50 protein-coding genes and 1 pseudogene (2 of these 51 cut by a window edge) are annotated in these 57185 nt (G+C 62.0%); 19 read left to right on the plus strand and 32 right to left on the minus strand.

The genetic code is table 11. From position 1 onward, the window contains the following. Positions 1-608 carry the 3' portion of an Ldh family oxidoreductase gene (locus J3D60_RS03200; protein ID WP_253489636.1) on the plus strand. The gene continues 427 nt to the left of window position 1, outside the view, so only the last 608 of its 1035 coding nucleotides appear in the window; its start codon lies off the left edge, out of view; it ends in the stop codon at positions 606-608. Between the two features lie 40 nt (positions 609-648). Here the strand turns inward: J3D60_RS03200 and J3D60_RS03205 are convergent, their stop codons facing one another. After that, the gene (locus tag J3D60_RS03205; protein ID WP_032887039.1) at positions 649-969 is read right to left on the minus strand and encodes a YqjD family protein; all 321 of its coding nucleotides are present in this window, start codon (positions 967-969) and stop codon (positions 649-651) included. Positions 970-1134: 165 nt separating this feature from the next. On the opposite strand from J3D60_RS03205, the gene J3D60_RS03210 reads away from it, so the two are divergent. After that, complete coding sequence (locus tag J3D60_RS03210) at positions 1135-1389, plus strand: hypothetical protein (protein WP_003190904.1); 255 nt, start codon at positions 1135-1137, stop codon at positions 1387-1389. Here the strand turns inward: J3D60_RS03210 and J3D60_RS03215 are convergent. After that, positions 1361-2281: a LysR family transcriptional regulator gene (locus tag J3D60_RS03215; RefSeq protein ID WP_065941750.1), complete on the minus strand. Its 921-nt coding sequence runs from the start codon at positions 2279-2281 to the stop codon at positions 1361-1363. The two genes, J3D60_RS03210 and J3D60_RS03215, sit on opposite strands and share 29 nt — an antisense overlap. A gap of 91 nt (positions 2282-2372) precedes the next feature. Here J3D60_RS03215 and J3D60_RS03220 point away from each other — a divergent pair, with 91 nt between their 5' ends. Beyond that, a complete protein-coding gene (locus tag J3D60_RS03220) occupies positions 2373-3299 on the plus strand; it encodes a carbon-nitrogen hydrolase family protein (RefSeq protein ID WP_253489639.1) in 927 nt (308 codons plus the stop codon). A gap of 280 nt (positions 3300-3579) precedes the next feature. Here the strand turns inward: J3D60_RS03220 and J3D60_RS03225 are convergent, their stop codons facing one another. The 3 genes from J3D60_RS03225 to J3D60_RS03235 are packed head-to-tail and all read right to left on the minus strand — an operon-like array spanning position 3580 to position 6041. Next, entirely contained in the window at positions 3580-4131 is a 552-nt protein-coding gene (locus tag J3D60_RS03225) for a GNAT family N-acetyltransferase (protein ID WP_092488632.1), read from the minus strand. 7 nt (positions 4132-4138) lie between these two features. After that, positions 4139-4600, minus strand: a complete 462-nt coding sequence (locus J3D60_RS03230) for an LEA type 2 family protein (RefSeq protein WP_253489642.1) — start codon at positions 4598-4600, stop codon at positions 4139-4141. Between the two features lie 13 nt (positions 4601-4613). Beyond that, positions 4614-6041: a nucleobase:cation symporter-2 family protein gene (locus J3D60_RS03235; protein ID WP_027606435.1), complete on the minus strand. Its 1428-nt coding sequence runs from the start codon at positions 6039-6041 to the stop codon at positions 4614-4616. A gap of 233 nt (positions 6042-6274) precedes the next feature. Here J3D60_RS03235 and J3D60_RS03240 point away from each other — a divergent pair, with 233 nt between their 5' ends. Continuing rightward, a complete protein-coding gene (locus J3D60_RS03240; protein WP_141157544.1) occupies positions 6275-7900 on the plus strand; it encodes a methyl-accepting chemotaxis protein in 1626 nt (541 codons plus the stop codon). Between the two features lie 75 nt (positions 7901-7975). Here J3D60_RS03240 and J3D60_RS03245 read toward each other — a convergent pair whose 3' ends face one another. The 11 genes from J3D60_RS03245 to J3D60_RS03295 form a co-directional block, all read right to left on the minus strand. Then, on the minus strand, positions 7976-8953 hold the full coding sequence (locus tag J3D60_RS03245) for a D-glycerate dehydrogenase (RefSeq protein ID WP_253489646.1): 978 nt from the start codon (positions 8951-8953) through the stop codon (positions 7976-7978). Next, positions 8950-10248 carry an MFS transporter gene (locus J3D60_RS03250; protein ID WP_253489648.1) on the minus strand — a complete coding sequence of 433 codons (1299 nt, stop codon included), beginning with the start codon at positions 10246-10248 and terminating at the stop codon, positions 8950-8952. Before J3D60_RS03250 ends, J3D60_RS03245 begins: the two co-directional genes overlap by 4 nt. A gap of 45 nt (positions 10249-10293) precedes the next feature. After that, positions 10294-11235, minus strand: a complete 942-nt coding sequence (locus tag J3D60_RS03255) for a sugar kinase (protein ID WP_253489651.1) — start codon at positions 11233-11235, stop codon at positions 10294-10296. Then, a complete protein-coding gene (locus J3D60_RS03260; RefSeq protein WP_253489654.1) occupies positions 11228-12010 on the minus strand; it encodes a sugar phosphate isomerase/epimerase in 783 nt (260 codons plus the stop codon). Before J3D60_RS03260 ends, J3D60_RS03255 begins: the two co-directional genes overlap by 8 nt. A gap of 60 nt (positions 12011-12070) precedes the next feature. Further along, positions 12071-13090 (minus strand): LacI family DNA-binding transcriptional regulator, encoded by a 1020-nt coding sequence (locus J3D60_RS03265; RefSeq protein WP_367399660.1) that lies wholly within the window; start codon positions 13088-13090, stop codon positions 12071-12073. Between the two features lie 109 nt (positions 13091-13199). Further along, complete coding sequence (locus J3D60_RS03270) at positions 13200-13799, minus strand: LysE family translocator (RefSeq protein ID WP_253489660.1); 600 nt, start codon at positions 13797-13799, stop codon at positions 13200-13202. 54 nt (positions 13800-13853) lie between these two features. Then, a complete protein-coding gene (locus J3D60_RS03275) occupies positions 13854-14693 on the minus strand; it encodes an AraC family transcriptional regulator (protein ID WP_253489663.1) in 840 nt (279 codons plus the stop codon). A 71-nt stretch (positions 14694-14764) separates the two neighbouring features. Continuing rightward, complete coding sequence (locus tag J3D60_RS03280) at positions 14765-15406, minus strand: DUF1345 domain-containing protein (RefSeq protein WP_053135146.1); 642 nt, start codon at positions 15404-15406, stop codon at positions 14765-14767. Positions 15407-15509: 103 nt separating this feature from the next. Next, positions 15510-15911, minus strand: a complete 402-nt coding sequence (locus J3D60_RS03285; RefSeq protein ID WP_253489666.1) for a hypothetical protein — start codon at positions 15909-15911, stop codon at positions 15510-15512. Positions 15912-16148: 237 nt separating this feature from the next. Beyond that, complete coding sequence (locus J3D60_RS03290; protein ID WP_253489680.1) at positions 16149-19253, minus strand: efflux RND transporter permease subunit; 3105 nt, start codon at positions 19251-19253, stop codon at positions 16149-16151. Positions 19254-19265: 12 nt separating this feature from the next. After that, entirely contained in the window at positions 19266-20423 is a 1158-nt protein-coding gene (locus J3D60_RS03295) for an efflux RND transporter periplasmic adaptor subunit (RefSeq protein WP_253489683.1), read from the minus strand. Between the two features lie 171 nt (positions 20424-20594). Between J3D60_RS03295 and J3D60_RS03300 the strand changes: the two genes are divergently transcribed. The 4 genes from J3D60_RS03300 to J3D60_RS03315 all read left to right on the plus strand — a co-directional run bounded on the left by J3D60_RS03300 (position 20595) and on the right by J3D60_RS03315 (position 24310). Further along, on the plus strand, positions 20595-21296 hold the full coding sequence (locus tag J3D60_RS03300; RefSeq protein ID WP_065906561.1) for a response regulator transcription factor: 702 nt from the start codon (positions 20595-20597) through the stop codon (positions 21294-21296). A gap of 3 nt (positions 21297-21299) precedes the next feature. Then, positions 21300-22604: an ATP-binding protein gene (locus J3D60_RS03305; protein WP_253489686.1), complete on the plus strand. Its 1305-nt coding sequence runs from the start codon at positions 21300-21302 to the stop codon at positions 22602-22604. Between the two features lie 58 nt (positions 22605-22662). Continuing rightward, the gene (locus tag J3D60_RS03310; protein ID WP_065941258.1) at positions 22663-23433 is read left to right on the plus strand and encodes a class I SAM-dependent methyltransferase; all 771 of its coding nucleotides are present in this window, start codon (positions 22663-22665) and stop codon (positions 23431-23433) included. Between the two features lie 91 nt (positions 23434-23524). Continuing rightward, entirely contained in the window at positions 23525-24310 is a 786-nt protein-coding gene (locus tag J3D60_RS03315; RefSeq protein WP_027606416.1) for a sulfite exporter TauE/SafE family protein, read from the plus strand. A gap of 12 nt (positions 24311-24322) precedes the next feature. On the opposite strand, the gene J3D60_RS03320 is transcribed toward J3D60_RS03315, so the two are convergent. Continuing rightward, positions 24323-25561: an acyl-CoA dehydrogenase family protein gene (locus J3D60_RS03320; RefSeq protein ID WP_253489689.1), complete on the minus strand. Its 1239-nt coding sequence runs from the start codon at positions 25559-25561 to the stop codon at positions 24323-24325. A gap of 268 nt (positions 25562-25829) precedes the next feature. Between J3D60_RS03320 and sfnG the strand changes: the two genes are divergently transcribed. After that, positions 25830-26915 carry a dimethylsulfone monooxygenase SfnG gene (sfnG, locus tag J3D60_RS03325; RefSeq protein ID WP_065927859.1) on the plus strand — a complete coding sequence of 362 codons (1086 nt, stop codon included), beginning with the start codon at positions 25830-25832 and terminating at the stop codon, positions 26913-26915. On the opposite strand, the pseudogene J3D60_RS03330 reads toward sfnG, so the two are convergent. After that, a pseudogene (locus tag J3D60_RS03330) lies at positions 26911-27360 on the minus strand (GNAT family N-acetyltransferase); the annotation flags it as partial. The gene sfnG and the pseudogene J3D60_RS03330 overlap by 5 nt on opposite strands. 94 nt (positions 27361-27454) lie before the next feature. Between J3D60_RS03330 and J3D60_RS03335 the strand changes: the two are divergent. Continuing rightward, a complete protein-coding gene (locus J3D60_RS03335; protein WP_253489695.1) occupies positions 27455-29041 on the plus strand; it encodes a RimK family protein in 1587 nt (528 codons plus the stop codon). 32 nt (positions 29042-29073) lie between these two features. Here J3D60_RS03335 and map read toward each other — a convergent pair whose 3' ends face one another. Beyond that, positions 29074-29829, minus strand: a complete 756-nt coding sequence (gene map / locus J3D60_RS03340; RefSeq protein ID WP_065941263.1) for a type I methionyl aminopeptidase — start codon at positions 29827-29829, stop codon at positions 29074-29076. Further along, positions 29826-30029 (minus strand): ParD-like family protein, encoded by a 204-nt coding sequence (locus tag J3D60_RS03345; protein ID WP_065941264.1) that lies wholly within the window; start codon positions 30027-30029, stop codon positions 29826-29828. The genes map and J3D60_RS03345 overlap by 4 nt, the downstream gene beginning before the upstream one ends. A 248-nt stretch (positions 30030-30277) precedes the next feature. On the opposite strand from J3D60_RS03345, the gene ilvA reads away from it, so the two are divergent. Together ilvA and J3D60_RS03355 are read left to right on the plus strand one after the other, a co-directional pair. Beyond that, the gene (ilvA, locus tag J3D60_RS03350; protein ID WP_253489698.1) at positions 30278-31300 is read left to right on the plus strand and encodes a threonine ammonia-lyase, biosynthetic; all 1023 of its coding nucleotides are present in this window, start codon (positions 30278-30280) and stop codon (positions 31298-31300) included. Positions 31301-31533: 233 nt separating this feature from the next. Next, complete coding sequence (locus tag J3D60_RS03355) at positions 31534-31803, plus strand: DUF1652 domain-containing protein (protein WP_027606409.1); 270 nt, start codon at positions 31534-31536, stop codon at positions 31801-31803. Positions 31804-31864: 61 nt separating this feature from the next. On the opposite strand, the gene J3D60_RS03360 is transcribed toward J3D60_RS03355, so the two are convergent. The 10 genes from J3D60_RS03360 to J3D60_RS03405 form a co-directional block, all read right to left on the minus strand. Beyond that, positions 31865-32134, minus strand: coding sequence for a DUF2790 domain-containing protein (locus tag J3D60_RS03360; protein WP_253489702.1), 270 nt, complete (start codon positions 32132-32134; stop codon positions 31865-31867). Positions 32135-32218: 84 nt separating this feature from the next. Next, entirely contained in the window at positions 32219-33157 is a 939-nt protein-coding gene (locus J3D60_RS03365) for a carbohydrate kinase (protein WP_253489704.1), read from the minus strand. Between the two features lie 12 nt (positions 33158-33169). Further along, positions 33170-34651 carry a xylulokinase gene (gene xylB / locus J3D60_RS03370; protein ID WP_253489707.1) on the minus strand — a complete coding sequence of 494 codons (1482 nt, stop codon included), beginning with the start codon at positions 34649-34651 and terminating at the stop codon, positions 33170-33172. Between the two features lie 78 nt (positions 34652-34729). Next, positions 34730-36211, minus strand: a complete 1482-nt coding sequence (locus J3D60_RS03375) for a mannitol dehydrogenase family protein (protein WP_253489709.1) — start codon at positions 36209-36211, stop codon at positions 34730-34732. A 15-nt stretch (positions 36212-36226) separates the two neighbouring features. After that, positions 36227-37330, minus strand: a complete 1104-nt coding sequence (locus tag J3D60_RS03380) for an ABC transporter ATP-binding protein (protein WP_253489712.1) — start codon at positions 37328-37330, stop codon at positions 36227-36229. 23 nt (positions 37331-37353) lie between these two features. Then, positions 37354-38184, minus strand: a complete 831-nt coding sequence (locus J3D60_RS03385) for a carbohydrate ABC transporter permease (protein ID WP_027606403.1) — start codon at positions 38182-38184, stop codon at positions 37354-37356. 10 nt (positions 38185-38194) lie between these two features. Beyond that, entirely contained in the window at positions 38195-39085 is an 891-nt protein-coding gene (locus J3D60_RS03390; protein WP_051429369.1) for a carbohydrate ABC transporter permease, read from the minus strand. 134 nt (positions 39086-39219) lie between these two features. Further along, positions 39220-40530, minus strand: a complete 1311-nt coding sequence (locus J3D60_RS03395) for a sugar ABC transporter substrate-binding protein (RefSeq protein ID WP_027606401.1) — start codon at positions 40528-40530, stop codon at positions 39220-39222. 193 nt (positions 40531-40723) lie between these two features. Further along, positions 40724-41629, minus strand: coding sequence for an AraC family transcriptional regulator (locus J3D60_RS03400; RefSeq protein WP_253489714.1), 906 nt, complete (start codon positions 41627-41629; stop codon positions 40724-40726). Between the two features lie 72 nt (positions 41630-41701). Next, a complete protein-coding gene (locus tag J3D60_RS03405) occupies positions 41702-42991 on the minus strand; it encodes a glycosyltransferase (RefSeq protein WP_253489716.1) in 1290 nt (429 codons plus the stop codon). A gap of 159 nt (positions 42992-43150) precedes the next feature. Here J3D60_RS03405 and tpx point away from each other — a divergent pair, with 159 nt between their 5' ends. The 5 genes from tpx to J3D60_RS03430 all read left to right on the plus strand — a co-directional run bounded on the left by tpx (position 43151) and on the right by J3D60_RS03430 (position 52946). Continuing rightward, positions 43151-43651: a thiol peroxidase gene (tpx, locus tag J3D60_RS03410; RefSeq protein ID WP_065927848.1), complete on the plus strand. Its 501-nt coding sequence runs from the start codon at positions 43151-43153 to the stop codon at positions 43649-43651. 232 nt (positions 43652-43883) lie between these two features. Then, entirely contained in the window at positions 43884-45182 is a 1299-nt protein-coding gene (locus tag J3D60_RS03415; RefSeq protein WP_027606396.1) for an MdtA/MuxA family multidrug efflux RND transporter periplasmic adaptor subunit, read from the plus strand. Continuing rightward, the gene (locus J3D60_RS03420; protein WP_065927846.1) at positions 45179-48280 is read left to right on the plus strand and encodes an MdtB/MuxB family multidrug efflux RND transporter permease subunit; all 3102 of its coding nucleotides are present in this window, start codon (positions 45179-45181) and stop codon (positions 48278-48280) included. Before J3D60_RS03415 ends, J3D60_RS03420 begins: the two co-directional genes overlap by 4 nt. Next, complete coding sequence (locus J3D60_RS03425; protein ID WP_108574322.1) at positions 48277-51384, plus strand: efflux RND transporter permease subunit; 3108 nt, start codon at positions 48277-48279, stop codon at positions 51382-51384. The genes J3D60_RS03420 and J3D60_RS03425 overlap by 4 nt, the downstream gene beginning before the upstream one ends. Next, a complete protein-coding gene (locus J3D60_RS03430; protein ID WP_253489718.1) occupies positions 51381-52946 on the plus strand; it encodes an efflux transporter outer membrane subunit in 1566 nt (521 codons plus the stop codon). The genes J3D60_RS03425 and J3D60_RS03430 overlap by 4 nt, the downstream gene beginning before the upstream one ends. A gap of 85 nt (positions 52947-53031) precedes the next feature. Here the strand turns inward: J3D60_RS03430 and J3D60_RS03435 are convergent, their stop codons facing one another. Further along, positions 53032-53628 (minus strand): hypothetical protein, encoded by a 597-nt coding sequence (locus J3D60_RS03435; protein ID WP_253489720.1) that lies wholly within the window; start codon positions 53626-53628, stop codon positions 53032-53034. A 389-nt stretch (positions 53629-54017) separates the two neighbouring features. Here J3D60_RS03435 and J3D60_RS03440 point away from each other — a divergent pair, with 389 nt between their 5' ends. Further along, entirely contained in the window at positions 54018-56114 is a 2097-nt protein-coding gene (locus tag J3D60_RS03440) for a bifunctional diguanylate cyclase/phosphodiesterase (RefSeq protein WP_065941276.1), read from the plus strand. A 54-nt stretch (positions 56115-56168) separates the two neighbouring features. Next, a complete protein-coding gene (locus J3D60_RS03445; protein ID WP_065941277.1) occupies positions 56169-56915 on the plus strand; it encodes an SDR family oxidoreductase in 747 nt (248 codons plus the stop codon). A 12-nt stretch (positions 56916-56927) separates the two neighbouring features. Here the strand turns inward: J3D60_RS03445 and J3D60_RS03450 are convergent, their stop codons facing one another. Further along, positions 56928-57185: the 3' portion of a hypothetical protein gene (locus J3D60_RS03450; RefSeq protein WP_253489723.1), read on the minus strand. The gene runs 207 nt beyond the window's last position; only the last 258 of its 465 coding nucleotides appear in the window; the start codon falls outside the window, past its right edge — the gene reads right to left on this strand; the stop codon is at positions 56928-56930.

The raw sequence follows: 57185 nt of genomic DNA on the forward strand, positions 1-57185 counted from the left end.
GATTGGTGGCGCTGAGCGTGGTCAACAGCATGACCTGCGTGGTGCCCCATGGCGCCGACCGGCCGCTGTTCGGCACCAACCCCATCGCCTTTGCCGCGCCGCGTGCCGACGGCTTGCCGATTGTGTTCGACCTGGCCACCAGCGCCATCGCCCACGGCGACGTGCAGATTGCCGCGCGCAAGGGTGAGCGCTTGCCGCCGGGCATGGGGGTCGACAGCCTCGGCCAGCCCACCACCGACCCCAAGGCTGTGCTGGAAGGTGGCGCGTTGTTGCCCTTTGGCGGGCACAAGGGCTCGGCGTTGTCGATGATGGTCGAATTGCTGGCGGCGGCCCTGACGGGGGGTAACTTCTCCTTCGAGTTCAACTGGGCCGATCACCCCGGCGCACGTACGCCCTGGACCGGGCAATTGCTGATTGTGATCGATCCGAGCAAAACCGCCGGGCAAAGCTTCGCCGAGCGCAGCCAGGAACTGGTGCGGCAGATGCATGCGGCGGGATTGCGGCGCTTGCCGGGGGATCGACGTCATCGCACGCGGGCGAAGTCGTTGGAGGAGGGTGTGGTGGTGGATCTGGAAGCGCTGAACCAACTGCGGGACTGGGCTACGTAGCAGTTGACGAGGCTCGTCAGCTGCTACGGGTATGTGTCGGTCAGTTACGGCGACCCAGCAGCAGGCCAACCACCAGGCCAAAGCCCGCGGAGATCGCCACGGTCTGCCATGGATGGCCACCGATATAGGTTTCGGTGGCATCGACCACCGGCTTGCTGCGCTCGCGCACGTTGGATACCGAGTCCAGTGCCTGCTTGAGTTTGATGGCGACCTGTTCGCGCAGGGTTTCGCCTTCTTCGCCCACCAGGGCAGCGCTGCTTTTGAGCAGCTTGTCCGATTCTTCGATCAGGGCCGTCAGTTCACTGAATGCTTGATCCTTGATTTGATCTTCAACAGCTTGGGCGGCAGTTTTGCGGGCCATGGGTGTGACTCCTTGCAGGTGAATGTGACAGTGAACAATGGAGTGCCGGGCGGTGGCAAAAGTTGCAGTTTTTTTGCCGGGTCGGCACTGGCGAACGAAATCCGAATCCGGAAAATTCGGCCTACAGTGTAAGATGTCGTCTATTTGTGCAGCAGGTATTTCAACATGAGCTTCAATCTCGCCAACAAGACCCTCGCCGAACGCGCCGAGCTGGAAGATGAAAAGTCCCGCCTCTACGACCTGTGGCAAACCAACCTGGGCAAGGCCAAGGGCGAAGCCGCGCGGTTGTTCGGTGAGCGCGCCAAGCGCAAGGGCAAGTGGGCCGAATGGGTCCGCGCCGAACTGGACGGCATGTCGCCGCCTGAGTTTTCCAACATGGTGCGCAGCGAAGTCAACAAGTTGATGGCGGCGGCGAAGTAAAACCGGCGGCAATCGCTTCGCGTACTTTAAGCAACATCGGATCAAGCTGGGCCTGGGTGCGCCAACCCAGTTCCACCGGGTAGCGCGGCAGCGCCAGCGGGCAGGGCAGGACCCGTAGGCCGGTCATCTCGGCAATGGCCTGCGCCGCATGCCCGGGAATGGTCGCCACCGCCTGGCTGCCCTTGAGCAGAAACGGCAGTGCGGCAAAATGACTGGTCGAGGCGCACACCTGGCGGCTCAGGCCTTGCGCCGCCAGCCCTTCGTCGGTGATGCCGATGAACCCGCCTGACGACACCAGCACATGCTCGCGGGTAACAAATTCATCCAGGCTGAGGCTTTCCTGGCCCGGCGCCAAACTGTGTGGGTCCACGACGCAGCGATAATCCCCCTCTCCCAGTACCTGCCGACTCAACCGGCTTTGCGCAAAGCCGCCTGCGGTAATCGCCAGGTCCAGGCTGCGGTCGAGCAGGGCGCCGGCGACGATCTGGCTGTGGGTCTGGCGAAAGATCACCCGCAGCTTCGGCAGGCGCTGTGCGATGGCGTCCATCAGCGGACGGCCATAGGCAATCTCGAAATCGTCGGACAGGCCCACCACCACCGAGCGGCCTTGATAGTTCGGGTTGTCCGGATTGACCATCGCCAGGCTTTGCCGACAACGCTCCAGCGCCTCGCTGATCACCGGTTTCAATTGGTTGGCCCGCAGCGTCGGCGCCAGGCCACGGCCGGTACGCACAAACAGTTGGTCACCATAGACGTCGCGCAGACGTCGCAGGCCTGCACTGATGGCCGACTGCGTGACACCCAGGCGCAACGCCGCGCGGCTGGCGCTGGACTCATCGTGGAGGGCTTCGAAGGTTTTCAGCAGGTTCAGGTCGACCTGGGCGATATTCATCTGGCTCATATCATTCAGCACTGAGGTGGTCTTTATTCATGATCGAGCCTGGCGAGAGAATGGGCAACCCCCCTTATCTGGAGTGATCGTGATGCCCGTTTCTACTGTGGCGGCCCTGCAAATCGGTTCCCTGCCTGGCGGCAAGGCCGACACCCTGGCGCAAATCCTCGCCTATGAAGACGAAATCTTGCGCAGCGGCGCGCAATTAGTGGTGATGCCCGAAGCGCTGCTCGGCGGCTATCCCAAGGGTGAAGGATTCGGCACCCAATTGGGCTATCGCCTGCCCGAAGGCCGCGAAGCCTTTGCCCGCTATTTTGCCAACGCCATCGATGTGCCGGGCGCCGAGACCGAGGCCCTGGCCGGCCTGTCGGCACGTACCGGCGCCAGCCTGGTGCTGGGTGTGATCGAGCGCAGTGGCAGCAGCCTGTATTGCACCGTGCTGTATGTCGAACCCACGGGCGGCCTGGTGGCTAAGCACCGCAAACTGATGCCCACCGGCACCGAACGGCTGATCTGGGGCAAGGGCGACGGCTCGACCTTGCCGGTGATCGACGCGGCGGCAGGACGCATCGGCGGTGCGGTGTGCTGGGAAAACATGATGCCGCTGCTGCGCACCGCGATGTACGCCAAGGGCGTCGAGGTATGGTGCGCGCCAACGGTGGATGAGCGCGAGATGTGGCAGGTGAGCATGCGCCATGTGGCGCATGAAGGGCGCTGCTTTGTGGTCAGTGCGTGCCAGGTGCAGGCCTCGCCCCAGGCACTGGGCATCGAGGTCGCCAACTGGCCTGCAGAACGCCCGTTGATCGCCGGCGGCAGCGTGATTGTCGGCCCAATGGGCGACATCCTGGCCGGGCCGTTGCTGGGGGAGGCCGGGCTGCTGACGGCGCAGATCGACACCGATGACCTGGTACGCGCACGGTATGACTATGACGTGGTGGGGCATTACGCCCGGCCGGATGTGTTCGAGCTGGTGGTGGATGAGCGGGCCAAGCCAGGCGTGCGCTATATCACTGACTGATAGGCGGCCGCATTCACACTGAAGTCTTGAGTCCTGCATGAATAATTTCAGGCGAGCGCATTCTTGTGGTGAGCGGGCTTGTCCCGCGCTGGGCTGCGCAGCAGCCCCAAAACCAGGCGCAGAGGAGTGTCTGATACACCACATTTGTCTTCATCAGGGGCGCTTCGCACCCCAACGCGGGCGGTGCGACGATTCGACAAGCCCGCTTGCCACAGAGGTCCCGGTTTGCTGCGCGCCAGTGCTACGTCGAAGAGGGAGTGGGACCTCCCACCTTTGGGGCTCAGCGTTTAGAGGATTGGTTTTCCAGCCATTCCTCGCGGGTCATTTCCCAGATATCCCGTGGGAAAGTACCTGCCACAAACTCACCTTCATCCGTCCTGATCAAACGCATGCCTGTACGTTCGGAAATACGCCGCGAGCCCAGGTTGGGTGCGGCCTTGGGCACCCGCAGCACAGGGCGCTTGAGCACGCCGAACCAGTAGTCGGTCACCGCCGCGCTGGCTTCGGCCATCAACCCTTGCCCCTGCCATTGCGGCCCCAGCCAGAACCCGCGGTTGTTATCCTGCTCGTCCATCAAGCTGACGTTACCAATCAACTGTCCAGGCGCGCTTTTCAGGCGCAGGGACCAATGCCATTCCTCGCCACGGGCCATGGCGGGCAGGGCGATGTGCTCCAGGTAGGTGCGCGCGCCGTCGGCCGGGTAGGGCCACGGCACCAGGGCGTTGAGGTAACGCACCACGTCCCAATGCGCGAATTGCTGCTGGATCCCTTCGGCATCGTCCAGGGTCAGCGGGCGCAGGATCAGGCGTTCGGTAAAGAGTGTCGGTTGCATGGTGTCGTTACCAGGTCGCGGTATTCGGCAAGTCCAGCGTGCCACGGTCCACAAAGCGCATCGTGCCGAACAGCCCGCCCGCCAGTTTGCCCCGCAGCACGTAGGGCAGGTTGTTCAAGCTCTGGGTCTGGCTCAGGCCCAAGGTCTGGCGCAGTACGGAAAACGCCGAAACACTCACCGGCACCATCAGCACGGTCTCGGAAAAACGCGGGATGCTGCCGCGCTGGTCACTCACCCCCGATGCCAGCGGCCGACCATTGACCTCCAGATCCAGGGCCACGCCGTTGTAGTCGATCGCCGTTTCATTGGGGTTCTGCACCCGCAGTTTCACGGCGAAGCGCACTTCCAGGTCCTGGCTTTGCAGCGGCTCGATGCCCACCACATTGATATTCACCGGGTCGCGGTTGGGGAACAGCGCACAGGCGCTCAAGCTCAGCAGTAGCAGCGATAGAACCATGAGCCTGCGCATGCAAAGGGTGCTCCTATTTCGTGACGTCCGGGTCCTGCATCACTTTGAGGGTAGAGGACTCCGGATCAAATTCATCTTCTTCCAGCTCTATGAACGCTTCCGGCAGGAAAATGTTCAGCAGGATTGCACAGAACGCGCCCACGGTGATCGGCGATTCGAAGATGTTGTGCAGCGCCTTGGGCAGGTCGCGCAACACTTCCGGCACGGCGGCCACGCCCAGGCCCATGCCCAGGGAGATCGCCACGATCAGCACATTGCGGCGGTGCAGCCCGGCTTCGGCGAGGATCTTGATGCCGGCCACGGCGACGGTGCCGAACATGATCAGGGTCGCGCCGCCCAGCACCGGCTTGGGCATCAGTTGCAGCACCGCGCCGATCATCGGGAACAGCCCCAACAGCACCAGCAGGCCGGCAATGAAGTACGCCACGTAGCGGCTGGCCACGCCGGTCAACTGGATCACGCCGTTGTTCTGGGCGAACGTCACCATCGGCAGGCTGTTGAAAGTTGCCGCCATCGCCGAGTTGAGGCCGTCGGCCAACAGGCCCGACTTGATGCGCTTGATGTACAGCGGGCCCTTGACCGGCTGTTGGGAAATCATCGAGTTGGCCGTCAGGTCACCGGCTGCTTCCAGGGGCGAAATCAGGAAAATCACCGCCACCGGGATAAACGCCACCCAGTCGAACGAGAAACCGTACTTGAACGGCACCGGCACGCTGATCAGCGGCACCTGGGGCAATGCCGCCATATCGACGCGGCCCAGGTACCAGGCCACCACAAAGCCCAGGGCCAGGCCGATCACGATCGAACCCAGGCGCAGGAACGGGTTATTGAAGCGGTTGAGCACCACGATGGTCAGCAGCACCAGGGCCGCCAGGCCCATGTTGCTCGCCGCGCCCAGGTCGCTGGCGCCAAAGCCGCCGGCCATGTCGGTAACGGCCACCTTGATCAGCGACAGGCCCATCAGGGTAATGATGGTGCCGGTCACCACCGGGGTGATCAGTTTACGCAGCTTGCCGATGAACTGGCTGAGCACCACTTCGATAAACGCCGCGAAAAAGCAGATGCCAAAGATCGTCGAGAGGATCTCATCGGTGCCGCCGCCCCGGGCCTTGACCATGAACCCTGCGCTGAGAATCACGCTGATAAACGAGAAACTGGTGCCTTGCAGGCACAGCAGCCCCGAACCGATAGGGCCGAACGTGCGCGCCTGCACAAAGGTGCCGAGCCCCGACACAAACAGCGCCATGCTCACCAGATAGGGCACTTCGCTTTCCAGGCCGAGCACACCACCGACGATCAGCGTCGGGGTGATGATGCCGACAAAACTGGCCAGCACGTGCTGCAGCGCGGCAAATATCGCCGCACTGAAATGCGGGCGGTCCTCCAGGCCGTAGATCAGGTCGGATTTATAGCGGGGGCGGGGGGCTTGAGCGTCAGACAAAATGAGGGCTCGGGTCAGAAAATGGAGGCGCAGGATGCCAGAAACGGCCCAGCGTCAGAAGTGTAAAAAAATATTTATAAAGACCCTGCATAAAACCCCGATTCCTGCCGATACTGCTTATAGGCCCATCTATCAAAAACAACAGTGATGGCCGGTGTCAGGCAGTGCGTTGACGCTGGCTGATCGTTTCGTGGCATGGACGCGCGCCGCCACTCTATTTCGAGATCGCCCTTATGTCGCTCCGTCACCTGAATATCGCCCCTCGCGCTTCCCTCGGTTTCGCCTTCATCGCCCTGTTAGTGGTGGTGTTGGGTGGGTTTGCGGCCAACCGCATGACGTTGATCCGCCAGGCCTCGGTGGACATGAGCAGCAACCAGCTGCCCAGCGTGACGTACCTGGGCCAGATGACGGAGAACGTCCTGCGCATGCGTATCCTGTCATTTCGGGTGCTGGTCAACCGCGAGCCGGCCGGCCTGCAGGAAGCCGAAACCCGTATCGGCGTGCTGGTCGACAAGGTCAAGACGGCCCAGGCCGGCTACGCGGCATTACCCGCCGGTACGGAGGAAGCGGCGTTGTACAAGACGTTTGTCAGCACCCTGGATAACTACTTCAAGGCCCAGGCGGACATGCTGGCGCTGTCCAAGCAAGGCGACGTCGAGCAGATGCGTACCCTGATCAATACCCGGATCAAGGAAGGCACCGATCAGATGGGCGAGCAGTTGAACAAGCTGATTGCGATCAATGCCGCCAACGCCAAGCAAGCCAGCGACGCGGCAGGGCACAGTTACACCAGCGCCATCACCGGGATTATCGTGGTCTCGGTCAGTGCTGCACTACTGACGGTGCTGCTGGCCTGGCTGCTGACCCGCAGCATTGTCACGCCGTTGCGCAAAGCCGTTCAGGTGGCTGAAACCATCGCCGGTGGCAACCTGACCAGCGTCGTTGAAGATAATGGCAACGATGAACCCGCGCGCCTGATCAACGCCCTGTCGACCATGCAAACCAACCTGCGCCAGACTATCCAGCACATTGCCGGTTCGGCCACGCAGCTGGCCTCGGCGGCGACAGAGTTGAGCGCCGTGACCGAGGAAGCGTCCCGGGGCCTGCAGCAACAGAACAATGAAATCGACCAGGCCGCCACGGCGGTCAACGAGATGACCGCGGCGGTGGAAGAAGTGGCGCGCAATGCGGTGTCCACCTCCGAGGCCTCCAACCAGTCCAACCAGGCCGCGCGGTCGGGTCGCGACCGGGTGATGGAGACCGTCGGCGCGATCCAGACCATGACCCAGGACGTCCAAAACACTGCCGCGATGATCGAAGGCCTGGCCACCCAGGGCCGTGACATCGGCAAAGTACTGGACGTGATCCGCGCGATTGCCGAGCAGACCAACCTGCTGGCGCTCAACGCCGCCATCGAAGCGGCCCGCGCCGGTGAAGCCGGACGTGGCTTTGCGGTGGTCGCGGATGAGGTGCGGGCCCTGGCCCATCGCACGGCGCAGTCGACCCAGGAAATCGAGAAGATGGTCGCCGGCATCCAGAACGGTACCGGTGAAGCGGTGCAGTCGATGCAACAGAGCAACCAGCGCACCCAGGACACCCTGGAAATGGCCCGCGCCGCCGGCGTGGCCCTGGAGCAGATCACCCAGTCCATCAGCCTGATCAACGAACGCAACCTGGTGATCGCCAGCGCGTCGGAAGAACAGGCCCAGGTCTCCCGCGAAGTGGACCGCAACCTGGTCAACATCCGCGACCTGGCGACCCAGTCGGCGGCGGGGGCCAACCAGACCAGCGCGGCCAGCCACGAGCTGTCGCGTCTGGCGGTGGATTTGAATGGGATGGTGGCGAGGTTCGTTATCTGACCCACTTTTTGCAATGCAATCAAATGTGGGAGGGGGCAAGCCCCCTCCCACATGTGTTCTGTGTGGTGTCAGAAGCTATTGCTTCCAGGCCCCTGGGTTCACCAGATTCTTGGGTTTTTCACCCGCCAACGCCTGCAACAGATTATCCACCGCACACTTGGCCATCGCCTCCCGCGTCTCATGGGTCGCCGAGCCGATATGCGGCGTCGCCACCACGTTGTTCAGACGCAGCAACGGTGAGCCGTGATCAAGCGGTTCCTTTTCGAACACGTCCAACCCCGCCGCCCGAATCGTACGTTGCTGCAAGGCCTCGACCAACGCCGCCTCGTCCACCACCTTGCCCCGCGAGATATTGATAAAGATCGTCTCCGGACCCATCAGAGCAAACTGCTCGGCGCCGATCAGCTTTTCGGTTTCAGCCGTGAGCGGCAAGGTCAGGCAGACAAAATCGGCCTGTTGCAGCAAGTCGTTGAGGCTGCGGTACTGCGCGCCAAAGCGCTGTTCCACCGCCGGCTTGGGCGAATGGCTGTGGTAGATCACCGGCATGCCAAAACCGAAATGCCCGCGCTGGGCCAAGGCTTCGCCAATGCGGCCCATGCCGATGATGCCCAGGGTCTTGCCATGCACGTCGCTGCCGAAGTGTGACGGGCCGATATTCTTGTTCCACTGGCCGGCGCGCACCATGTCGGCCAGCTCCACCACACGCCGGGCAGTGGCCAGGATCAGCGCGAAGCCGGTGTCGGCGGTGGTTTCGGTGAGCACGTCCGGGGTGTTGCTGAGCAGGATGCCGCGCCGGGTCAGGTAGTCGATAGCGTAGTTGTCGACCCCCACGGATACGCTGGCCACGGCCTCCAGTTGCGGTGCGAGGTCGAGCAACCCGGCATCCAGGCGCAGGCTGGCACCCAGCAGGCCGTGGGCGGTAGGCAGTGCATCGCGCAGCTTGGCCAGGCCGGTCTCGTCCAGTGCGTCTATCAGGGTGACGTCGCACTGTTCATGCAGGCGCGCCATCAACGGTGCGGAGAGCTTCTTGTACAGAACCACAGACTTTTTCATGGGGTTTTCACCTTCAATTCGAGGGTCGAGATGGGCGCGCGTTCACGGTCACTGGCGCCGGGCTTGAGGAAAATCGTCAGCACCACCGACAGCATCAGCGCGCCGCTCATCAGCAGGTACGAGGCGCCGGGCGAGCCGGTGCTGCTATTGAGGTAACCCACCAGGTAGGAGCCGCCGAACGAGCCGAGGGCGCCCATGCTGTTGATCAGCGCCATGGCGCCACCGGCGACGTTGGCGGGGAGGATTTCCGGGACGATGGCAAAAAACGGCCCGTACGGCGCATACATGCAGGCTCCGGCAATGACCAGCAGGGTGTAGGACCACCAGAAATGTTCGGCGCCCAGGGCGTAGGAAGCGTAGAACGCGATGGAGGCAATCAGCAGCGGCGGCCACACGAAGCGCTTGCGTTTTTGCAGTTTGTCCGAGCCCCAGGACACCGCCAGCATGGCGATCACGGCGGCGAGATAGGGCAGGGCCGAGAGCCAGCCGGCTTCGACCATGTCCATCTGCAGGCCTTTCTTGAGGATCGACGGCAGCCACAAGACGAAGCCGTACACGCCGATGCTCCAGCAGAAAAACTGCAGCGCCAGGATGATCACCTTGGGCGAGCGGAACGCTTCGGCGTAATTTTTCACCGCCTTGATGCCGACCTGTTCGGCGGCCAGCGCGCTTTCCAGGTCTTTTTTGTGCTGCTCGCTCAGCCACTTGGCGTCTGCGGGTTTTTCATCCGCCAGCTTCCACCAGATAAATGCCCACAGCACCGCCGGCAGGCCTTCGATGATAAACATCCAGCGCCAGCTGAAATGCTGCACCAGGTAGCCGGACACCACCGACATCCACAGCATGGTCACCGGGTTGCCGAGGATCAGGAAGGTATTGGCCCGCGAGCGCTCGGCACGGGTGAACCAGTGGCACAGGTACACCAGCATGGCCGGCATCACGGCGGCCTCGACCACGCCGAGCATGAAGCGAATGACGATCAGCATGTAGGCGTTGGACACCACGCCGGTCAGGGTGGCCAGCCCGCCCCAGAGGATCAGGCTGACGAAAATCAGATTCTTGACGCTGCGCTTTTGCGCGTAGATCGCACCCGGCACCTGGAAGAAGAAGTAGCCAAGAAAAAACAGTGCACCCAGCAATGACGACATGCCGGGGGTGATCATCAGATCCTCGGCCATCCCGGAGGCGGCGGCAAAACCGTAGTTGGCGCGGTCCAGGTACGCCAGGCTGTAGGTGATAAAGACGATGGGCATGATGTACCACCAACGGCGGGTGGCGAGTTTCACGGTGTCCATAAGGTTGCTCCTGAGCTTGTTGTAGTTGTGGCAACAGGGTGTGGGTCAAGCGACGGATCGGGTGGGTAATTCAGAGCGGGTGGGCAAGCCTTCCATATCGCCGCGACTTTGCACGGCGCGGCTGCCGATCCAGTTACCGCGCTGCACCGCCTCGGGGAAGCTGAGGTTTTCCAGCAGGGCGCTGATCATGCCCACCGCAAAGCCGTCGCCGGCGCCAACGGTGTCCACCACCTTGTCCACGCGCACGGCGGCGACAAAGCCCTGGTCCAGTTGGGTGCGGAAGTAGGCGCCGTCCGGGCCGAGCTTGATCGCCACGGCTTCGGCGCCCTGGTCGAGGTAGAACGCGGCAATATCCGCCGGGTCGTCGAAACCGGTGAGCAAACGGCCTTCGCCCAGGCCCGGCAGGACCCAGTCGGCGAGGCCGGCGAGGGCGTTGATTTCGCGGATCATCTGCTCCTGGCTGGTCCACAGCGACGGACGCAGGTTTGGGTCGAACGACACGCTGCCACCGGCTTTGCGCATCTGCGTCATCAGCTCTACGGACAGCTCGCGGGTGGCCTCGGACAAGGCCGGCGGAATGCCGGTGGCATGCAGATGGCGGGCCTGCAACAGCGCCGGGCTGATGGCCGCAGTGGACAAATGGCTGGCGGCCGAACCCTTGCGGAAGTACTCCACCTGCGGGTCATCGCCGGCTTCTTCGCGGGACTTGAGTTGAAAGCCGGTGGGGTGCAACGGGTCGACCGCCACGTGCCGGCAATCCAGGCCTTCTTTTTTCAGCGTGTCGACCACAAAACGCCCGAGGGAATCATTGCCTACCCGGCTCAGCCAGGCGACGTTGAAGCCCAGGCGCGACAGGCCGATGGCAACATTGCTGTCGGCGCCGGCAATGCGTTTGTGAAACTGCGCCACCTGGGCCAGGTCGCCGGTCTGCTCGGCGACAAACATCGCCATGGTTTCGCCAAACGAGAGGATATCGATCTCAGACATGGGCATTCTCCCCACGGGGTTGGCCAAGGAGGGCGAGGGCAGCCACCTGTTGCGCGGTGACGTCGACCAGGTCATCGCCCTGCAACGGGAATTCCACCGCCCGTGTAATGCCTTGAGTCATGTGGGTGAGCAGTTGTTCCCACAGATGCAGGTCGGTTGCGCCGGGCGGCAGCGCCACCAGCTTGCCGTCCGCGCGACGGGCCACGGCCTTGCAGTGCAGGTAGTCGACGTGCCGGCCGAGCAGGCGCGCGGCGGTCAGGGCGGATTGGTCCTGCCACTGCCAGTTGCCGATATCGAAGGTCATCTTCACCGGCAGGCCCAGGCGTTCGACTTCAGTGAAGAAGCGCTGCATCGGCTCGATCCGGCCGCCGTGCAGGGTCTGGTCGTTTTCTACCAAGAGCTTGACCGGATGGCGGGCGAGCAGGGCGTGCAGGCTTTCCAGGTCGTTGGTGTCGGTGAAATAACCGAGGGAGACTTTCAGCCAGCGCGCACCAAAGGCCTGGGCACGGTCCAGGGTTGCGTTGAGGTCGGCATTCGGCTGGGCGCGGCCGGCGATCCACAATTCCAGGGGCGATGAGAACACGCACTCCAGGCCTTGCTCGGCGGCAGCCTGGGCCAGTTGTGCAGGTTGCTCGCTGGTCAGCAGTTCTTCGCGCCACTCGATGCGCCGGGCACCGGCGGCGGCCAGCAATCCGACAAAACTCAATTGGCCTTGCTGGCGGACCAGGTCGGCGCCGTAGCTGGAAAGGCTGATGGAAACGGGGTATTTGTGCATTGTTGTTTACCTCTGAAACCGGTTTCATTTTTTCACGTTATAAAGGTTGAATCGACTCTGCTACGTGTAAGGACGCTGGGTCGAACCTCGAATGATCAACTGGGGCAAAAAATCCAGGGTGCGGGTCGGTTCGGTGTCACCGCGCAAGCGCTTGAGCAGGCAGTCGAACGCACTGGCGCCAATCGCTTCGGTGGGTTGGGCGAGGGCGGTGATGCCGTTGCCCACCAGCGGGTACCAGTCCAGGTCATCCAGGGCGATCAGCCCCACGTCGTCGAACAGCTTGCAGTCCAGCGCCTTGAGCGCATGGGTGCAGGCCAGTGTGGCGACGCCGTTGGCACAGAACACCGCCTTGGGGCCGGGTTTGGCAAGAAAGCCTTGCAGGCGTTGTTCCAGCCCGTCATCGAGCGCCAGCACCGCGCCGGTCAGCGCCGGGCGCCGGGCGATTTCGCCCTTGAAGCTGTCCAGGCGTTCCTGCCGTGAACTGGTGCCATCGCAGGCTTCGCTCACCAGCAATACATCGCGGTAACCCTGCTGTTCCAGGTGTTCCACCGCCATGCGCACCGCCGCCGGGTTATCCAGCCCCACCAGGTCGCTGTGCAGCGGCTCGACCTTGCGGTCCACCAGCACCAGGGGCATTTCCCGTTGCAGTTCCAGCAATTGGTCGAGGTGATGGCCGAGGGTGTTCACGATCAGCCCTTCGATGTTGTACGAGCGTAGCGCCGCCAAATGCTGGCGTTCCTGCTCGTCATCGCGGTCGGTGTTGCACACCACCAGGCTGTAGCCGTGCCGGCGGCAGGCGGTTTCGACGCCGTGCATCACGGCAATGGAGTAGGGGTTGCGGATATCGGCCACCAGCATGCCGATCAGGCGCGTGCGGCCACGTTTCAACCCGCGGGCCATCTGGTTGGGGCGGTAGCCGAGCTGTTCGATGGCCTGTTCGATGCGCAGGGCGATGGCATCGGAGAGCAGGTCGCGGTCGTCGCCGATAAAGCGCGACACGCTGGCCTTGGAGACGCCGGCGTGCTGGGCGACGTCGAGCATGGTCACGCGGCTGCGCTGGGCGGCAGAAAAGTTGTTCACGGTCATCGACCTTCTATTTTTATTGGAATGACTGAAACCGGTTTCAGGAAACCACTAAAATAGGAAAGTCGTCAAGAAGCTGTAGGACAAAGATAGATGATCGGTGTGTTCAGACGATCATGCCCAACCACGTCGCCGCCAACAACAGCAGGGCCATGCTTCGGTTGACACGCTGCATGGCCTTGGGCGAACGAAACACCCGCGCAGACCCCACCCCTAACAGCGCCCAGGTGCCCAGGCAGGGCATCGATATCAGGAAAAACACCAGGGACAGGTACACCACCTGGCTTTGGTGCTGCTCGCCCTTACCGGCAAATACGCTGACCACCGCCAACGCCATCATCCACGTCTTGGGGTTGATCAATTGCAGGCTGGCCGCGCCGATCAGACCCAGGGGCTTTTGGCCTGTATCCGCTTCGATGACCTGGGGCGGTGCACGGAAGATCTGCCAGGCCAGGTAACTCAACCAGGCGACGCCGGCCCACTGCATGGCGCTTTGTACCTTGGGCAGGTGTACCAGCGACTGGCCAAACCCGGCCCCCACCAGAAGCACGAGCCCGGCCGCCCCGGTGCAGGCTCCGAGGATGATTGGCAGGGCGGCCTTGAGCCCGTAGCGGGCGCTGTTGCTCAGCACCAGAATGTTAGTGGGGCCGGGTGTGATGGAGGCGACGAAGGCGAACAGCATGAACGGCAGCAAGGTGGACAGCATGGCGGGGCACTCCGGTAAATCAATCGATGGAGTCGATCTTTACAAGCCGGCGCCTTACCTGTCTGGAAGATTTGAGCAGCGCTTGCGGTACGCGGCGGGCGTGAGGCCGTAAGCGCGGATGAACCAGCGGCCCAGATGGCTCTGGTCGGCAAAGCCCAGGGCAATCGCCACGTCTGCCGGTTGTTCGCCCTTGGCCAGCAAATACCGGGCGCGGGCCAGGCGCAGTTGCACCAGGTAGGCGTGGGGCGGCAGGCCGAAGGCGCTCTTGAAGGCGCGGGTCAGGCGAAAGCGGTCGACGCCGCACGTGAAGGCCAGTTCGTCCATGCCCACGTCTTGCTGCAGGTGGGCATGCAGATAGTCCCGCGCCCTATAGGCCACCCGCGGCAAGCGCGGGTCTTCACGGTAGCGGGTGCGCCATTGGAGTTGGGCGGTAAGGCACTCCAGCAATTGGTCCATGGCGCGCTGGCGCACGATGCGCAGTTCGCCGCTGTGCAGGGTCTGGAACGCACGGCTGGTGGCCAGCGCCAGGCGCGGGTCGCTGGTCAAGGTGCTGGTAAACCCCAGTTGACTGTTGAGGGGCGCCTCTTCGAACACCACACTCACTTCCCGCGCCAGCCACTGCGGGTCGAGGTACAGCATGTGGTAGGTAAAGCCGTCCGCCGTGGGGGCGTCGCCGTCATGCAACTCGCCAGGTTCCACCAGGAACACCTGGCCGGGTACGCTGTTGTGGCGGGTGCGGCGGCAGTTGAATTGCTGCACCCCTTGTTCGGTGACGCCGACCAGGTAGCTGTCATGCCAGTGGGGGTCATAGGCGTGACCCTCGAAATGCGCGCGCAGGGTCTCGATGCCGGTGTCGGCGTCCTGGGACAAGTCGATCCAATTGTGCGCGGCCATAAAACACCAGCATGCATGTGTAAGGGTATTAGCGCCTGCCGGCTCCCTGGCGTCTAGAAGGTTTGTGCAGCCTAGCCGAACAGCCCGGCGGCGATGTTGATCGAGAACCCCAGGATCGCCGTATTGAACAGAAAACCGATCAGCGATTGCCCCAGCACCACCTTGCGCATGCCACGGGTGGCGACGCCGACGTCAGAGGTTTGCACCGCCACGCCGATGGTGAAGGAGAAATACAGGAAGTCCCAGTAGTTCGGCGTCAACAGCCCTTCGGCAAACCGCAACGCCGGTTCCTTGCCATTCCAGGTGTAATACAGGCGGGCGTAATGCACGCTGAAAATCACCCCGATCAACAGCCATGAACCGATCACCGTCAGCCCGGTAAACCCGTAGTGCAACAGGCGCTCGGAGGTGGCCAGGTCTTTGCTGCCCACCAGTTCGAAGGTGATGGTGGCCAGGCTCGCGATGGCGGCAATGCACACGGTGAACAGCACCAGCCCGGCGTTTTCGTCCTCGATTTCGGCGATACGCTTCACATCGTCGGCCCTGGCACGGCTGGTCAGCCACAGCATCAGCACGAGGTAAGTCCAGACCCCGGCGTTCCAGCCGATGAGGATTTTGCTGGCGAGGGTGTCGGCCGGTGCCAGGATGCCGACGGCAAGGCCAAGTACGGCGGCGGCGGAGAGGCGCGGGTGGGTGCGGGCGAGGAAGGGCATAGAGGCTCCCCGAGAGAAAGGTGAGCCACTATAGCGTATTCACACAAAAACAGAGTGAGCGCCCTAATACTGTGTGAATGCCGCAGGTAGCGCTCCGAAGCGGTTATTTGGCGGGATGAACTAAGAACTCCAGATTTTCAAATTTGTACCCTGGGTCCACGTCATTAGGTTGAACCTCGAAGTAGCCACTGCCACTCACTGTACTGTTTTGCTTATCATATTCAAATTTGATTTTCCCGCTATGCGCGTATCTGCGCACAGGATCTTCCCCACCTAAATAACGATTAAAGTGAATGGTAGCTTTGTCGGCCACATGACGTTCGGATACTTCAAGTGTCCCTGAAGTCTTCTCATGGACTGGTATGAAAACGACGAGAAAATTTTCATTCCAGTCAGCATCATCGCCCTTCACCGCCAACAAATCACCATCTTGTGATATGTACCGCGTTATCTTGACTTTCGTCGCGCTGAATTTTTTTTTATCTAGCGTGGTGGTGGCGGTCATGCTGCCCTCATATTCGATAATGCTGTCCTTACATTCGGTAAGGCTCCTCTCATATTCATAGTTGTCAGTCGCCATTTTAAAACCCTCTACTTGGTTTTGAATGAGTGACGTAACTGGACCAGCATGGCACTGGCTTATTACGCGCCAGAGCAGCTTAGCGCAACGTTAAACATCTCAAAACTGTCAAATATGACAGTCATGAAATGTGCTTATTCAGACCGAAAAGATATAAGTGATTCAGGACTTGTTGATCGCAACCTTACGTTTTGTCAACTTCATCACCACCACAAAGAACACCGGCACAAACACCACCGCCAGGGTCGCGGTGATCATCCCGCCGATTACCCCGGTACCAATCGCCTGCTGGCTCGCCGAACTGGCACCGGTGGCAATCGCCAGCGGCACCACGCCGAGGATAAACGCCAGCGAGGTCATGATGATCGGGCGCAACCGGAGTCGTGCGGCTTTCAGGGTGGCGTCGATCAGGTCTTCGCCCTGGTCATACAGGTCCTTGGCGAACTCGATGATCAGGATCGCGTTCTTCGCCGACAAACCGATGATGGTGATCAGGCCGACCTTGAAAAACACATCGTTGGGCATGCCCCGCAAGGTCACCGCCAGCACTGCGCCGAGCACGCCCAGCGGCACCACCAGCAGCACCGACGTCGGGATCGACCAGCTTTCATACAGCGCCGCCAGGCACAGGAACACGATCAGCAGCGACAGCCCCAACAGTATGGGCGCCTGTGAGCCGGACAAACGTTCCTGCAGCGACAACCCGGTCCACTCCTGGCCCAGGCCTGCCGGCAATTGGCTGACCAGGCGCTGGATTTCCTCCATCGCCTCGCCGGTGCTGTGGCCGGGTGCGGCCTCGCCGGAAATGGCGATGGCAGGGTAGCCGTTATAGCGCGTCAGTTGCGCCGGGCCCTGGGTCCATTTGGCGACGACAAACGCCGACAGCGGCACCATCGCGCCCGCCTTGTTGCGCACGTGGATCTTCATCAAATCCGCCACCTGGCTGCGCTGGTCGCCTTCGGCCTGCACCACCACGCGCTGCATGCGGCCCTGGTTGGGGAAGTCGTTGACATAGGCCGAACCGATGGCCGAAGACAGCACATTGCCCACATCCGCAAACGAGACGCCCAGCGCGTTGGCCTGCTTGCGGTCGACTTCCAGCTGCACTTGCGGCGCCTCGGCCAGGGCGCTTTCGCGCACGTTGGCCAGGATCGGGCTTTTTCCGGCGGCGTCGAGCAGTTCGGTACGCGCCGCCATCAAGGCTGCATGGCCTACACCGCCGCGGTCCTGCAAGCGGAACTCGAAACCGCTGGAGGTGCCCAGGCCGTCCACCGGGGGCGGCAGGATCGCATAGGCAATCGCGTCCTTGAGTTCGCTGAAGGCCATGTTGGCGCGGTCGGCAATCGAGGCGGCGGAGTCATCGCTGCCGCGTTGCGACCAATCCTTGAGCGTGGTAAACGCCAACGCCGCGTTTTGCCCGGAGCCGGAGAAGCTGAAGCCCATGATCATGGTGGTATCGCCCACCCCAGGCTCGCCGGCGTTGTGCGCCTCGATCTGTTCGGCCACCTGCACCGTGCGGTTCTTGCTCGCACCCGGCGGCAGCTGGATATCGGTGATGGTATAGCCCTGGTCTTCCACCGGCAGGAACGAGGAGGGCAGGCGGCTGAACATCAACCCCAGGCCCACCAGCAGCACCAGGTAGATCAGCAGGTAACGGCCGCTGCGCTTGAGGGCATAGGCGACCCAGCCTTCGTAACGGTCGGTGAGCTGCTCGAAGCGCTTGTTGAACCAGCCGAAGAACCCGCCCTTGGCATGGTGCTCGCCCTTGGCAATCGGTTTGAGCAGCGTGGCGCATAGGGCTGGGGTCAGGGTCAGGGCAAGGAACGCCGAGAACAGGATCGAGGTGGCCATCGACAGCGAGAACTGCTGATAGATCACCCCCACCGAGCCGGCCATGAACGCCATCGGCAGGAACACCGCGACCAGCACCAGGGTAATGCCGACGATGGCGCCCGTGATCTGGCCCATGGCTTTCTTCGTCGCGTCCTTGGGCGACAGGCCCTCGGTGGCCATGATCCGCTCGACGTTCTCCACCACCACGATGGCGTCATCCACCAGGATGCCGATGGCCAGCACCATGCCGAACATGGTCAGCACGTTGATCGAGAAGCCCAGCAACAGCATGGTGGCGAAGGTGCCCATCAGCGCGATCGGCACCACCAGCGTCGGGATCAGGGTGTAGCGCACGTTCTGCAGGAACAGGAACATCACCGCGAACACCAGGGCCATGGCTTCGAGCAGGGTATAGACCACCTTGGTGATCGAGACCTTGACGAACGGCGAGGTGTCGTACGGGATCTTGTATTCCACGTTGGCCGGGAAATAGCGCGACAGCTCGTCCATCTTCGCCCGCACCAGGGTCGCGGTGTTCAGCGCATTGGCCCCCGGCGCCAGTTGCACGCTGACGGCGGTGGACGGCTTGCCGTTCAGGCGCGTGGAAAACTGGTATTCCTGACTGCCCACTTCTACCCGCGCCACATCGCCGATGCGCACGGTGGAGCCGTCCGGGTTGGCCTTGAGCACGATATCGGCGAATTCCGCCGGCGTGGACAGCTGGCCCTTGACCAGGATCGCGGCGGTGATTTCCTGGGTCCTGGTACCCGGCAGATCGCCGATGCTACCGGCCGAGACCTGGGCGTTCTGTGCGCTGATCGCGGCATTCACGTCGGCCGGCGTGAGGTTGAAGCCGATCAGTTTCTGCGGGTCGATCCAGATGCGCATGGCGCGTTCGGCACCATACAGCTGGGCCTTGCCGACCCCGTCCAGGCGCTTGAGTTCGTTCATCACGTTGCGCGCCAGGTAATCGCTGAGCGCCACGTCGTCGAGCTTGCCGTCGCTGGAGGTGAGGGTCACCAGCAGCAGGAAGCCGGCGGAGACTTTCTCCACCTGCAAACCCTGCTGGGTCACGGCCTGGGGCAGGCGCGGCTCCACCGCCTTGAGGCGGTTTTGCACATCGACCTGGGCCATTTCCGGGTTAGTGCCGGGCTGGAACGTGGCGGTAATCGTCGCCGAGCCGAGGCTGCTCTGGGATTCGAAATACAGCAAGTGATCGGCGCCGTTGAGCTCCTGCTCGATCAGGCTGACCACGCTTTCATCCAGGGTCTGGGCCGAGGCGCCCGGGTACACCGCGTAGATTTCCACCTTCGGTGGCGCGACGTTGGGGTACTGGGCCACCGGCAACTGCGGGATGGCCAGCAAGCCGGCCAGCAGGATAAACAGGGCGACCACCCAGGCGAAGATCGGGCGGTCAATAAAGAACTGCGGCATTGTCAAAGATCCTTATTGGCCGGAAGCCTGGGCAACGGGTGTGGGGCTGTCATCGACCTCGACTTTTTCACCGGGGCGCGCGTGCTGCAGGCCTTCGACGACGATACGGTCGCCGGGCTTGAGGCCATGGCTGACCACCCAGCGGTCGTCGATCACCGCACCCAGTTCCACCGGCTGCTGGCTGACGGTCTGCTCGGCGTCGAGCAGCAGCACCATGGGGATGCCGGCGCTGTCGCGGGTGATGGCGCGTTGCGGCACGCTGATGGCCTGTTTGTCGACGGCCTGCTCCAGGCGGACCCGCACGAAGCTGCCGGGCAACAGGTCGAGGTCCGGGTTGGGGAACTCGCTGCGCAGGATGATCTGCCCGGTGCCCGGGTCGACGCTGATCTCGGCGAACAGCAACTTGCCCGGCAACGGGTAGAGGCTGCCATCGTCCTGGATCAACGTGGCCTTGGCCTGGTCCTGGCCGACCTGCTTCAAGCTGCCGGCGCGGAAGGCGCGGCGCAGGTCGTTGAGCTCGCGGGTGGACTGGGTGAGGTCGGCGTGGATCGGGTCCAGTTGCTGGATGATCGCCAGGGGCGTGGCTTCGTTCTGGCCCACCAGTGCCCCTTCGGTCACCAGGGCGCGGCCGATGCGTCCGGAAATCGGCGCGGTCACGGTGGCATAGCCCAGGTTCAACCTGGCGCGCTCGACGGCGGCCTTGTTGGCGGCGACTTCGGCGTTGGTCTGGCGCAGGTTGGCGCGGGCGTTGTCGTAGTCCTGGCCGCTGATGGCATTGCCTTCCACCAGTTGGCTGTAGCGCTGCTCCTGCAGGCGCGCCTGGAACGCATTGGCCTCGGCCTTGCTCAGGTTGGCCTGGGCGCTGTCCAGGTCAGCCTTGAACGGTGCCGGATCGATGCGAAACAACACGTCGCCCTGTTTGACGTCATGGCCTTCCTTGAACACCCGTTGCATCACCACCCCGGCCACCCGTGCGCGCACTTCGGCGATGCGCGGCGCGGCGATGCGTCCGCTCAATTCGCTGGTGATGGAGAGGGGTTTGGCCTCAAGGGTTTCGATGCGCACTTTGGCCAGGGGCATTTGCGGCGCTTCGTCGGCCGATTGGTCACAGGCGCTCAGGGCCAGCGTCAGGGCCAACAGGCAAAATGGCGCAAACAGATTCTTCGACATGCTCTTATCCCAATATTGACTGGCGCATCCTAAAGGCACCTGCGCCGTGGTGCTGTGAAGCTGTGTAGGTCGTCTGTGAAGAAATGTAAGGTGCGGCGCGCGGGGCGCCGAGGGCGTATATCCTTGCACAATCCTGCAACACACCAACAAACCGCATTATTTGGAAACACCATGCCCAACATCCTCCTGGTGGAAGACGACGCCGCACTCTCCGAGCTGATTGCCAGCTACCTGGAACGCAACGGCTACCACGTCAGTGTGCTCAGCCGTGGCGACCACGTCCGCGAACGCGCGCGCCTCAACCCGCCGGACCTGGTGATCCTCGACCTGATGCTACCCGGCCTCGACGGCCTGCAAGTGTGCCGCCTGCTGCGCGCCGATTCGGCGGGCCTGCCGATCCTGATGCTCACCGCCCGCGACGACAGCCACGACCAGGTGCTGGGCCTGGAAATGGGCGCCGACGACTACGTGACCAAACCCTGCGAGCCGCGTGTACTGCTGGCGCGGGTGCGCACCTTGCTGCGGCGCAGCAGTCTGTCCGAGCCCCAGGTGGCCAATGACCAGATCCTGATGGGCAACCTGTGCATCGACCTGTCGGAACGCACCGTGACCTGGCGCGAGCAGGCGGTGGAGTTGTCCAGCGGCGAATACAACCTGCTGGTGGTACTGGCCCGGCATGCCGGCGAAGTCCTCAGCCGCGACCAGATCCTGCAACGCCTGCGCGGTATCGAGTTCAACGGCACCGACCGCTCGGTGGACGTGGCCATTTCCAAGCTGCGGCGCAAGTTCGACGACCACGCCGGTGAAGCGCGCAAGATCAAGACCGTATGGGGCAAAGGCTACCTGTTCAGCCGTTCCGAGTGGGAATGCTGACCGATGTTTCGTGTACTGCTACGCCTTTACCTGATCACCATCATCACCTACAGCGCCGCGATCTTCCTGATTCCCAAGCTGGTGATCCAACTGTTCGAACACCGCTACCTGGACTACAACGTCGAGCAGTCCCGGGGCATGCAGAAGCTGATCGTCAAGCAGTACCTGCGTGCGCCGGTGGAGCGCTGGTCCCAGGTGACCGAGCAACTGGGACGTGACTTCGCCCCCCTCAAAGTGCAATTGCTGTTGCGCCAGGACGCCAGCTACAGTGCACAGGAAGCCAAACTGCTGGAGCAGGGTAAACCCGTGATTCACCTGGGGGAGTGGGGCTGGATGGAGGACATCAGCTCGCCGCTCAACGAGCAGTTCGTGGTCAAGCTCACCGTTCCGCCGGACCCGCTGGACATGAACCTGTTGTACTGGTCGATGAATGTGCTGATCGGCGCCGCGTTGCTGGCCTGCCTGCTGTTCTGGCTGCGCCCGCACTGGCGCGATCTCGAACGCCTGAAAAGCACCGCCACGCAACTGGGCAGGGGCAACCTGGCCGAGCGCACGCACATCCCGGCCAGCTCCAACATCGGCAGCCTGGCGGCGGTGTTCGATACCATGGCCGACGACATCGAACACCTGCTCAACCAACAGCGCGACCTGCTCAACGCGGTCTCCCACGAACTGCGCACGCCCCTTACGCGCCTGGATTTCGGCTTGGCCCTGGCGCTGTCGGAAGACTTGCCGGAGGCCAGTCGCGAGCGCTTGCATGGCCTGGTTGCGCATATTCGCGAGCTGGATGAATTGGTGCTGGAGTTGTTGTCCTACAGCCGTCTGCAAAACCCGGCGCAATTGCCGGAGCGTGTGGAGGTGGTGCTCGATGAGTTTATCGACAGCGTGCTGGGCAGTGTCGATGACGAACTGGAAAACCCCGAGATCGTCATCGATGTAGCACTCGACTGCGCTGTGGAACGCTTCAGCCTCGACCCGCGCCTCACCGCCCGTGCCCTGCAGAACCTGCTGCGCAATGCCACGCGTTACTGCGACAAGCGCATTCAGGTGGGCGTCAAGGTCTGCGCCAAAGGCTGTGAAATCTGGGTGGATGACGATGGCATCGGCATTCCGCTGGACCAGCGCGAGCGTATCTTCGAGCCTTTTTACCGCCTCGACCGCAGCCGCGACCGCGCCACCGGTGGCTTTGGCCTGGGCCTGGCCATCAGCCGGCGAGCCCTCGAGGCCCAAGGCGGCACCCTGAGCGCACTGGCCTCGCCGTTGGGCGGCGCACGGTTCCGGGTGTGGTTGCCCACGGCTGCCGATTAGAAAATCTCCCGGGGAAGGCGCACACTGTGCCCCCGCTTTACCCGAGGAGAGATTGGCAATGACTGGTGTCCACGCGTCTGCTCAACAAGGTTTCTCTACCCAGGCCGCCACCTACGCCCAGGGCCGGCCGAATTATCCCAGGCAACTCACGGGCTGGCTCACGGATGTTCTCGGCGTCGATGGGCACTCACGGGTGATCGACCTGGGCGCCGGCACCGGCAAGTTCACGCGCCTGCTCAGCACCCTGGCACCGACGTTGATCGCCGTCGAACCGGTGCAGGCCATGGGTGCGCAGTTGACCCGGCTGTTGCCGGATGTGCGCCTGGTCAACGGCACCGCCGAAGCCATCCCCCTGGAAACCGCCAGCGCCGACGCCGTGGTCTGCGCGCAAGCCTTTCACTGGTTCTCCACCCAGGCCGCGCTGGCGGAAATCCACCGCGTGCTCAAGCCCGAAGGGCGCCTCGGGCTGGTGTGGAATGTGCGCGATGAGTCGGTGGACTGGGTGGCGGCGATCACTGCGATCATTACGCCCTATGAGGGTGACACCCCGCGTTTTCACTCCGGACGCTGGCGTGAAGCCTTCGACGGCAAGTACTTTTCCGACCCCGAAATGACCTGTTTCCCCTATAGCCACGTCGGCAGCCCCCAGGAAGTGATCATGGATCGCTTCCTCTCCGTGAGCTTTATTGCTGCGTTGCCCGAGGCTGAAAAAGCCCTTGTGAGCGAGCAGTTGCGTGGCTTGATCGCCAGCCATCCGGCCCTGAAGGGCCGCGACACGGTGGCGTTTCCTTATCAGACCCAGGCGTATGTCTGTCGTCGACTGCCATAAAAGGCATAAAGTCAGATCATATTGATATAAGTCGTTATAAGAAAAATCGCTATCCTGCGGCCAGAAATTTATAAGGCCGCGGGTAGCGTTGATGGAAGTGGGTAACTTTGGTTTTGTAATTGCGGGCCTGATCGTTGGTTTTATCGTCGGCATGACCGGTGTAGGCGGGGGCTCGCTGATGACCCCAATCCTGTTGTGGTTCGGCATCAACCCGGCCACGGCCGTAGGCACTGACCTGCTGTACGCGGCCATCACCAAATCCGGTGGCGTGCTGGTCCACAGCAAGAACAAGAACATCGACTGGACCATCACCGGCTGGCTCACCCTGGGCAGCGTGCCTGCGGTGTTGCTGACCCTGTGGTTCCTCGCCAGCCTGCACACCGACCCCAGCGCCATGAACGCAGTGATCAAGCAGGCCCTCGGCGTGGTGCTGCTGCTGACCGCCCTGGCGATCCTGTTCAAGCAACGCCTGCTGGCGTTCGCCCAGCGCCATGCGGGCGATCACTACCATATGAACCCGCGCAACCTGAATGCCCTGACCGTGGTGACCGGGGCGGTGCTGGGGACCATGGTAGCGCTCACCTCCATCGGCGCCGGCGCCCTTGGCACGGTCGCGTTGTTTATCCTCTATCCGTTCCTGGCCACGCGCCGCCTGGTCGGCACCGAGATCGCCCACGCCGTGCCCCTGACCCTGGTGGCGGGCCTGGGCCATGCCGGCATGGGCAATATGGACTGGCACCTGCTGGGCTTTCTGTTGATGGGGTCGCTGCCGGGCATTTACTTCGGCAGCCACATGACCGGCAAGGTCCCGGACGGCGTACTGCGCCCGTGCCTGGCGATCATGTTGATGACCATCGGCTACAAATTGGCCTTTTGAACCCGCCCAGCCTCAGGCTTTCGCCGGGCCATTGCCGATCTGCCACACAAACGGCGGCTCGGTGCCATTGATCACCCAGTCCCCCACGATCCGCGCCTTGTAGATCACCGGGTTGTGCGACGACACGGTCCGCGCATTGCGCCAATGGCGGTCGAGGGACTTGCCCTGGCGCACATCCGACGCCCCCAGGGCGTTGAACAACTCACTGGTGGCGCGCTGGATCAGCTCCGACACCACCACTTGCGCGGTGGCTGACTCGATTTCGGCCGCGACGTTGGCTTCGCGCTCGGCGACTTCATCCCCACCGAACCGTGCCAGGTACGCCCGTTGTGCTGGCACCGCAGCCTTCAACGCGCTGGCTTCGGCGGCGTAGACCAACGCGGCGACTTCGCCCACCACCTGCTGGATCTGGGCATCCTGGCTGACGTGCTGGGCATTGCCATGGCTGTAGATGCGCTTGCGGCTGCGCACCTGGTGGGCCACATCGCGCAACGCGGCACGGCCGATACCGGCGAGGCTGGCCAGCAGGACAAGTTGGTAGAACGCGGTCTGGTATTTGAAGCGGGTTGCAAAGTCGATGACGTTTTCCGCCTCCACCACCGCATCGGTAAAGCGCGAGGTGCCGCTGCCGGTGGTGCGCTGGCCAAAGCCATCCCAGTCATCGCTGTGTTCCACGCCGGGTTGGCGTGCGCGGGTGGCGGCGATCACATCGCCGCCGGTGTCGCTGCGCTGGGCGTACACGTCGATCCAGTCGGAGAAAATACTGCCGGTGCTGTAGAACTTTTCACCGTTGAGTTTCCACCGATCGCCGTCCGGGCTGACCTTGGTGACAACCTCGCCGATGGACACGGTGCCGATTTCGGTCCAGGCGCAGCCGACGATATCGCCGTCGACAAAGCGCTTGAACCACAGGTCGCGGCCGGCACTGGGCGGCGCATTCAGGCGGTCCTCGGCAAAGGCGAAATGCCCGCGCAGGGCCTGGGGCACGTTGGAGTCGGCCTCGGCCAGTTCGATCAGCAGTTCGAACAACTGCGGCAGCGACGCACCGCCACCGCCATATTCCACCGGCACCCGCACCGCACCGAAGCCGGCCTCCTTGAGCCACTGGATCGGCTCATGGGGCAGGGCGCGGGTTTGTTCGCGCTCCACCGCGCCAGCGGCGATGCGCTGGAAAATCGGGCGAAAGCGTGCCGCCAACGTGGGGTAGTCGACGCCGACAGACAACGGGTTGATAACGTGGTGTTCGGTCATGAGCAAGGCTCCGGGGCAGTGATCGGTGCTGGGAGTGATTGCACACTCCGTGCCGGGTGCCAGGCCCAATGTTTACGGGGGGATGCACGCTGTTTACTGTTGCTCCAGCAACAGCAAACCGACAAAGCGTTGCAATCCCTGACATTGGCATTCCAAGCTTCCCAGCCCCGAATTCGTGTCGCAACCCTTGTGGCGTGGGCGTTTGCCCGCGCCTGGCACGCTTGCTGCTCAACCCCTCAGTACATTCCTTAGTGCGAGGTACCGTTCGATGAGTCAGCAAGCCGTGAAATTTGCCTATTGGGTGCCCAACGTCAGCGGTGGGCTGGTGGTCAGCAAGATCGAACAACGCACCCACTGGGGCATCGACTACAACCGCAAACTGGCGCAATTGGCCGAGGAAGCCGGCTTCGAATACGGCCTGACCCAGATCCGCTTCACCGCCGGCTACGGCGCCGAGAACCAGCATGAGTCCGTGGCGTTCAGCCATGCCTTGCTGGCCGCGACCACCAAACTCAAGGTCATCGCCGCGATCCTGCCCGGCCCGTGGCAACCGGCGCTGGCGGCCAAGCAACTGGCGACCATCGACCAGCTCACCAATGGCCGCATTGCGGTGAACATCGTCAGTGGCTGGTTCAAGGGCGAGTTCCAGGCCATCGGCGAACACTGGCTGGAGCACGACGAGCGCTATCGCCGTTCCGAGGAATTCATCCGCGCCCTCAAAGGCATCTGGACCCAGGACGACTTTACCTTCAAGGGCGACTTCTACCGCTTCAACAACTACACCCTCAAGCCCAAGCCCCTGGGCCAGCCGGAAGTGTTCCAGGGCGGCAGTTCGCGGGCCGCGCGAGACATGGCGGCCCGCGTGTCGGACTGGTACTTCACCAACGGCAACACCCCGGAAGGCATCAAGGCCCAGGTCGATGACATTCGCGCCAAGGCCGCCGCCAACAACCATTCGGTCAAGGTCGGCGTGAATGCGTTCATCATCGCCCGCGACACCGAGGAAGAAGCCCGCGCCGTGCTCGCAGAGATCATCGACAAGGCCGACCCGGAAGCCGTGAATGCCTTTGGCGACGCCGCCAGGCAGGCCGGCAAGGCATCACCCGAAGGCGAGGGCAACTGGGCCAAGTCCAGCTTTGAAGACCTGGTGCAGTACAACGATGGCTTCAAGACCAACCTGATCGGCACCCCGCAGCAGATTGCCGAGCGCATTGTCGCGCTCAAGGCGGTGGGGGTAGACCTGGTGCTGGCGGGCTTCCTGCACTTCCAGGAAGAAGTGGAGTACTTCGGCAAGCGCGTGTTGCCGCTGGTGCGCGAGCTGGAAGCCAAGGCCGGGATCAAGCAGGTGGCCTGACCAGGGTTTTCTCCAGGCGCAGGGCCGGGGTGTGGTCTGCGTAGTAGTCGTTGACCTGGGCGAAACGCCGGTAGCCGTTGCGTTCATACAGCGCCAGGGCGCCGGGGTTGTCGGTGCGCACCTCCAGGCGCAGGTGGGTGCAACCGTGCGTCACCGCGCCGGCCTCGGCATGGCTGAGCAACTGCTTGCCCAGCCCGAGGCCGCGTGCGTGCTCGGCAATGGCGATGGAATACAGGCGCGCGAACACGCTGCCACGACGAAACAGCACCAGCGCATAACCGAGCAACTGCCCATCCTGTTCCGCCACCCGCAACTGGCCGTGGGCGCGGCTGATCATCCAGTGAAAACTGCGCGATGAGAGCCGGTCGCTGCTGAAACACTGGTGTTCCAATGCGACTAATGCCGGTATATCACCGGGTAATGCAACGCGAGAGAAAAGAGCCATATAACCGCCGTAAAAGTTGCGTAACGAAACGGGACTTCCCTGAAAGATCGTGCTTAATAGAAAAGGTCGAGTTCTCTAAAGCGGATCAAATATTATGTCGGCGGTACAAGGTCATTGGCGTGAAGTATCCGAGCAAATCGTCGCGGCGACAATAACATCGAAGGGCTTTTTTTCGACGCCGCCTCGAAGTAACAGTCAAGTGGTGATCATTGTTGAACGCAAGGAAGATTGGGCTTCCTACTTTCCCAGCGAAGACATCGTCACCGCCCAGGAGTACCTGGAGCAAGCCCGTCAGAACGAATCAGGCAAGCGGGTGCAGGTGATCAACCTGTGCCGCAGCTACAAGTACCTGGGGCACGGCTACTACTGCTCGTTGCTGGCCGAAGCGCGCGGACACAAGGTGATTCCTTCGGTGCGCACCATCAGTGAGCTGACCAGGAAGTCGCTGTACGGCCTGGCGCTGGACGACTTGGATAAAACCCTTGATAAAGCCTTGAGTCATCACCTCTACAGTAATACCGAAGGGTTTACCCTGACACTTTACTTCGGCAGGACCACTATAGAACCGTTGCAGGAATTGGCCCGCCAGTTGTTTGAAACATTCCCATGTCCGATCTTGTTAGTTGAGTTCAGAAAACATAACGGTTGGCATATCGTAGGGGTCAAGTCCGGCGTATTGCACAAGTTACGCGACGATCAGGAAGATCAATTCGCCCACGCCCTCGATAACTTCAGCCGCAGGATCTGGCGCCAACCCCGTTCACGGCGCCTGGCCCGTTATGACCTGGCGATCCTCCATGATCCCCAGGAGCAATTGCCGCCGTCCAATGCCAAGGCTTTGGATAACTTCATCCGCGTCGGCAAGGGCCTGGGCATCGATGTGGAACTGATCGAGCGCAAGGACTACGCGCGCCTGGCCGAATACGACGCCTTGCTGATCCGCGAGACCACCAGTGTCGACAACCATACCTACCGCTTCGCGAAGAAAGCCGAAAGCGAAGGCCTGGTGGTGATGGACGACCCGGCGTCGATCCTGCGTTGTACCAACAAGGTCTACCTTACCGACCTGCTCAACAGCCATCAGTTAGGTATGCCTGCCACCGAGATTCTCTACAAGGAACGACCGCAGGACTTCGAACGGGTCGGCGAGCGCCTCGGGTTTCCGCTGGTGTTGAAGATTCCCGATGGATGCTTCTCCCGTGGCGTGATCAAGGTCGAAAGCCAGGCAGCCTTGCTCAAGGCCACCGCCGAGTTGTTCGAGCATTCGGTGCTGCTGCTGGCCCAGGAATTCTTCTACACCGAGTACGACTGGCGCATCGGCGTACTCAACCGCAAACCGATCTTTGCCTGCCAGTACTTCATGTCCAAGGGCCATTGGCAGATCTATAACCACAAGGCCATCGGCCAGGCCATCAACGGCGAATGCCGCACCCTGGCCGTGCATGAAGCGCCCAGGGCGGTGGTGGAACTGGCGGTGAAGACCGCCAACCTGATCGGCGACGGCCTCTACGGTGTGGACCTCAAGCAGTCCGGCGACAAGGTGGTGGTGATCGAGGTCAACGACAACCCCAACCTCGATGCCGGCATCGAAGATGCCTACTTGCAGGACGACCTGTACAGCCTGGTGCTGGAAGAGTTCGTGCGGCGCCTGGAGTTGAAACGCCAGGGCCAGGTCTGGTGAGGTTCAAGGCAGTATCTATGGCGATGGGTGAATCAAGGGCGGGTTTGCAAGGTCAGCACTTCAAAGCCATCCGCCGTCACCGCCACCGTATGCTCCCACTGCGCCGACAGGCTGTTGTCCTTGGTCACCACCGTCCAGCCGTCTTTCAGGCTGCGCACCTTGGCGCCGCCTTGGTTGAGCATCGGTTCGATGGTGAACACCATGCCTTCACGCAGTTCCAGCCCGGTGCCAGGGCGGCCGAAGTGGAGGATCTGCGGTTCTTCATGCATCTGCTTGCCGATGCCGTGGCCGCAGTATTCACGCACTACGCTGTAGCCGTTGGCCTGTGCATGGCTTTGGATCGCATGGCCGATATCCCCCAGGCGCGCGCCGGGCTTGACCTGGCGGATCCCGGCCCACATCGCCTCGAAGGTCATGTCCACCAGGCGCCGCGCCTTGGGCGCGACGGTGCCGATCATGTACATCTTGCTGGAGTCGGCGATAAAACCGCCTTTTTCCAGGGTGATGTCGATGTTGACGATGTCGCCGTCCTTGAGGATTTCCTTGGCGCTGGGCATGCCATGGCACACCACCTCGTTGATCGAGGTGTTGATGGAGAAGGGGTAGTCGTATTGCCCGAGGCTGGCGGGGCGGGCTTTCAATTCGTTGCGGATAAAGGCTTCGACGGCGCTGTCCAGTTCCAGGGTGGAACGGCCGGCGGCGACAAATCCGTCGAGCATGTCGAATACCTGGGCTAGCAGGCGTCCGGATTCACGCATTACAGCCAGTTGGGCGGTGGTCTTGATCATTGGCTGCGCCCCCGGATCAGGTCGGGCTTGTCCAGCAGCAGTTTGTTGATCAAGTCGTGGTAGGGCAGGCTGGGGTTCAACTCGGCGAGCAGGCCGACCTTGATCCAGAATTCGGCCTGGGCGTTGATGGAACGGTCCATGGCCGCACTGGCCAGGCGGAGTTGTTCGTGCAGTTGGTCGCTGATCTTGACGATGCCCATGAGGTTCACTGTAGTGGCTGGATATACGAATCGTATATGTTTCGTATGTTGTCAGTAAACATGATGTTGACTTGATCCGGATGGCCGGTTAATTTCCAGGCATGACCTATCCAGCCTTCCGCAGCCAGCCAAGCATTATTACCGCCATTCCTCATTTGGCGGGATAGCACACGGCTGCACCCCAACCCGCCTTAGAGGCGGGTTTTGTTTGTTCCGTCTCCAGGGCCTTTAAAAACCAGGAGACACCCATGAGCACGTGCCCCGCACCGCCTACCGCTGATACGGCATTGCTTGAACACTATGTGAAAAAGATCCTTGCCGCGCCGGTCTACGATCTCGCGGTGCGCACGCCCCTGCAAGCCGCGCCGGCACTCTCGGCAATGCTCGGCAACCAGGTGCTGCTCAAGCGCGAAGACCTGCAACCGACCTTTTCCTTCAAGATTCGCGGCGCCTACAACAAGCTGGTGCAGCTTACTGGCGAGCAGAAAGCGCGCGGTGTGGTGACGGCGTCGGCGGGTAACCATGCGCAAGGCGTGGCACTGGCGGCGAAGACGCTGGGGCTCCAGGCGCGGATCGTGATGCCGTGCAGTACGCCGGAATTGAAGGTGCTGGGCGTGCGCTCCCGGGGCGCCGAAGCGGTGCTGCACGGCGAGAGCTTCCCGTTTGCCCTGGCCCATGCGCTGCAACTGGCCGAGATGTCCGGCTGCACCTTCGTTTCGCCCTTCGATGACCCGGAGGTGATCGCCGGCCAGGGCACGGTGGCCATGGAAATCCTGCGCCAGCAACAAGGTCCGTTGGACGCGATCTTCGTGCCCGTGGGCGGCGGTGGCCTGATCGCCGGCATTGCGGCCTACGTCAAATACCTGCGGCCCGAGGTGCGCATCATCGGGGTCGAACCCGAAGGCTCCAGTTGCCTGCTCGCCGCACTGCGGGCCGGGGAGCGGGTGGTGTTGCCGAGTGTCGACGGGTTCGCCGATGGCACCGCGGTCGCGCAGATCGGCGCCTATGGCTTTGAGATCTGCCGCGATTGGGTCGACGAAGTGATCACCGTCAGCAATGACGAACTGTGCAGCGCAATGAAGTTGATCTATGACGATACGCGTTCCATCACCGAACCTTCCGGTGCGCTGGCGGTGGCGGGGGTTCGCAAGTACGTGGCCAGTCGTGGGGTGAGTGGACAGACCTTGGTCGCGGTTAACTCAGGTGCAAATATCAACTTTGATAGTTTGCGATATGTTGCTGAAAGAGTGGCGGCACAAGCTGCAGTTTAATTCGAAGCGTGGGGTTAAACGATTAATCGAAGCGGTTCGACGATGATTTAACTGGGGTGACCTAAGCTATATAAATTCCTACATTGCTTATGAAGAAAAGTTACAACAAAAACGGAATTTGCCGAGTAGGCTGGTAAAGGTAAGCGTCTTCCAGGGCTGGCGAGACGTGGCAGGCACGGGCCTGCAGATCTATAACAATCGATTGGCAAGTCTCAAAAAAGGAGAGGTTGGCCATGCTTTCGGAATTAGAACTTCGCAGCATTATTGAAGGAAGTTTCCTGCCTAAACGGTGCGAATGCACCAAAGCCGAAGATGCTTCGCTGACGATCAAGGTCTATGACGACCGCGACCGTGACCGGGTGGATTTGGAAGTCAAAGGTATAAACGCTGACAAACTCGACAGCAGTCGAGCTATTTGCAACCTGATCACCGGGTTGCGTGAAGACCTCAAGCACAGCCATGCACCTGTCCAGCAGCGGGCTGGAGGGCGCGGTTACTACTGATCGTTGGTCATGAACGGTGGGCCTGGTAAATGCCAGGCCCAATGCTGTTTACGTTCGCCCATCAATTCTGGAAATCGCAGGCTTCGGACATTTTCCGGTAGCTCACGTCTTCCACTTTGCCCGCTTTGTCCAGGAACTTGATATCCGCCTTGATGACTTTGCAGTCGTCAGTGGGGGTTTCGTTCATGGCCAGGACCTTGGCAATGTTCATCGGCATGCCGTAATGATAAGGCACGGGTTTGACCGCCTGGGGTTGATCGTCAGCCTGGGCCAGGCCCGACACTGCCGCCAGCGCCAGGGCGCCGCCGAGCATTAAGGTGTGCAGTTTCATGGTGGTGCTCCGCAAGTGAGTGGAACTTCACTCTCGACTTGCGGGATTAACCATCGATTAATTTTGTCCTGGCTGACAAAACCTTCATCCAAGCTGCTGGCGATACGGCAAGTCCGGCCCGGTCTTGCCGCACGTCAGTGCCGCAGCGCGGATGGCGAAGCCGAGCATGGCGTCGATCTGCGCGCGGGTCAGTTGTTGCAGGCCTTGCACCGAGTCCAATTGGTGCTCGGTCAGCCAGGCAATCAATGCGGCCTGGAAGGTATCCCCGGCACCCACGGTATCCGCCATCACCACGCGCTGTGCCGGTTGCGACCAGGTGCCATGCTGACGGCTGAACACACTGGCGCCATCGCCGCCACGGGTGAGGAACACCAGTTGGCAACGGTGTTGCAGCCAGCCTTGCAGCACGCTTTCCGGCGACTGGCCGGGGTAGAGCAGGTGCAGGTCTTCGTCGCTGACCTTGATCAGGTCGGCATGCTGGGCCAGCTCGGCGACGCGGTCGCGCCACAGTTGAATATCCGGCTGCGGATTGAGGCGTACGTTGGGGTCGAGGCTGATCAGGCGCTTGCCGCTTTCGCGCTTGACCATTGCCAGCAGGGTGTCGCCAATCGGCTGCACCACCAGGGAGAACGAGCCGACATGCAGCCCGCGAATATCAGGCCCCAGCGCCGGCAGGTGGGCCACTTCCAGCAGTCGGTCGGCGCAGCCTTCACCCCGGAAGTTGTACTGCGGTGAGCCATCGGCGCCCACCGCGACCATCGACAAGGTGGTCGGCGCGGCAAACTCCACCAGGAACTGCTCGCTGACGCCTTCATCCTTGAGCACGTGCAACAGCCGGCGCCCGAGGAAGTCGCTGGACAGGCCGCCGAACAGCCCGGCCTCGACGCCCAGGCGGCGCAAACCCACCGCGACGTTGAACGGTGAACCACCGGCAATTGCCTTGTAAGTGACCTTGGAGGCCTGCCCGCTGGCATCTTCCTCGCTGAAAAAATCAAACAGCGCTTCACCACACACCAGATACATAGTCGTTCGCTCTTAAAGGGTTGCCACGTGCTGTTGATAGCGCTCGTAAGCCAGTTGGTAGGCGCTGACATTGGCCGCCACCGGCAGGGTACGGCTGGCCGGGTCGACGCTCACGCATTTGTCGCACAAGCTGGCCAGGGACTCGCCGGACTGGCTCCACGCCGCCTGGATCGCCGCGCCCAGGGCGGCGGCTTCGCTTTGTTCGGTGCAGATCACTTCGGTATTCATGATATCGGCGACCATCTGCCGCCACACCGGGCTTTTCGAGCCGCCGCCGATCAGGCGGATGCTCTGGCTTTGCAGGCCGGTGTGGCGTAGCAGGTCGAGGCCGTAGCGCAGGCCGAAGGTGGTGCCTTCGACTACGGCGCGGCACAGGTTGGCACGGGTCAGGTTGGTCATGGTCAGCCCATGCAGGCTGCCGGTGGCGTGGGGCAGGGCGGGTACGCGTTCGCCGTTGAGGAACGGCAGCATGCTGACGCCATCGGCGCCAATCGGGGCTTGCTCGACCAATGCGTTGAAAGCGTTGAGGTCCAGCTCGAACAACTCGCGAATCACCCCGGTAGCGTTGGTCAGGTTCATGGTGCAGATCAACGGCAGCCAGCCGCCGCTGGATGAGCAGAACGTGGCCACCGACGCCTGCGGGCTGACATTGGGCTGGTCGGCGAAGGCATACACGGTGCCGGATGAGCCCAGGCTCATGGTGATCACGCCGGGGGCGATATTGCCCGTGCCGATGGCGCCCATCATGTTGTCGCCGCCGCCGCTGGACACCCTGGCATTGGGGTTGATGCCCAGGCGTTCGGCGATGGCCGGCAGGATCGTGCCTACGCTTTGATCGGCCTCGATCAATGTCGGCAGTGCAGCTTCGAGGCGGCCGCTGGGGTCGATGTGCTTGAGCAGCGCCACGTCCCAGGTGCGGGTGCGCACGTTGAAGTAACCGGTGCCCGAGGCATCGCCGTATTCCGCGACCGCGTGGCCGGTGAGCCAGTAGTTGAGGTAGTCGTGGGGCAGCAGCACATGGGCGATGCGCGCGAACACATCCGGGTGCTGCTCGCGGGTCCACAGCAGTTTCGACACGGTGTAGCCCGGCGCAATCGCCACGCCCAGGCGTTCCAGCGAGCCGCTCTCGCCGCCCAGGTAGGCCAGCAGGCGCTCGTTCTCCGGCGCGGTTTCGGTGTCACACCACAGCTTGGCCGGGCGCAGCACCTGGCCGCTTTCATCCAGCAACACCAGGCCGTGCTGCTGGCCGGATACGCCGATGCCGAGGATGTCCTGGCCGTCCACGCCGGCCTGTTGCAGGGCGCGGTGGGTGGCTTCGGTAAAGGCGTCCAGCCATTCCTGGGTGTGCTGCTCGCGACGGCCATTGGCGCCGCTGATCAGGGTGTGCGCGGCGGCGCCCAGGCCCAGCACCTTGCCGCTGGACGCGTCGAGGACGATGGCCTTGGTGCCTTGGGTGCCGCAGTCGATGCCGAGGAACAGGTTTTGCTGGGTCATGAGGGTGTGCTCAGCGGTGTTATTTTTTTGGATTGGCAACCCGGTCCAGTGTGGGAGGGGGCTTGGCCCCTCCCACACTTAAATCGGTTTCTTCAGGAGGTGCTTCAGGGTAGCGGTTACGCCTTTGTCACGCAGGCTTCCATAGCACCGCTCGAACGCTGCCACAAACCCAGGCGAGTTGGGAATAGCCGTGCCAAAAATCTCTTCCACCCCCAGCAACCGCTGGCTGATCAGTGCATCGTCACTCACCAGCCCCTGGCAGAACTCGGCGCGAGGGTCGGGGATCGTGTAGCTCACGCCATTCTCATCCACGCCCTTCAAATACAAGGCCCAGGCCGCAACGACCAGCGCCGCACGCTCGGTCTCACGGCCGTCGGCAATCAGGCGGTTGATGGTCGGCACGGTGAACTTGGGAAACTTCGACGAGCCATCCGAACACACCCGTTCCAGCTGGTCGGCAATCGCCTGGTTGGAGAAGCGGTCCACCAGGGTCTGCTTGTAGTCGGTCAGGTCGATGCCCGGTACCGGCGCCAGGTTCGGCGTGACGTCGAGGTCCATGTAGGCGCGCATGTAGGCCACGAACAGCGGGTCGTTCATGGTCTCGTGTACAAACCGATAACCCTTGAGAAACCCCAGGTAGGTCAGGGCCAGGTGGCTGCCGTTGAGCAAGCCGATCTTCATCTCTTCATAGGGCGTCACATCGTCGGTGAACTGCACGCCGACCTTTTCCCACGCCGGGCGGCCGTTGACGAATTTGTCTTCCAGCACCCACTGCACAAAGGGTTCGCAGACAACTGGCCAGGCATCGTCGATGCCGTGTTCATCGTGCAGTTGCAGGCGGTGGGCGGTGCTGGTCATCGGCGTGATGCGGTCGACCATGGCGTTCGGGAAGCTCACATGGGCCTTGATCCAGTCATGCAGCTCGGCATCGTGCAGGGCGGCGAACGCCAGCAGTGCCTTGCGCGTGACAGCGCCATTGTGGGGCAGGTTATCGCAGGACATCACGGTAAACGCCGGGATGCCGGCCGCGCGGCGCTGGGTCAATGCCGCGCAGATAAAACCGAACACGGTTTTTGGCGACGACGGATGAGCCAGGTCGTGCTGGATCTGCGGCAGGTGGGCCATGAATTCGCCGTTGCTGTCGTCGATGCAGTAGCCGCCTTCGGTGATGGTCAGCGAGACGATACGAATGGCGGGGCTGGCCAGTTTGTCGATCAATGCCTGGGCGCCGTCTTCGGCCAGCAGCATGTCGCTGATCGAACCGATCACGCGCACTTCGGTGTCGTCGGTGTCGCCCAGTTCGTACAGGGTGAACAGGTAGTCCTGGCCGGCCAGGTCATCGCGGGCCTTGCGGTCCTCGCTGCGCAGGCCGACGCCGCAGATGCTCCAGTCCAGGCCCTCGCCGGTGTTCATCAGTGCATCGGTGTAATACGCCTGGTGCGCGCGGTGGAAGCCGCCGACGCCGATATGGGCGATACCCTGGGAGGTACTCGCAATGGCGTAGGCCGGCAGTTTAATTTCCGGCGCCAGTTGGGTGAGGTTCTGTTTATTCAGTTTCATCACAAATCTCGCAAATCAGGCGGCAGCGCGCAGTGGACGGGCCACAGCCACGCCGTCGGTGTCGAACAGATGGCAGTGCGCCGGATCCAGGTGCAGGTGCAGCGTCTCGCCATACTGGCTGGCCATATCACCGCGAATCCGCATGGTCAGCGGCTCGCCATTCGAGGTGATGACGTGGCAGAAGGTGTCGCTGCCCAGGCGCTCGCCGACGTCGGCCGTCACCGTAAGGGTGGTTTGCCCAGGCGACGCGATTTCCAGGTGCTCCGGACGAATGCCCAGGGTCACCGCGCTGCCCACGCTCAGGCTGGCGCCGCTGAGCGGCAGGCTGATCAGGGTGCCGGCGTCCAGCTGCACCTCACTGCCCTGGCCGTCGACGCGGGTGACCTTGCCCTTGAGGAAGCCCATTTTCGGCGTGCCGAGAAAACCCGCCACAAACAGGTTGGCCGGCTGGTGATAGAGCTCCAGCGGCGAGCCGACCTGCTCGATGCGGCCGCTGTTGAGCACCACTACCTTGTCGGCCAGGGTCATGGCTTCGACCTGGTCATGGGTCACGTAGATCATGGTCGCTTGCAGCTCTTTGTGCAGGCGCGCCAGTTCCAGGCGCATCTGCACGCGCAGGGCGGCGTCGAGGTTGGACAGCGGTTCGTCGAACAGGAAAATCTTCGGGTTGCGCACGATGGCGCGGCCGATCGCCACGCGCTGGCGCTGGCCACCGGAGAGTTGCTTGGGCTTGCGCTCCAGCAGCGGGCCCAGTTCGAGGATGCGCGCCGCTTCGTTGACCTTGCTCTCCACCAGCTGCTTGTCGACGCCGGCCAGGTCCAGGGCAAACGACATGTTTTTGCGCACGCTCATATGTGGATACAGCGCGTAAGTCTGGAACACCATGGCCAGGTCGCGTTTGGCTGGGGTCACTTCGGTGATGTCGCGGCCATCCAGTTCGATGGTGCCTTCGGTGACTTCTTCCAGGCCGGCGATCAGGCGCAGCAGGGTGGATTTACCGCAGCCCGAGGGGCCGACGAACACCACGAATTCCTTGTCGTTCACTTCCAGGTCGATGCCCTTGATGATCGAGAAACCTTCGAAGCCTTTTTGCAGATTCTTGATTTTGAGGTTGGCCATGATGGGCCCTCCGCTAGAAATTATTATTTAACTGCGCCGAAGGACAAACCGCGCACCAGCTGTTTCTGGCTGATCCAGCCAAAGATCAGGATCGGCGCACAGGCCAGGGTCGAGACGGCAGACAATTTGGCCCAGAACAAGCCTTCGGGGCTGGAGTAGGAGGCGATCAGCGCGGTCAGGGGCGCGGCGTTGGACGAGGTCAGGTTCAGCGACCAGAAGGCCTCGTTCCAGCACAGGATCAGCGACAGCAGCACCGTGGAGGCCAGGCCGCCTTTGGCGATCGGCAGCAGCACCCGGACCATTTCCTGCCACAGCGTGGCGCCGTCCAGGCGCGCGGCTTCGAGGATGTCCTTGGGGATGTCCTTGAAATAGGTGTAAACCATCCAGACCACGATCGGCAGGTTGATCAGGGTGTAGATGATGATCAGCGCGATGCGCGTATCCAGCAGGCCAAAGCTCTTGGCCAGCAGGTAGATGGGCATCAGCACGCCCACGGGCGGCAGCATCTTGGTGGAGAGCATCCACAGCAGCGTGCTCTTGGTGCGTTTGGTTTCGTAGAACGCCATGGAGTAGGCGGCCGGCACCGAAATCAGCAGGCACAGGGCGGTGGCGCTGAATGAAATCAGCACCGAGTTCCAGGCATAGCTGAAGTAGTTGCTGCGCTCGTTGATGTGCAGGTAGTTCTCCAGGGTCGGCGTGAAGATGAACTGCGGCGGCGTGGCGAACGCGTCGATTTCGGTCTTGAAGCTGGTCAGCACCATCCAGAAGATCGGGAAGAAAATCAGGATCGCGATGGCCCAGGCCAGGGTGCCGAGCAACAGGCTTTGCAGGCGGCGGGATTGTTGAAGCGTCATGGCGCGGCCCTCAAGGTTTGTCAGTCAGGTTTTTGCCGATCATCCGCACCAGGATGATCGCCGCGATATTGGCGATGACCACGGCGATCAAGCCGCCGGCCGAGGCCATGCCCACGTCGAACTGCACCAATGCCTGGTTGTAGATCAGGTAGGCGAGGTTGGTCGAGGCGTAGCCGGGGCCACCGTTGGTGGTGGTGAAGATTTCGGCGAATACCGAGAGCAGGAAGATGGTCTCGATCATCACCACCACGGCAATCGGGCGGGCCAGGTGGGGCAGGGTCAAGTGCCAGAAAATCGCGATGGCGCCGGCACCGTCCAGGCGTGCGGCTTCCTTCTGTTCCTGGTCGAGGGACTGCATGGCGGTCATCAGCAGCAGGATGGCGAACGGCAGCCATTGCCACGACACAATGATGATGATCGACAGCAACGGGTAGTGCGCCAGCCAGTCCACCGGCTCGGCGCCGAAGAACTTCCACACGGCGGCGAGAATCCCCGACACCGGGTGGAAAATCAGGTTCTTCCAGATCAGCGCACCGACGGTGGGCATGATGAAGAACGGCGAAATCAACAGCACCCGGACGATGCCGCGCCCCAGAAACTCACTGGCCTCCAGCAGGGCACTGATCAACACGCCGAACACCACGCTGATCAGCAGCACGCTGCCCACCAGCAACAACGTATTGGTGGCGCCGGGCAGGAAACCCGAGTCGGTGATGAAGTAGGTGAAGTTCTCCAGCCCCACGAATTGGTTCTCGCCGGGGTAGAGCAGGTTGTAGCGGATCAGTGAAAAGTACAGGGTCATGCCCAGCGGCACGATCATCCACAGCAGCAGCAGGGCGACCGAGGGCGTGACGAGGAACCAGCCGGGGTTGGCCAGGCGGTTTTTGGCGGATGTATTCATGATAATCAAGGCCAGTCAGGTACAGGTGCGCAAAACCCCTGTAGGAGCGAGCTTGCTCGCGAAGGTATTTCAGGCGCATTGCGGCGTCGGATGTACCTTTTTCGCGAGCAAGCTCGCTCCTACAGGATCGGGGGTTACTTGGGGTAACCGGCCCGCTTCATTTCCCGCTCGGTGGTGGTCTGCGCCGCAGTCAATGCCGCATCGACCGTCTGCTGACCGGTCAGCGCACCCGAGAAGAACTTGCCGACCTGGGTCCCAATCGCCTGGAACTCGGGAATGGTCACCAACTGGATACCGATATACGGCACCGGCTTGAGGGTCGGCTTGGTCGGGTCGGCGACTTTCAGCGATTCCAGGGTCACCTTGGCGAACGGCGCGGCCTTCATGTACTCGTCGCTGTAGGTCGACTTGCGCGTACCTGGCGGCACGTTGGCAACGCCGTCGGTCTTGGCGACCAAGGCACCGTATTCCTTGGAGGTGGCCCAACTGGTGAACACCTTGGCGGCGTCCTTGGCCTTGGAGCTGGTCGGGATCGCCAGGCTCCAGGAGTACAGCCACGACGTGCCTTTGTCGGTTTTTTCGTGGGGGGCAAAGGTGAAGCCCACATGGTCGGCCACTTTGCTTTGGGTCTTGTCGGTGACGAACGATCCGGCGACGCTGGCATCGACCCAGATCGCGCACTTGCCGCTGTTGAACAGCGCCAGGTTTTCGTTGAAACCGTTGCTGGAAGCACCCGGCGGGCCGGATTTCTTCATGTTGTCGACGTAGAAGTTCAGCGCGTCCTTCCACTCGGGGCCGTTGAATTCAGGCTGCCACTTTTCATCGAACCAGCGCGCACCGTAGCCGTTGGCCAGGGTGGTGATCAGCGCCATGTTCTCGCCCCAACCGGCTTTGCCGCGCAGGCACAGGCCGTATTGCTCTTTGCTCTTGTCGGTGAGTTTGGCCGCGAATTCGCCGATCTGGCTCCAGGTCGGGTGCTCGGGCATGCTCAGCCCGGCGTCCTTGAACAGGTCGGTGCGGTAGTAGGTGATCGAGCTTTCCGCATAGAACGGCAGGGCGTACAGCGAACCCTTGACCGACAAACCGTCACGCACGGAAGGGAATACGTCGTCGAGGTCGTAGGACGCCGGCAGGTCCTTCATCGGTTCCAGCCAACCCTTGGCGCCCCAGAGTGCGGCTTCGTACATGCCGATGGTCAACACATCGAACTGCCCGCCCTGGGTGGCGATGTCAGTGGTCAGGCGTTGGCGCAGCACGTTTTCTTCCAGCACCACCCAGTTCAGCTTGATTTCCGGATGCTCGGCCTCGAAGGTTTTCGAGAGCTTCTGCATGCGGATCATGTCGCTGTTGTTGACGGTGGCAATGGTCAGGGTTTGCGCGCCAAGGCTGACGGCGCTGAGGGTCATACAGGTACAGGCAAGCAGAGCTTTTGCTGTGAACTTCATCGCGCACTCCATTTCCGCGCCCAGGGGCTACGGAAGGACAGTTATTGTTGTTGTGTCTTCCTACAGGGAGTCAGGAAGAGTGTGCGTTGATTACAGCCTTCAAATGGGGTTGTGACAAATCCTTGGGAACACTTGGACTGATACTTTTTTGCACTCGGTGATCGTGCCCATGCTTACCTGGGAACGATCTCCATTAGGCCAGGTTCTGCTCGGTCAAGCGTTGTACCGCCAGGCGGCGGTAGTGAGAGGGGGTCATACCCTTGAGTTGCTGAAAGCGCCGGTTGAAGTTGGAGATGTTGTTGAAGCCCGACTCGAAACACACGTCCGTCACGGCTTTATCACCGTCAGCCAGCAATTCGCAGGATTTGCTGATGCGCAGCCGATTGACGAATTCGATAAACGTGCGCCCGGTCGCCTGCTTGAACACCCGGGAAAAGTACGTCGGCTTCATCCCCAGGTGTTCCGCCACTTCCTCCAGGGGCAACTCGCGCGCGTAGTGGGCGAAAATGTAGTCCACCGCGCGGTTGGTGCGGTCGATGCTGTGTTCATCCGCCAGTTGTGGCGTGGTGACGCCGGACAGCAGCTGGTAGTCCTCACAGCTGCTCAACACTTCCAGCAGGATAAAGAAATGCCCCAGGCGCGCCATACCCCGGGCGTCTTCGATACGTTGCATCAGGGTCATGGCCTGGGCGATGGTTTTTTTGCAGCGAAACTCAATGCCGGACTGCGCGCGCTCCAGCAACGGTGCCAGCATTTTCAGTTCGGTAAAAATGTGGCTGCCCTGCTCGAACAGCTCATCGGTGAAGTTCACCAGCATGTCGCGCTTGGGCACCACTTCGTCTTCCTCCACCTGGCTGATCCAGTTGTGGGGCAGGTTGGGCCCTGTGAGGAACAGGCTTTCCGGATAGAAGTTGCCGATATAGTCGCCAATAAACACCTTGCCGGAACTGGCGACGATCAGGTGCAGTTCGTATTCCTTGTGGAAATGCCAGCGCACCAGCGGGCAGGGGAAACCATGCTGGCGATAGATGATGGACAGGCCGTTGTGATCGTCCATCAGTTCGTAGGAAGGGTCGGTGATTCGCGTTGCTCGGGTCATGCTGCCGTCGCTTTATTGTGGTTGCTGCTGGGGATAATGCCCCCTCACGCACGACCTCGCCAGCGCCACGGTTTACAGGCTACGGTTTTTCGCCTCGATCCACTGGGACATGTACTGCGTACTTTTATGCGCATGGTGGCGCAGCATGCTGCCGGTGAAGTTGCTGCGGCGATGGGCGCCGAGGTGGCTGCGGCAGTGTTGCAGGCACTCCACCAGTGCCGGCCCGTGGACAGTGCGGTCATAACGGCCGGCAATCAGTTGGCGCCCATCCTGCTGGGCCTGGGTCCAGCGTTCGCGATCCTGGTAGAGCGCCACGGCCGCCGCCGCCAGGGTGTCGGCGCATTGCTCGATGGCGCCGGGCCATGGCCGCTCGTCGCCCATGGCCTCGGCGCCGATGGGGGTGGTGATATTGGGGGTGCCGCACAGCATCGCATCGGCCAGCTTGCCCTTGATACCCGCGCCAAAGCGCAGGGGGGCCAGGCAGATGCGCGCGGCGCTCATCACTTGCAGGGCATCTTCGGCCCAGTTCATCACATGAAAGCCCTGCGCCGGGTTGTGCAGGGCGGTGGCCTTGGGCGGGGTGTAGGCGCCGTAGATATGCAGCTGGGCGCCCGGCAATTGCTGGCGAATCAATGGCCAGACGCTGTTCTTCATCCACAGTACGGCGTCCCAGTTCGGCGCATGGCGGAAGTTACCGATGCTGAGGAAGTGCGCACGCTCTTCGAACGGCACCAAGGCCTCGGTTGGCGGCGTCATCATCAGCGGGCACCAGTGGAGCAGGGCGGCGGGCAGCTTGAACTGTTCGGTGAGCAGGCGGATTTCCACGTCGGAGATCATCAGGCTGATGTCGCAGCGGTAAATCGCGGCGATTTCGCGCTTGGCCAGGTCGGTGTCGGCCATCAGTTGGAATTCCTCCTCCAGGGCCGGGGCGAACAGCGCGCTGAAGTCGTCGCTGCCCGGGTGGGCCTTGAGGTGCGCCTTGAGGCGCTGCTGACGGGCGTCGCGCAGGCTTTGCAGGTCGGAGGTTTCCAGCACGCGCAGGGCGTCGGGGCAACACTTCTCTACGCGCCAGCCAAACTGTTCTTCCATCATGAAACGGTCGAACAGCACGATGTCCGGGGCCAACTCGCGGACAAAATCGTCAAAGCTGCTGTCATTGAGCTCGATCGCGCATTCGGCGATGCCCAGCGCCAGCAGGTCGGCCTTGTGCTCGCCCAGTGCTGCCGGGCTGCTGAAGGTAATATCCCAACCTTGTGTAAGAAAAGTTTCGAGAATCTGCATCATGTGCCCACCCGCGGCCGAGGAACGGGGCTCCGGCCAGACATAACCAATGACCAGGAGTTTGGTGGCGGGCTGATTCATCGACAACGGTTTCCTTGGAGGGCAGGCGCAAAGCGCGCAATTAAACCACAACCGTGTGGCATGACAATTTGTGTCTGGCGGTAGGTAGCCACGGTACTTTGTGGTTAACTTCCGCCTCTCGAATTCGTTTAACCAAAACCCAGCATAAGGATTCTGTTCATGGCTCAAGTCACTCTTCGCGGTAACCCTGTCCAGGTTGAAGGCGAATTGCCGAAAGTCGGCTCTGAAGCAGCAGACTTCACCCTGACCGCCGGCGACCTGTCGGATGCAACCCTGGCTACCTTTGCCGGCAAGCGCAAAGTGCTGAACATCTTCCCAAGCGTCGACACCCCGACCTGCGCCACGTCGGTACGCAAGTTCAACGCCCAGGCCAACGAGCTGAACAACGCCGTCGTACTGTGCATCTCCACCGACCTGCCATTCGCCCAGGCGCGTTTCTGCGGCGCCGAAGGCCTGGAAAACGTGAAGAACCTGTCGGACTTCCGTGACCCTGGTTTCGCCGTCGATTACGGCGTAGCGATTACCGATGGCCCGCTCAAGGGCCTGACCGCCCGTGCGGTCGTGGTGCTGGACGAAAACAACACCGTGCTGCACAGCGAACTGGTTTCGGAAATCGGCCAGGAGCCGAACTACGAAGCGGCCCTGGCTGTTTTGAAGTAACTGTTGCGGCGCGTTACTGTCGTTTTGCAGTAACACCCGTAAGACATGATTGCGGCCTGGCCTAGTCCAGGCCGTTTTCATTTGTGGCTCAGACGTTTAGCGAAATAGCCTGCAGACTAAGCCGCAGAAGTTAAAAGTTGTAAGCCCAAGGTAAATAGCCGGTAAAGGCGCTTTTCTTAACGCGCTCCAGTGCTTATCTTTCAGCCTCCCGAAGAAGAAGCTCTCGCGCCCAATGGTTGATCACTCCATGCAATCCTCCCCCCGCAACTCCCGCCGCTGGCTGTTCGGCCTGCTCGTGCTGCTGGTTATCGCCGGCCTGTGCTGGAAATTCTGGCCAGGCGGCGCCGCCCACAAAGACGCACCGGCCGGGCATACCGGTAAAACCGGCATGGCGCGCCCGGGGTTCGGCGGGTCCACCGGCCCGGTGCCGGTGCGTGTAGCGCCGGCGGTACTGGGGGAGTTCCCGGTGTACTACAAGGCCTTGGGCACGGTCACCGCGCTCAATACCATCAATGTGCGCAGCCGGGTGGGGGGCGAACTGGTCAAGATCGCCTTTGAAGAAGGGCAGATGGTCAAGGCCGGCGACCTGCTGGCCGAGATCGACCCGCGCAGCTACCAGAATGCCTTGCTCCAGGCCCAGGGCACGCTGATGCAGAACCAGGCCCAGTTGAAAAACGCCCAGGTCGACGTGCAGCGTTATCGCGACCTCTACGCCCAGGACAGTATCGCCAAGCAGACCCTGGACACCGCCGAAGCGCTGGTCCTGCAATACCAGGGCACGGTCAAGACCAACCAGGGCGCGGTGGACGATGCCAAGCTCAACCTCGAGTTCACCAAGATCCGCGCGCCTATCAGTGGTCGCGTCGGCTTGCGCCAGGTCGATGTGGGCAACCTGGTGGCGGCCAACGACACCACATTCCTCGCGGTGATCACCCAGACCCAACCGATCAGCGTGGCCTTCACTCTGCCGGAAAACACCCTGGAAACCGTGCTCGCCCGTTATCACGCCGGCAATAAGCTGCCCGTGGAAGCCTGGGACCGTGGCGACGTCAAGCGGCAGGCCACCGGCGTGCTGCAAAGCCTGGACAACCAGATCGACGTCACCACCGGCACCCTGAAATTCAAGGCGCGTTTCGATAACAAGGACCAGGCGCTGTTCCCCAACCAGTTCGTCAATGTGCATCTGCTCGCCGATACCTTGCACAACGTGGTGCTGGCGCCGTCCGCCGCGATTCAGTTCGGCAACACCGGCACCTTTGTCTACAAGCTCGATGGCGACAAGAAGGTCAAGGTCCAGCCGCTGGTGGTGGGTGACACCGATGGTGACAACACCGTGATCAAGGAAGGCCTGGTCGCCGGCGACCGTGTGGTGCTGGAGGGCACCGACCGCCTCAAGGACGGCAGCGAGATCGAAGTGGTCAACGACAGCAGCGAAGTGCCGACCACCCCCACCGAACACCTGCAAGGCAAGCCTGCGGCTAAAGGGGAGACCGGCACCACCGCCGGCAAGGCGCAAAAGGTCGGTTCATGAACCTGTCGCGGCTGTTTATCCTTCGCCCGGTCGCCACCACGCTGAGCATGCTGGCGATTGTTTTGGCCGGCATTATTTCCTACCGCTTGTTGCCGGTCTCGGCGCTGCCCCAGGTGGATTACCCGACGATCCGGGTGATGACCCTGTACCCCGGTGCCAGCCCCGATGTGATGACCAGCGCGGTCACCGCGCCCCTTGAGCGCCAGTTCGGACAGATGCCCGGCCTGACCCAGATGGCGTCCACCAGTTCCGGCGGCGCCTCGGTGCTGACCCTGCGTTTCAACCTCGACATCAATATGGATGTCGCCGAGCAACAGGTGCAGGCTGCAATCAATGCCGCCACCAACCTGCTGCCCAAGGATTTGCCGGCGCCGCCGGTGTACAACAAGGTCAACCCGGCGGATACCCCGGTGCTGACCCTGGCCATTACCTCCAAGACCATGCTGCTGCCCAAGCTCAATGACCTGGTCGACACACGCATGGCGCAGAAGATCGCGCAGATCAGCGGCGTCGGCATGGTCAGCATCGCCGGTGGCCAGCGCCAGGCCGTGCGCATCAAGGTCAACCCCGAAGCCCTGGCGGCCAACGGCTTGAACCTCTCCGATGTGCGCACCCTGATCGCCGCGTCCAACGTCAACCAGCCCAAGGGCAACTTCGACGGCCCCACGCGGGTGTCGATGCTCGATGCCAACGACCAGTTGGTGTCGCCCCAGCAATACGCCGAGCTGATCCTGGCCTACAACAATGGCGCGCCTCTGCGCCTCAAGGATGTGGCACAGATCGTCGACGGCGCCGAAAACGAACGCCTTGCCGCCTGGGCCAATGAAAACCAGGCCGTACTCCTCAATATCCAGCGCCAGCCGGGCGCCAACGTGATCGAGGTGGTCGACCGCATCAAGGCGCTGCTGCCGAGCATCACCGACAACCTGCCGGCCGGCCTCGACGTGACGGTGCTTACCGACCGCACCCAGACCATCCGCGCCTCGGTCACCGATGTGCAGCACGAATTGCTGATCGCCATCGCTCTGGTGGTGATGGTGACGTTCCTGTTCCTGCGGCGGGTCAGCGCCACGATCATTCCGTCGATTGCCGTGCCGCTGTCGCTGGTGGGCACCTTCGGGGTGATGTACCTGGCCGGGTTCTCCATCAATAACCTGACGCTGATGGCCCTGACCATTGCCACCGGTTTCGTGGTGGACGATGCCATCGTGATGCTGGAGAACATTTCCCGCTACATCGAGGAAGGCGAGACGCCGCTGGCCGCTGCGCTCAAGGGCGCCAGGCAGATCGGCTTCACCCTGATTTCCCTGACCCTGTCACTGATCGCCGTATTGATCCCGCTGCTGTTCATGGCTGACGTGGTGGGACGGCTGTTCCGCGAATTTGCCATCACCCTGGCGGTGGCGATCCTGATTTCCCTGGTGGTGTCCCTGACGCTCACGCCGATGATGTGCGCGCGTTTGCTCAAGCGCGAGCCCAAGGAAGAAGAGCAGAGCCGGTTCTACAAGGCCAGCGGCGCCTGGATCGATTGGCTGATCGAAGCCTACGGGCGCAAGTTGCAATGGGTGCTCAGGCACCAGCCGCTGACCCTGTTGGTGGCCATTGCGACCCTGGGCCTTACGGTGGTGCTGTACCTGGTGGTGCCCAAGGGCTTTTTCCCGGTGCAGGACACCGGGGTGATCCAGGGGATCTCCGAGGCGCCGCAGTCTATTTCATTCGCCGCCATGAGCCAGCGCCAGCAGGAACTGGCGCAGATCATCCTCACCGACCCGGCGGTGGAAAGCCTGTCGTCCTATATCGGCGTGGATGGCGATAACGCCACCCTCAACAGCGGCCGCTTGCTGATCAACCTCAAGCCCCACGGCCAGCGCGACTTGAGCGCAGCCCAGGTGATCACGCGCCTGCAACCGCAGATCGACAAGCTGGTGGGCATCCGCCTGTTCATGCAGCCGGTGCAGGACCTGACCATCGAAGACCGTGTCAGCCGCACCCAGTACCAGTTCAGCATGTCCTCGCCGGACGCCGACCTGTTGGCCCTGTGGAGCGGCAAGCTGGTGCACGCACTGAGCCAGATGCCGGAACTCACCGACGTCGCCAGCGACCTGCAGGACAAGGGCCTGCAGGTGTACCTGGTGATCGACCGCGATGCGGCCTCGCGCCTCGGGGTGAGTGTGTCGACCATCACCGACGCACTGTATGACGCGTTCGGCCAGCGGCAGATTTCCACCATCTACACCCAGGCCAGCCAGTACCGCGTGGTCTTGCAGGCCCAGTCGGGGGAAACCCTCGGCCCGGCGGCGCTGAACCAGATCCATGTGAAGACCACCGACGGCGGCCAGGTGCGCCTGTCCAGCCTGGCCCATGTTGAGCAGCGCCAGGCGCAGTTGGCGATTGCGCACATCGGCCAGTTCCCGGCGGTAATGATGTCGTTCAACCTGGCCCCCGGCGTTGCGCTGGGCAAAGGCGTGGAGCTGATCAACCAGGCGCAGAAGGACATCGGCATGCCGGTGGGCGTGCAGACCCAGTTCCAGGGCGCTGCCCAGGCGTTCGAAGCGTCGCTGTCGAGCACCTTGCTGCTGATCCTGGCGGCGGTGGTCACCATGTACATCGTGCTGGGTGTGCTCTACGAGAGCTATATCCACCCGATCACCATTCTCTCGACCTTGCCCTCGGCCGCGGTGGGGGCCTTGCTGGCCTTGCTGCTCAGTGGCAACGACCTGGGCATGATCGCGATCATCGGCATCATCCTGCTGATCGGTATCGTCAAGAAGAACGCGATCATGATGATCGACTTCGCCCTTGACGCCGAACGCAACCAGGGCCTGGACCCGCAGACCGCGATCTACCAGGCGGCGCTGCTGCGCTTCCGGCCGATCCTGATGACCACCCTGGCCGCCCTGTTCGGTGCAGTGCCATTGATGCTGGCCACCGGCTCCGGTGCCGAACTTCGCCAGCCCCTGGGCCTGGTGATGGTCGGCGGCCTGCTGGTGAGCCAGGTGTTGACGCTGTTCACCACGCCGGTGATCTACCTGTATTTCGATCGCCTCGGCCGCCGCTGGCGCAAAGAGCCGCAAAGCCTGGAGCCGGTTGAGTCATGAACCTGTCCGGACCTTTCATTCGCCGGCCGGTAGCGACCCTGCTGCTGAGCCTGGCGATCATGTTGCTGGGCGGGGTCAGCTTCAACCTGCTGCCGGTGTCGCCGCTGCCACAGATCGATTTTCCGGTGATCGTGGTCTCGGCCAGCTTGCCCGGCGCCAGCCCCGAGGTGATGGCGTCCACCGTGGCGACGCCGCTGGAGCGCTCCTTCGGCGCGATTGCCGGCATCACCACCATGAGCAGTTCGTCGAGCCAGGGTTCCACCCGGGTCATCCTGGCATTCGATTCAGACCGTGATATCAACGGTGCCGCGCGGGAAGTGCAAGCAGCCATCAATGCCTCGCGCAACCTGCTGCCCAGCGGCATGCGCAGCATGCCCACCTACAAGAAGATCAACCCGTCCCAGGCGCCGATCATGGTGCTGTCGCTGACCTCGGACGTGTTGCAGAAGGGCCAGTTGTACGACCTGGCCTCGACCATCCTCTCCCAAAGCCTGTCCCAGGTGCCGGGTGTGGGCGAAGTGCAGATCGGCGGCAGCTCCCTGCCGGCGGTGCGTATCGAGCTGGAACCCAAGGCCCTCGACCAGTACGGCGTGGCCCTGGACGACGTACGCAACACCATCGCCAATGCCAACCAGCGCCGGCCCAAGGGCTCCCTGGAAGACAGTGAGCGCAACTGGCAGATCCAGGCCAACGACCAGCTGGAAAAGGCCAAGGACTACGAGCCGCTGCTGATTCGTTATCAGGACGGCGCCGCCCTGCGCCTCAAGGATGTGGCGAAGATCAGCGACGGCGTGGAAGACCGCTACAACAGTGGCTTCTTCAACAATGATTCGGCGGTGCTGCTGGTGATCAACCGCCAGTCCGGCGCCAACATCATCGAGACCGTCAGGCAGATCAAGGCACAACTGCCGGCGTTGCAGGCGGTGCTGCCGTCCAGCGTCAAGCTCAGCCTGGCCATGGACCGCTCGCCGGTGATCACCGCGACCCTGCATGAAGCCGAGATGACCCTGCTGATTGCGGTGGGGCTGGTGATCCTGGTGGTGTACCTGTTCCTCGGCAACTTCCGCGCCTCGCTGATTCCAACCCTGGCGGTGCCGGTGTCGCTGGTGGGCACGTTCGCGATCATGTACCTGTACGGTTTCTCGCTGAACAACTTCTCGCTGATGGCGCTGATCCTGGCCACCGGCCTGGTGGTGGACGATGCCATCGTGGTGCTGGAGAACATTTCCCGGCATATCGACGCGGGCGTGCCTCCGATGAAGGCCGCCTACCTGGGTGCCGAGGAAGTCGGGTTTACCTTACTGTCGATGAACGTATCGCTGGTGGCGGTGTTCCTCTCGATCCTGTTCATGGGCGGGATCGTCACCAACCTGTTCCGCGAGTTTTCCATCACCTTGTCGGCGGCGATCATCGTGTCGCTGATCGTGTCGCTGACGTTGACGCCGATGCTCTGCGCCCGTTGGCTCAAGCCCCACGTGAAAGGGCAGATGACCGGCCTGCAGCGTTGGAGCCAGAAGATCAACGACCGCATGGTGGCCGGCTACGCCACCAGCCTGGACTGGGTGCTGCGCCATCGCCGCCTGACCTTGCTCAGCCTGCTGCTGACCATTGGCGTGAACGTGGCGCTGTACGTGGTGGTCCCGAAAACCTTTATGCCGCAACAGGACACCGGCCAATTGATCGGCTTTGTGCGCGGGGATGACGGCCTGTCGTTCAGCGTCATGCAGCCGAAGATGGAAATCTTCCGCAAGGCGGTGCTCAACGACCCGGCAGTGCTCAGCGTGGCCGGCTTTATCGGCGGCAACAACGGTACCAACAACGCGGTGATGCTGGTCCGCCTCAAGCCCATCAGCGAACGCAAGGTGTCCGCCCAGGCGGTGATCGAGCGCCTGCGCAAGGATGTGCCGCTGGTGCCGGGCGGGCGCCTGTTCCTGATGGCCGACCAGGACCTGCAATTTGGCGGCAGCCGTGACCAGACCAGCGCGCAGTATTCGTACATCCTGCAAAGCGGCGACCTGGCCGCGCTGCGCCTGTGGTACCCGAAAGTGGTCGCGGCGCTGCGTGAGCTGCCGGAGCTGACCGCCATCGACGCCCGCGAAGGCCGGGGCGCGGCCCAGGTCACGCTGATTGTCGACCGTGACCAGGCCAAGCGCCTGGGCATCGACATGGACATGGTCACCGCGGTGCTCAACAACGCCTACAGCCAGCGGCAGATTTCCACCATCTACGACAGCCTCAACCAGTACCAGGTGGTGATGGAGGTCAACCCCAAATATGCCCAGGACCCGATCACCCTCAACCAGATGCAGGTGATCACCTCCAGCGGCGCACGGGTGCCGTTGTCGACCATTGCCCATTACGAGAACAGCCTGGCGGACGACCGCGTCAGCCACGAAGGCCAGTTCGCCTCGGAAAACATCGCCTTCGACATGGCCCCCGGGGTCACGGTGGAGCAGGGCACGGCGGCCATCGAGCGGGCGATTGCCAAGGTTGGCCTGCCGGAAGATGTGATTGCCAAGATGGCCGGCACCGCCGATGCCTTTGCGGCCACGCAGAAGGGCCAGCCGTTCATGATCCTCGGCGCGCTGGTGGCGGTGTACCTGGTGCTGGGCATTCTGTATGAGAGCTACATTCATCCGCTGACGATCCTCTCGACCCTGCCGTCGGCCGGCGTCGGCGCGATGCTTGCCATCTACCTGACGGGAGGGGAGTTCAGCCTGATTTCCCTGCTCGGCCTGTTCCTGTTGATCGGGGTGGTGAAGAAGAACGCGATCCTGATGATCGACCTGGCGTTGCAGCTGGAACGCAACGATGGGCTGGGCCCGCTGGAATCGATTCGCAGCGCCTGCCTGTTGCGTCTGCGACCGATCCTGATGACCACCCTGGCGGCCATCCTCGGCGCCTTGCCGTTGCTGCTGGGCACCGGCGATGGCGCGGAAATGCGCCATCCCCTGGGCCTGACCATCATTGGCGGCCTGATTTTCAGCCAGGTCCTGACCCTCTACACCACCCCGGTGGTTTACCTCTATCTCGACCGCGCGCGCCACCGTTTCAATGCCTGGCGCGGCGTGCGTACCGATGCTGCCCTGGACACTGCGCTATGACCGATTCAACCTTTGCCAATGCACTGCTGGCTTCCGACACGGCACTTGTCCCTGTAGGAGGGAGCTTGCTCGCGAAAAAACGGCAGGCACCGCGTTCATTCAGGCTCGGCGCGTTATCGTTAACGACCTTCGCGAGCAAGCTCGCTCCTACAGTAGGGTTGGCGTTGTTGCTCAGCGCCTGTGCCGTCGGCCCGGATTACAAGCGCCCGGAAGTCACTGAACCCGCGCAGTTCAAGGAAGCCCAAGGCTGGCGCCAGGCCGCGCCGAGTGATTCCCTGGCCCGTGGTGCCTGGTGGGAGCTGTACGGCGACCGCCAACTCAACGACCTGGTGCTGCGCCTGAATAATTCCAACCAGACCGTGGCCCAGGCCGAAGCGCGTTTTCGCCAGGCCCAGGCCCTGGTGCGCAGCTCACGCGGGGCGTTTTACCCCACCGTCGACCTGAGCGCCGGTAAAACCCGCGCCAGCCAGGGCACCGGCAGCAGCAGCGCCAGCCTCAGCAGTTCCAGCAGCGGGATCCGTGACACCCTCAATGCGCAGCTCGGCGTGAGCTGGGAAGCCGATATCTGGGGCAAGTTGCGCCGTGGCCTGGAGGCCAACGAGGCCAGTGCCGAAGCCAGCTCGGCGGATCTGGCCGCGATGCGCCTGAGCCAACAGTCGGAACTGGTGCAAAGCTACCTGCAACTGCGGGTCATGGACGAGCAGACCCGCCTGCTGCAAGCCACGCTGGACACCTACCAGCGCTCCCTGCAAATGACCGAAAACCAGTACCGCGCCGGGGTTTCCGGCAAGGACGCGGTGGCCCAGGCGCAAACCCAGCTCAAGACCACCCAGGCCAGCCTGATCGACCTGATCTGGCAACGCGCTCAACTGGAAAATGCCATCGCCGTGTTGATCGGCGAGGCACCGGCCAACTTCAACCTGGCGGTGAGCAAGGACATCCCGGCCCTGCCGCAGATTCCGGTCAGCCTGCCGTCGCAATTGCTTGAACGGCGCCCGGACATCGCCTCGGCCGAACGTTCGGTGATCGCCGCCAACGCCAATATCGGCGTAGCCAAGGCCGCCTATTACCCGGACCTGACGCTGAGCCTGGCCGGTGGCTATTCCAGCAGCACCTATGCCGACTGGATCAGCCTGCCGAACCGCTTCTGGTCGGTAGGGCCGAAACTGGCCATGACCCTGTTCGACGGCGGCCAGCGCTCGGCGGAAGTCGACCGTACCGTGGCGTCCTACGACGAAACCGTGGCCAAGTACCGCCAGACCGTGCTCGACGGCTTCCGTGAAGTGGAAAACTACATGGTCCAGCTTAAGGTGCTGGAAGACGAGGCGGTGGTCAGCAACGAAGCCCTCGAGGCCGCCCGAGAATCGCTGCGCTTGACCCAGAACCAGTACAAGGCCGGGCTGATTGCCTATCTGGATGTGGTGACTGTCCAGGCCACGGCGCTGAGCAACGAGCGCACCGTATTGACCCTGTTGCAGAGTCGCCTGGTGGCCAGCGTGCAACTGATCGCCGCGCTGGGCGGTGGCTGGGATGGGCAGACGCCGATTGCCGAGGAGGATTGATCTCGAGGGAGACGCGGATTCCTAGGCAGGGAGCTTGCTTCGCTGATATGGCAGCCCCCCATACTTATTGATATACAAGGCGGCATCATACAATTCTGATAGATGTCAAATTAGCAAATTTATATGCCGTGAATATCTCCGGGTCTTTAGTGCCCAGTGTGAGGCATTCATGATCAAATGCTGTTAGCTCCCCTCCCGAAGAAAGGGGGGGTGTATTGGCATATATAAGAAGATTAGAGTTCAAAGGCACGTATTTTAGAATTTCTGCTATCTTACCGGAGACTCTGAATTTTAAAATTCGAGTGTCCGAGTCTTTAATCTCGTACTCTTTACCGGCTCGAGAACAATAGGTTACGACCTTGTCTTCAAAGCCATCGATTCTCCCCCACACCTCATACTCTTCTCGGTTGTAGCATAGATGAGTACCCATTACATATTCGCCATCTTCAATTTTCAATGAGCCGTGTTCTGCAACGACTTTCTCGACAAAGGGTTTTATCTCGGTGACCGTTGTGGCCTCACCAATCGCCTCAATTCTATAAGCGTTAATTTTTCCACCCTGCTCTCGGATACTTTGCGTTCCTTTCAGGGGGCCAATATTTTCATGGTTCATGGGGTACAAAATCGCTATGACAGCCATTTTTTGAAACTCCGGCAGAATATACCCATAAGCTTCACCCAAGCAGTCTCAATAAACACCTGTAAGAAATGACAGTTTTCTAGAATTATGTGGAATTAAAAATCCATTTTTGTATGGGGTAAGTCTCGGTGCAGTTTTGCTGTGTGCCCATTCAGCGTAAGCCATAGCCACCTCTAAGCTGATGGATTCGACGCCGTGGGGATAGGCTTGCTAAAGGCGCATGGTTTGCATCTGTTTGCTCAGTGATCCGAAGTGGGATAGCACTTGGGCGTACCTGAAAACGCATGGGCCTTTGAGCCAGGAGATTGACGTCAAATTGCCACTAGTGGCCCTCTGATAATTAATCAACTGTCCAAGAATTATTCTCGCTACAATCGCCCGCTTTGCCACTTGGCACGGGCGTTTCGGGTCCGTTGCCCACGAGAAGTCCCATGCTTATCGGTAGCTATTCCCCCTCGCTGGTCGCGATCTCGCTGTTTGTCGCGATCCTCGCTTCCTACACCGCCCTGGACCTCACCGGCCGCATCGCGACCGCCAAGGGGCGCGCTGTGTATTTATGGATAGCCGGCGGGGCCATGGCGATGGGGGTAGGCGTCTGGTCCATGCACTTTATCGGCATGCTGGCGTTGCGCCTGCCGTTTGCCTTGGGCTTCGACATCGGTATCACCGCGCTGTCGTTGTTGATCGCGGTATTGTCCTGCGGCTTTGCATTATGGCTGGTCAGCCAAGCGCGTTTGCCTGCCTGGCAACTGGCGTTTGGCGCGCTGGTCATGGGCAGCGGTATTGCCAGCATGCACTACACCGGCATGGCCGCGATGCGCATGACGCCGGGCATCGACTATGACCCCACGCTATTTGGCCTGTCGTTGCTGATCGCGGTGGTGGCGTCCGGAGCCGCGCTGTTGATTGCGTTCAACCTGCGCCGTAACACGCCTTACGTACGCCTGGCCCGTGGTGGTGCGGCGGTGGTGATGGGCTTTGCAATCGTCGGCATGCATTACACCGGCATGGCGGCCGCACGCTTTGCCGACGAGAGTTACTGCGCCGCCGTGCTGGACGGTTTGAGCGGCAAGGGCCTGGATAACCTGGTGTTGGTGACGACCCTGGCGGTACTGGCCATCGCGTTGCTGACGTCGTTGCTCGACGCGCGCCTGGAAGCCCGCACTGCGGTGCTCGCCGACTCGTTGACCCAAGCCAACCAGGAACTGACCCACCTGGCCCTGCACGATATGCTCACCGGCCTGCCCAATCGCACCTTGCTGGCCGATCGTATTCAACAGGCCATCGAGGCGGTAAAGGAGCAGGGCGGTTGCTTTGCCCTGATGTTCATCGACCTGGATGGCTTCAAGCCGGTCAACGATGCCTTTGGCCACCACATGGGCGACCAGTTGTTGCGCGAAGTCGGCCTGCGCCTGCGCGAAGACCTGCGCAGTCACGACACCCTGGCGCGCATCGGCGGCGATGAGTTTGTATTGCTGGTGCAGTTGACCCAGCCCGATGATGCCCTCGGCCTTGCCGAGCGCCAGGTGGTGCTGATCAACCGCGCGTTCCAGGTGGCCGAGCATGAGCTGAAGATTTCTGCCAGCGTCGGCATCGCCATGTTCCCGGGCAATGGCAACACCCCCCAGGAACTGCTGATGAACGCCGACGCCGCCATGTACCATGCCAAGGGCATGGGCAAGAACGGCTACAGCTTCTTTGATGTGTCGATGAACACCAATGCGCGCAAGCAATTGCAACTGCTGCAAGACCTGCGCAATGCCCTTGAGCACGAGCAGTTCCGGCTGTATTACCAGCCCAAGTTTGATGCGATCAGTGGGATCCCGGTGGGCGCCGAAGCGTTGGTGCGCTGGGAGCATCCGCAACAAGGCGTGTTGTTGCCGGCGACCTTTATCGACCTGGCGGAAAAAACCGGCCTGATCATCCCCATCGGCGAATGGGTGCTCAATGAAGCCTGTCGCCAAATGAGCCTGTGGTACGCCCAGGGTTATGAGCACTGGCGCATCGCGGTGAACTTGTCGGCGTTGCAGTTTTGCCACGCCGGGCTGGTCAACAGCGTGGCCGGCGCCCTGGCGCGGCACCGGTTGCCGGCCAACAGCCTGACCCTGGAAATCACCGAGACCACCGCGATGAGCGATGCCGATGCGAGCATGACGGTGTTGCAGCAGCTGTCGGACATGGGCGTGGACCTCTCCATCGACGATTTCGGTACCGGCTACTCCAGCCTGATGTACCTCAAGCGCCTGCCGGCCAACGAGTTGAAGATCGACCGTGGTTTTGTGCGTGACCTGGAGCATGACAGCGACGACGCCGCCATCGTGTCTGCCATTGTTGCCTTGGGCCAGGCGCTGGGGCTGCGAATCGTCGCTGAAGGTGTGGAAACCGATGTGCAGCAGAGTTTTCTCACACGGTTGGGGTGTAACTCCCTGCAAGGCTACCTGCTCGGCCACCCGTTGCCGGCGGACGGTTTCATGGACCATATCCAGCGCGGTGAAGACGCAGCGGCGCCTGACAAAAGCCGTGCGTGACGGTTAGTATCGGATCCAACCCTAAACACCAGGTTGGATCAGGAGACCGCACGCATGGACAAAGTCCTCATCATCACCGGGGGGAGCCGTGGTATCGGCGCCGAGACGGCATTGCTGGCTGCCCGCGAGGGCTATCGCCTCTGCATCAACTATCACTCCGATGAAAAAGCCGCCCACAGCGTGCTCGAGCAGGTTCGCGGCCTCGGTGCCCAGGCGATTGCGGTGCGCGCGGATGTCAGTATCGAAGATGAAGTGATTGCGCTGTTTCATCGTGTGGACGCCGAACTGGGCCGCGTCACCGCGTTGGTGAACAATGCCGGCACCGTGGGGCACAAGTCGCGGGTGGATGAGATGTCCGAGTTCCGCATCCTGAACATTCTCAAGACCAATGTGCTCGGTCCGATCCTGTGTGCCAAGCACGCGCTGCTGCGGATGTCGCCCAAGCATGGCGGGCAGGGCGGCAGTATCGTCAACGTGTCTTCGGTGGCCGCACGCCTGGGTTCGCCGGGTGAGTACGTCGACTACGCCGCATCCAAGGGCGCACTCGACACCTTCACCCTCGGCCTGTCGAAAGAAGTGGCGGGCGAGGGCATCCGCGTCAACGCGGTGCGCCCCGGCTACATCTTCACCGACTTCCACGCCCTGAGCGGCGACCCGGACCGGGTCAGCAAGCTCGAGTCCGGTATTCCCATGGCCCGTGGCGGGCGGCCCGATGAAGTGGCGGAAGCGATTATCTGGTTGCTGTCGGACAAGGCTTCGTATGCTACCGGTACCTTCCTGGATCTGGGCGGTGGCCGATGAAACGCTGCACTATCATGTCTTGAGATAACGCAACACGTCATAGCCCCCGGTTGAAAAGTCTTTGAGCAGGCTGGCTTCGGAGTTTCGCACGACGCCGTAGCCATCGTCATAAAAACCATCGATTCGCCCATTGCGGGTCGTGCTGCCGCTCAGGTTTCCGTTGTCCACGTTGTCAATGAATCGCAGTACTTTGTCCAGGTTATAGGCAGCATTAGCGCGAGCGTCTGGGTCGGGATTGGTGCTGTCCCAGTTACCGACCTGGCGCTTGAG

The sequence above is a fragment of the Pseudomonas sp. S3E17 genome (genome assembly GCF_024168685.1).
In the GTDB taxonomy this organism is placed as follows: domain Bacteria; phylum Pseudomonadota; class Gammaproteobacteria; order Pseudomonadales; family Pseudomonadaceae; genus Aquipseudomonas; species Aquipseudomonas marginalis.

Excerpts from the sequence above, each read along its gene's own strand:
- xylB (WP_253489707.1), bottom strand. The coding sequence starts at position 34,651 with ATGACCCAGCAAAACCTGTTCCTCGGCATCGACTGCGGCACCCAAGGC.
- J3D60_RS03310 (WP_065941258.1), top strand. The coding sequence starts at position 22,663 with ATGACTGGTGTCCACGCGTCTGCTCAACAAGGTTTCTCTACCCAGGCC.
- J3D60_RS03415 (WP_027606396.1), top strand. The coding sequence starts at position 43,884 with ATGGTTGATCACTCCATGCAATCCTCCCCCCGCAACTCCCGCCGCTGG.
- J3D60_RS03275 (WP_253489663.1), bottom strand. The coding sequence starts at position 14,693 with ATGGCCGCGCACAATTGGATCGACTTGTCCCAGGACGCCGACACCGGC.
- J3D60_RS03205 (WP_032887039.1), bottom strand. The coding sequence starts at position 969 with ATGGCCCGCAAAACTGCCGCCCAAGCTGTTGAAGATCAAATCAAGGAT.
- J3D60_RS03220 (WP_253489639.1), top strand. The coding sequence starts at position 2,373 with ATGCCCGTTTCTACTGTGGCGGCCCTGCAAATCGGTTCCCTGCCTGGC.
- J3D60_RS03425 (WP_108574322.1), top strand. The coding sequence starts at position 48,277 with ATGAACCTGTCCGGACCTTTCATTCGCCGGCCGGTAGCGACCCTGCTG.
- J3D60_RS03270 (WP_253489660.1), bottom strand. The coding sequence starts at position 13,799 with ATGCTGTCCACCTTGCTGCCGTTCATGCTGTTCGCCTTCGTCGCCTCC.
- J3D60_RS03230 (WP_253489642.1), bottom strand. The coding sequence starts at position 4,600 with ATGCGCAGGCTCATGGTTCTATCGCTGCTACTGCTGAGCTTGAGCGCC.
- J3D60_RS03430 (WP_253489718.1), top strand. The coding sequence starts at position 51,381 with ATGACCGATTCAACCTTTGCCAATGCACTGCTGGCTTCCGACACGGCA.
- J3D60_RS03420 (WP_065927846.1), top strand. The coding sequence starts at position 45,179 with ATGAACCTGTCGCGGCTGTTTATCCTTCGCCCGGTCGCCACCACGCTG.
- J3D60_RS03260 (WP_253489654.1), bottom strand. The coding sequence starts at position 12,010 with ATGCACAAATACCCCGTTTCCATCAGCCTTTCCAGCTACGGCGCCGAC.
- tpx (WP_065927848.1), top strand. The coding sequence starts at position 43,151 with ATGGCTCAAGTCACTCTTCGCGGTAACCCTGTCCAGGTTGAAGGCGAA.
- J3D60_RS03305 (WP_253489686.1), top strand. The coding sequence starts at position 21,300 with ATGTTTCGTGTACTGCTACGCCTTTACCTGATCACCATCATCACCTAC.
- J3D60_RS03290 (WP_253489680.1), bottom strand. The coding sequence starts at position 19,253 with ATGCCGCAGTTCTTTATTGACCGCCCGATCTTCGCCTGGGTGGTCGCC.
- J3D60_RS03320 (WP_253489689.1), bottom strand. The coding sequence starts at position 25,561 with ATGACCGAACACCACGTTATCAACCCGTTGTCTGTCGGCGTCGACTAC.
- J3D60_RS03215 (WP_065941750.1), bottom strand. The coding sequence starts at position 2,281 with ATGAATATCGCCCAGGTCGACCTGAACCTGCTGAAAACCTTCGAAGCC.
- J3D60_RS03225 (WP_092488632.1), bottom strand. The coding sequence starts at position 4,131 with ATGCAACCGACACTCTTTACCGAACGCCTGATCCTGCGCCCGCTGACC.
- J3D60_RS03385 (WP_027606403.1), bottom strand. The coding sequence starts at position 38,184 with ATGACGCTTCAACAATCCCGCCGCCTGCAAAGCCTGTTGCTCGGCACC.
- map (WP_065941263.1), bottom strand. The coding sequence starts at position 29,829 with ATGATCAAGACCACCGCCCAACTGGCTGTAATGCGTGAATCCGGACGC.
- ilvA (WP_253489698.1), top strand. The coding sequence starts at position 30,278 with ATGAGCACGTGCCCCGCACCGCCTACCGCTGATACGGCATTGCTTGAA.
- J3D60_RS03245 (WP_253489646.1), bottom strand. The coding sequence starts at position 8,953 with ATGAAAAAGTCTGTGGTTCTGTACAAGAAGCTCTCCGCACCGTTGATG.
- J3D60_RS03395 (WP_027606401.1), bottom strand. The coding sequence starts at position 40,530 with ATGAAGTTCACAGCAAAAGCTCTGCTTGCCTGTACCTGTATGACCCTC.
- J3D60_RS03445 (WP_065941277.1), top strand. The coding sequence starts at position 56,169 with ATGGACAAAGTCCTCATCATCACCGGGGGGAGCCGTGGTATCGGCGCC.
- J3D60_RS03210 (WP_003190904.1), top strand. The coding sequence starts at position 1,135 with ATGAGCTTCAATCTCGCCAACAAGACCCTCGCCGAACGCGCCGAGCTG.
- J3D60_RS03285 (WP_253489666.1), bottom strand. The coding sequence starts at position 15,911 with ATGACCGCCACCACCACGCTAGATAAAAAAAAATTCAGCGCGACGAAA.
- J3D60_RS03315 (WP_027606416.1), top strand. The coding sequence starts at position 23,525 with ATGGAAGTGGGTAACTTTGGTTTTGTAATTGCGGGCCTGATCGTTGGT.
- J3D60_RS03250 (WP_253489648.1), bottom strand. The coding sequence starts at position 10,248 with ATGGACACCGTGAAACTCGCCACCCGCCGTTGGTGGTACATCATGCCC.
- J3D60_RS03405 (WP_253489716.1), bottom strand. The coding sequence starts at position 42,991 with ATGAATCAGCCCGCCACCAAACTCCTGGTCATTGGTTATGTCTGGCCG.
- J3D60_RS03355 (WP_027606409.1), top strand. The coding sequence starts at position 31,534 with ATGCTTTCGGAATTAGAACTTCGCAGCATTATTGAAGGAAGTTTCCTG.
- J3D60_RS03365 (WP_253489704.1), bottom strand. The coding sequence starts at position 33,157 with ATGTATCTGGTGTGTGGTGAAGCGCTGTTTGATTTTTTCAGCGAGGAA.
- J3D60_RS03380 (WP_253489712.1), bottom strand. The coding sequence starts at position 37,330 with ATGGCCAACCTCAAAATCAAGAATCTGCAAAAAGGCTTCGAAGGTTTC.
- sfnG (WP_065927859.1), top strand. The coding sequence starts at position 25,830 with ATGAGTCAGCAAGCCGTGAAATTTGCCTATTGGGTGCCCAACGTCAGC.
- J3D60_RS03390 (WP_051429369.1), bottom strand. The coding sequence starts at position 39,085 with ATGAATACATCCGCCAAAAACCGCCTGGCCAACCCCGGCTGGTTCCTC.
- J3D60_RS03280 (WP_053135146.1), bottom strand. The coding sequence starts at position 15,406 with ATGCCCTTCCTCGCCCGCACCCACCCGCGCCTCTCCGCCGCCGCCGTA.
- J3D60_RS03375 (WP_253489709.1), bottom strand. The coding sequence starts at position 36,211 with ATGAAACTGAATAAACAGAACCTCACCCAACTGGCGCCGGAAATTAAA.
- J3D60_RS03345 (WP_065941264.1), bottom strand. The coding sequence starts at position 30,029 with ATGGGCATCGTCAAGATCAGCGACCAACTGCACGAACAACTCCGCCTG.
- J3D60_RS03255 (WP_253489651.1), bottom strand. The coding sequence starts at position 11,235 with ATGTCTGAGATCGATATCCTCTCGTTTGGCGAAACCATGGCGATGTTT.
- J3D60_RS03240 (WP_141157544.1), top strand. The coding sequence starts at position 6,275 with ATGTCGCTCCGTCACCTGAATATCGCCCCTCGCGCTTCCCTCGGTTTC.
- J3D60_RS03360 (WP_253489702.1), bottom strand. The coding sequence starts at position 32,134 with ATGAAACTGCACACCTTAATGCTCGGCGGCGCCCTGGCGCTGGCGGCA.
- J3D60_RS03335 (WP_253489695.1), top strand. The coding sequence starts at position 27,455 with ATGTCGGCGGTACAAGGTCATTGGCGTGAAGTATCCGAGCAAATCGTC.
- J3D60_RS03295 (WP_253489683.1), bottom strand. The coding sequence starts at position 20,423 with ATGTCGAAGAATCTGTTTGCGCCATTTTGCCTGTTGGCCCTGACGCTG.
- J3D60_RS03440 (WP_065941276.1), top strand. The coding sequence starts at position 54,018 with ATGCTTATCGGTAGCTATTCCCCCTCGCTGGTCGCGATCTCGCTGTTT.
- J3D60_RS03300 (WP_065906561.1), top strand. The coding sequence starts at position 20,595 with ATGCCCAACATCCTCCTGGTGGAAGACGACGCCGCACTCTCCGAGCTG.
- J3D60_RS03400 (WP_253489714.1), bottom strand. The coding sequence starts at position 41,629 with ATGACCCGAGCAACGCGAATCACCGACCCTTCCTACGAACTGATGGAC.